We start from the raw sequence: 57,671 nt of genomic DNA on the forward strand, positions 1-57,671 counted from the left end.
GGGGTGCCGGTCTCGACCCAGATCAGGTCGGAGTGGGGGGCGTAGGCCTTGGCGCGGGCCAGCACGGGCTCGATGCCGTTGCGGACCCGGTAGAAGCCCTCGCTGGTGCGCTCGCCGGTGATGAACTCCTGGTCGATCGGGTCCACGTCGCTGGTCAGCAGGTCCGCGGCCAGGGCGTCGGTGCGGGCGATGACCAGCGTGGAGACGCCGAGGGTGTCGGCCGCGAGGCGGGCCGCGTTGAGGGTGCGGACGTGCTGCGCGGTCGGGACGAGCACCTTGCCACCGAGGTGACCGCACTTCTTCTCCGAGGCCAACTGGTCCTCCCAGTGCACCCCGGCGGCACCGGCTACGATCATCTGCTTCATCAGCTCGAAGGCGTTCAGCGGGCCACCGAAGCCGGCCTCGGCGTCCGCGACGATCGGCACGAGGTAGTCGGTCTCGTTGGTGTCGTTGGACCAGTCGATCTGGTCGGCACGCAGCAGCGCGTTGTTGATCCGGCGGACCACGGCCGGCACGGAGTTGGCCGGGTAGAGGCTCTGGTCGGGGTAGGTCTGCCCCGAGAGGTTGGCATCCGCAGCGACCTGCCAGCCGGAGAGGTAGATCGCCTCCAGCCCCGCACGGACCTGCTGCACGGCCTGGTTGCCGGTCAGCGCCCCCAGGGCGCGGGTGAAGGTCTTGGACTGCAGCTGCTCCCAGAGCTTCTCGGCACCGCGACGGGCGAGGGTGTTCTCCTCCACGACGCTGCCGCGCAACCGCACCACGTCCTCGGCCGAGTAGGTGCGCTCGATGCCGGACCAGCGCGGGTTGGCGGCCCACTCGGTGCGCAGCGCCTCGGCGGCCGACGTGATCGTCGTGGAGGCGTCGGTGGTGGCGTCCGGGGTGTTCAGCGTGACAGTCATGAGACGTCCCTTCGGGTCGGTGGGCGCTCGCTGTGGTGTCCCTCAGCACGATGCGCCGATCTGGTGCGATGACCCATCATTGGGTCAACTTCCACCCGGTTTGCGACGAATAGTCCAGTCAATTTTCGAGATTCTTGCGCTACTGTGGCGCAATGACAGATCTGGCCACCGCTCCTGACTCGATCACCATCGGTCGCCAGCTCCGGCACATCCGCCGGAGCGCCGGCCGCACCCTCGACGACGTCGCCGCAGCCGCAGGCATCTCGGGCTCGGCGCTCTCCCTGCTGGAGAACGGCAAGCGGGAGGCCAAGGTGTCGACCTTGGCCACCCTCGCCACGGCTCTGGGCACCGACCTGTCGGACCTGTTGCAGGCGCGGCCACCGAGCCGTCGCGCGGCTCTGGAGATCGCCCTCGAGAAGGCCCAGCGCGCGGACTCCTTCGAGGCGCTGGGCGTGCCCGCCGTCAAGATCGGGCCACGCCTGCCCACCGAGGCGCTGGAGGCGCTCGTCGGGATGCACGAGGCGCTGGCATCCGTGCAGGCCGAGCGCGCGGCGACTCCTGAGCAGGCGCGCCGGGCCAACGCCGACCTGCGGGCGCGCATGCGGGCTGCCAACAACTACTTTCCCGAGATCGAGGCCGCCGCAGGCGACCTGCTCAAGGCGATCGACCACCGCGGCGGACCGATCACCCGCACCGCCGTGGACAAGCTCGCCAGTCACCTGGGCTTCAGCCTCGTGCACACCACCGACCTACCGACCTCCACCCGTTCGGTCACCGACCTGGCCAACCGGCGGATCTACCTGCCCCAGCCGGATGCCGGCCAGCACGACTCCCGGTCACTGGCCCTGCAGGCCCTGGGCCACGTGGTCCTCGGCCACGAGGTGCCGGCCGACTACGGCGACTTCCTGTCCCAGCGCGTGGAGATCAACTACTTCTCCGCAGCCCTGCTGATGCCCGAGACGAGCGCCGTGCCGCTGCTCCGTCGGGCCAAGGCCGCCAAGGACATCGCCATCGAGGACCTGCGCGACGCCTATGCGGTCTCCTACGAGACGGCCGCCCACCGGTTCACCAACCTGGCCACCCGACACCTGGACCTGCCGGTGCACTTCATGCGGATCTCGGAGGCCGGGCTGATCTACAAGGCCTACGAGAACGACGGGGTCCGCTTCGCGAGCGACGCCACGGGAGCCATTGAGGGGCAACGGGTGTGCCGGCACTGGACGGCGCGCGTCGTCTTCGAGCAGCCGGACCTCTCCAGCGCCTACCAGCAGTACACCGACACCCGCTCCGGCACCTACTGGTGCACGGCGATGGTGGACCGCACCGCCAACGGCACCTTCTCGGTCAGTGTCGGCGTGCCCTATGCCCAGGTGAAGTGGATGAGGGGGCGGGAGACCACGGAGCGGTCCCGGTCACGCTGCCCCGACCCGTCCTGCTGCGCCCAGCCACCGACTGAGCTGGCGCAGCGCTGGGACGGCAAGGCCTGGCCGAGCGCCCGCGTCCACTCTCACCTGCTCGCCGCGATGCCGCCGGGCGTCTTCCCCGGAGTTGACGACACCGAGGTGCTCCAGTTCCTGGAGCGACAGCGCAGCTGAGGCCCCGCCCGCGAGCAGGTACTCCTCCACGTGGGCTCGGGGTATGGGATCCGACGGCTACGGATCGGTATGTAGTTAGCTGAAGTAAATTCGTGGTCACATTCGTTGACCGTGCTCTGCCGCGCTTCCTAGGGTCTGGATCAGGGGACCAGCCACTGGATGCGGCGGAGGTTCTCGTCGCGCTGGCCTCTCGCGACACCGTGCAGCTCGCCCGGTCCGCCGCATGCCTATGTCCTGTGGTCCAGCAGATTCCACTTCCAACGGAGGTTCGATGATGCATCCCCACCCCACCAGAGGCAGGCCGCTCCTGGCGGCGCTCCTCGCCACGGCCCTCGGCGGCGCCGGACTGTTGGGTCCGCTCGGCGGCGACACCCAGGCAGGTGCCCTGCCGAGCTCGCAGGTCGCCGCCACGGACGACATCGGCCCGGCCGTGGACATCCAGACACCGGAGGAGTTCTTCGGGTTCGCGATGGGCACGGAGGGCAAGCTCGCGGCGTATCCCGACGTGCTGGAGTACTTCCAGCTCATCGCGGACTCCTCGGACCGGGTCGACTACGAGACCATCGGTGAGACCACGATGGGCAACGAGTACGCGACGGTGCTGATCAGCTCGCCGGAGAACCTTGAGCGAATGGACCGTCTCGTCGAGATCAACCAGCAGCTCTCTGACCCGCGCAACACCACCCCGGAGGAGGCCCGGGAGCTCGCCGACGAGGGCGTGCCGTTCTACCACCTGGAGGCCACCATCCATTCCAGCGAGGTGGGCAACGGGCAGGCGATCAACGACATCGTGCACCGGTTGGCCACTGAGGACTCCAACTTCACCGAGAACGTGCTGAGCAACTCGGTGATCGTCCTGGTGCCTTCCCAGAACCCCGACGGCCAGCACCTGGTCGTCGACCACTTCAACGAGACGGCCGGCACCGACCTGGCCCGGACCTTCCCCGACCTCTACCACAAGTACACCGGGCACGACGACAACCGGGACTGGACCATGTTCACCCAGGTGGAGGCGCAGTACCGGTTGGAGCTCATCAAGAAGTACCGCCCCGCGATCGTGCACATCATGCACCAGCAGGGCAACAGCGGGGAGCGCATCTTCGTGCCCCCGCACGGCGGCATCAACAACGACAACGTGCCCACCAACATGACGACCGCCATCAGCGCGCTCGGACAGCACGCCGCGCGTGCGCTGTCCGCAGCGGGCCAGACCGGCGTGGGCACCGGCGACTACCCGATCTTCTGGACCCTTGAGCAGCCGGTCGGGTTCTTCCCGTTCACCGGCACCGGGGTCTTCCTGACCGAGATCGCCAGCGTGGTGGACTACGCCTATCCGCAGGTGTCCGAGGACGGCTCCAACCTGGGGCCGCAGGACCCGCTGATGAGCCTGCTCGAGCCCTACGAGAGCGACACCTGGACGTTGGCTGACATCGTGGCCTACGCCAACACGGCCACCTACGCCGGCATGGACTACGTCGCCTCGCACGGCGAGCAGCTGCTCTACGACAACCTGTTCGCGGTCCCGCACGAGTACCAGACCGAGGGCGTGCCCTCGGGGACCTACGCCTTCGTGGTCGACGCCGAGCAGCGTGACCCCTACGCCACCTTCGAGATGCTGCAGCGCCTGGAGTGGACCCAGGTCGAGATCGAGCGGGCCACCGCCGACTTCGAGGCCGGCGGCCAGACCTACGCCGAGGGGTCCTACGTCATCCGGATGGAACAGGCGCGCGGGAACTGGGCCCACCAGGTCCTGGGCGTGGATGAGTATCCGGAGCTGAAGGACTGCGAGGACTGCCCGGTCCTGCTGCCGTATGCCGAGACGACCACCAGCCTGCCGCTGCAGCTGGGCGTGGATGTCACCGAGGTGATGGAGCCGTTCGAGGCCGAGCTGGAGCCGGTGGAGACGGTCGAGCTGCCCGAGGTGCAGATGCCGGACGCGCCCCGGGGCCAGGACGGCGCCTATGTCGTGGAGCCCTACAGCTACGGCACGGTCCAGATCGTGACCGCGCTGCAGGACAACAACATCCGCACCTACCGTGCGGCCGAGGAGTTCCGCTCCGGACGGACCGTCTACCCCGCCGGCACCTACATCATCCCGGCGACGCCCCAGGCCAGGAATGTCCTGGCGGAGGCTTCGGCCACGGTCGGTATCCAGGTCGACGCTGTCAACAAGGCACCCCGCGAGGAGGGGGTGCAGCTCAAGCCCCAGACTCGGGTCGGCCTCTACCGCGGGGCCAACAACATGCCCGGTGGTTGGGACATGTGGCTGTTCGAGGAGTATGGCGTGAACTTCGACGTCGTCTCGTCACAGGACTTCGAGTACGACTCGCTGACCGAGCTCTACGACACGATCGTCCTCTCCAGCGGAATCTCCACCGAGGACATCGTGGAGGGTCTGGATCCGGACGAGTACGCCGAGGAGTACTCCTGGGCCTACGGGGTCGGTGAGGAGGGCCTGCAGAAGCTGCGCGAGTTCGTCGAGGACGGCGGCACCCTCCTGGCCATCGGTGACTCGGTCCCCACCGCACAGGATCTGCTGGACCTGCCGATCGAGCAGGTCCTGCCGGAGGACCGCGACGAGTTCCTGGCCGGCGGGAGCCTGCTCAACCAAGAGTTCGACGTCACCGACCCGGTTGCCTGGGGCATGCCGGAGTCCTGGCCGGTGTGGTTCTACGACACCGGGGCGTATGCCGTGACGGACGAGAGCGCAGACACGGCCGCGAGTTATCCGGCCGAGGGTGAGCTCCTGGCGAGCGGTTACCTCAAGGGTGAGGAGCACCTGGCGGGAGCGGCCAACGTGGTCTCCTTCGAGGTCGGTGAGGGAACGGTCGTGACCTACGGCAGCGAGATCACCTTCCGGACGCTGCCGCGGTCCACCTTCAACCTGCTGTTCAACGCCATCTACCACGGCCCCTCGGCCGAGGTGGACGGCCAGGAGCTGTCCCGGATGGAGGAGCAGTTCTCCCCCGACGGCACCCTGTTGCAGGACTGAGCCGACACAGCTCGGGTGGGGCGGTGATCAACGGTCACCGCCCCACCCCTGTGCGTGCGTCCGGCTCAGGCGTCGATCTCCAGGTCCCCCAGCGGTTTTGAGCAGCAGAGCAGGAACTTGCCGTCCTCGATCTCGCGGGGGCGGATGCCGCCGGCGTGCCGCATGTCGACCCGACCGGACAAGAGGGTGTTCTTGCAGGTGCCGCACACGCCCTCACCGCACGAGGACGGCATCGTCAGCCCAGCTTCTGCGGCCGCCGTCAGCACCGGCACCGTGCCGGGGCAGTCAATGACCCGACCGCTGCGCCGGAAAGTCACCTGATAGGTCGTCGCGGCAGGCTCGTCGGGAGCATCACGCGGTGGCTCCGGGTCAGGCGGCGCCCCGGCGTCCAGGACGAAGGACTCCTGGTGACACCGCGCCGGGTCTGCGGCAATCAGCTCCAGGTGCTCGCGCACCGCAGCCATGAACCCCGGCGGACCACAGGTGAAGATCTCCCGGTCGAGCAGGTCCGGGGCCGCTGTCAACAGGGCCGGCAGGGTCAGCCGTCCGCGCGCACCGGTCCACGCCTCGTGGGGTGAGTCCTCCTGGCACAGGAAGGTCACCGACGCACCGCCGTGGGCCGCCAGTTCCTCCAGCTCCGCACGGAAGATGATGTCCTCGGGCGTCCGGGCGCAGTGCACGAAGGCCACGTCCGCGGGCCTACCGTCCACTCCGACGCCGTCGCGCAGCGCCCTGGTCATCGACATCAGCGGCGTGACCCCACTCCCGGCGGACAGGAAGAGGTACTTCTCGGCGGGGTGCGTCGCGGTGCTGAACAGGCCGTAGGGGCCGGCCGCCCGCACGGTGTCCCCGACCTGCAGGTGGTCGTGCAACCAGGTGGACACGGGTCCGTCCGGCTGCCGTTTCACCGTGATCGTGGGCCGCTCCGGCTGAGCCGGCGAGGAGGAGAGGGTGTAGCAGCGCTCGACAGGGTGGCCGTCAACCACCAGGGAGAGCGTGAGGTACTGTCCCGGCGCGAAGACCAGGCCAGCACGCCCCCGCAGCTCGAACGCGAAGCTCGTCACGTCGTGGGTGATCGGCGTGATCTCCACGCAGGTGAGCGTGCCGTCGAAGTCGTCGGTCAGCCGTCCGACGACTTCGGGGTCCGCGGCGCGCCGCAACAGCTCGGTCATCGGCCCAGGTGCTCCTGCAGCCGCTCCAGATACCAGGTGACCAGCGCGTCAACCTGATACTCGCTCGGGGAGTACGGTCCCGGCACGTAGGCAGGACTGCTGACCCCGGCCTGGGTCCGGCGCACGAAGACCGCGTCCTGCTCGTTGGTCCTGCGCCACACCTCGGTGAGGTTGTCGAGGTCGTAGTCCTCGCCCTCCACGGCGTCTTGGTGCACGTGCCACGTCGTGCGCACCAGGCTGCGGTCGGCGGCCAGCGGCAGGACGGTGAAGGTGACCACGTGGTCGGAGAGGAAGTGAAACCAGGAGTTCGGTTGCAGGTGCAGCGAGAGCCGTCCCAACTGCGGGGTGTCCAGGTCACCGAGCAGCTTCGTGGAGGCGGCCCGTCCGTCCCGGGTGTAGGACTCACCGGCACCGTCCAGCGGCTCGCGCTGGATGCGGAAGGCCGTGGACTGCCCGCTCAGCTCCTCGATCAGCGCGTGCGGCAGACCACGCTCGCCACACGCGCGGGCCAGGTCGCTCTCCGCCTTCAGATAGCGCGCGTGCGCCGGCATCAGCCGGGCGGGGATGTCCTCCAGCGCATAGCCGTAGGTCGGGAAGAACGTGCAGGTCAGCTCGGGATGGCCCGCCTCGCAGTGATAGCACTCGCGGTTGTTCTCCATCACGATCTTCCAGTTGCCCTCCTCCACCAGGTCGATCTGGGCGGCGACCTTGGTGTGGGCCAGGGTGTGTGGCGCGAGGTAGGGCCCGATGCGCGCGGCCACGTCCTCGAAGTCCTCCGGCGGGGTCGGCGCCAGACAGATGAAGATCAGCCCCTCGACCGTCCGCACAGCGACCTGGCGCAGCCCGAAGCAGCCCTTGTCGAAGTCCGGCGGCTGCTGCCCGGCGTGCAGCAGCCGTCCGTCGGTCGCATAGGTCCACTGGTGATAGCCACACACCAGGTTGCCGACCGATCCGCGCTCCTCGTGCAGGACGCGGGAGCCCCGGTGCCGACACACGTTGTGCAGCGCGCGCACCGCCCCATCGTCATCGCGCAGCACAATCACCGAGTAGCGGCCGAGGTCGATGGTGACGAAGTCCCCGGGCTCGGCGATCTCGGGCTCGGTCGCCACGAAGATCCACTGCGTGGCGAAGACCGCGTCGATGTCCAGGTCGAAGATCTCCGGGCTGGTGTAGAACGGCCCCTCGAGGACATGGCCCGGCTGGCGCCGAGCCACCAGAGCAGCAGGATCCGGTATGCCGACAGCTGGCCCCGTGACCTCCGGCGCCAGTGCGGCGGTGGTCCCCGGAGACGTGAAGGTCTCATCAACGGCAGTCATGGCGGGCTCCTCCTCAGGCGGTGTGACACAGACGCAGCGCGTCATAGATGGCGGCGTGGACGTTGCGGCTCGCGACGGCATCGCCGATGCGGAACAGCTGATAGCGACCTGACGGGTTGGTGCGCAGTGCCTGGGGCCGGCCGCCGAGCAGGGCCTGGTGATCCACCTCGCCCAGGTTGCTGGAGCCACCGACCAGGTCGACATACAGCTCGTCGTTGGGCAGCGTGCCGTGCTCGACCACCACCCGGTCGACGGTCCGCTCAAGCGGCCGATCGGCATACTCGCTGTAGAGCTCTGCCGTCAGGCGCCCCCCGGTGCGCCGCACGGCGCCCAGCCGCAGGGCCAGGTGGACCGTGACGTCATGCTCGGCGAAGGCTCGGAGATAGGCCGGCGAGTTCATGCCGCCCACCAGCGGAGCCAGGGCACGCTCCGGTGTCACGAACTGCACGCGCGCCCCGGTCCGGGCCAGCTTCTCCGCGGCGTCCATCGCGGGCTCCGCCCCGTTGTCGTCATAGACCAGGACGTCACCGTCGGTGTGGATGTGGACGCTGCCGTCCATCACGTCCCAGGTGTCGTCCACCAGGTCCTGTCCCTCGGTCAGGAAGCTGCGGTTGGGCACACCCCCGGTGGCGATGATCACCAGGTCGGGCTGTTCGGCCAGCACCGTGGACGCCTCGGCGAAGGATCCGAAGCGGAACTCGACGCCGGCGTGCTTGGCCTCGGCGAGCCGCCAGTCGACGATGCCGATCAGGTCGCGGCGGCGCGGGGCAGATGAGGCCAGCCGGAGCTGGCCTCCGGCGGCGTCGGCGGCCTCGAGCACGACCACCCGGTGGCCGCGCTCCCCCAGCACGCGGGCCGCCTCAAGCCCTGCGGGCCCGGCACCGACGACGACGGCGTTGCGCCGGGAGCCGGTGCTGCGGCGGATGATGTGCGGCACGTCCTGCTCCCGGCCGGTGGCCGGGTTGTGCAGGCACTTGGCGTCGCCGGACTCATAGATCGCGTCCAGGCAGTAGTTCGCGCCGACGCAGGGGCGGATCCGGTCCTCCTGGCCGGCGGTGAGCTTGGCCACCAGGTAGGGGTCGGCCAGTTGCGCGCGGGTCATACCCACCAGGTCCAGCAACCCGCCGCGGATCGCGTGCCGGGCGGTCGGCACGTCCGCGATGCGCGAGGCGTGCATCACCGGGATGTCCACCGCCTGCCGGATCTCGCCGGCGAAGTCGAGGAAGGGCGCGGCCGGCGTCCCCATCGAGGGGATCACCCGGGCCAGGGTCGCGTCCCGGTCGATGGTCCCCTTGATCACGCTGAGGAAGTCGATGCCGTCGCTGACGTAGTGTCGCAGGGCCTCCAGCGCCTCGCCCTGGGTCAGCCCACCGGGGCAGTCCTCGTCCATGGACATCCGGATGCCGATGATGAAGTCCTGCCCCACCGCCTCCCGCACGGCCCGGATCACCCTGCGGGGGAAGGCCATCCGGTGCTCCAGGGACCCGCCGTAGTCATCGGTTCGCTGGTTGGTCGCCGGCGACAGGAAGGCGTCCATCAGGTGCCCGTAGTGCATCAGCTCGATACCATCCAGCCCCGCCTGCGCGCACCGCGCCGCGGCGTCGGCGAAGTCGCGGACGATCCGGTCCAGATCCCACTCCTCGGCGATCTTCGGGAAGGACCGGTGGGCCGGCTCACGGTGGGCCGAGGGATAGACCAGGGGCAGCCAGTCACCGGCATAGTTGCTGGTCCGGCGGCCCAGGTGGGTGACTTGCGTCATCACCGCTGCGCCCTGCTCGTGCACCTCCTCGGCCAGCTGACGCAGCCAGGGCACCACCTCGTCCCGGTGCAGCTGCAGATTGCCGAACGAGGGCGGGCTGTCCGGCGAGACCACCGCGGACCCGCCGATCATGGTGAGCGCCACCCCGCCCCGGGCCTTCTCGACGTGATAGTTGCGGTACCGGTCCTTCGGGAGGCCGTCCTCGGCATACGCAGGCTCGTGCGAGGTGCTGACGATGCGGTTGCGCAGTGTCAGCGACCTGAGCTGGAAGGGCTCCAGCAACGGATCGAGGTGCTCCACATCGCCAGTGTGACTCCCTTTACTCCTGAAGAGAATCAACAGTTATCACAGTTGACCGTGCAATACTTCTGCATGATTGATCCTCGTCTGCAGGTGCTCCGGGTGGTCGCCGCCCGGGGCACGGTCACCGCGGCAGCACACGACCTGAGCTACACCCCGTCCGCGGTCTCCCACCAGCTGCGCGGCCTGGCCCGGGACCTCGGCGTCACCCTCCTGGAGCCGGACGGCCGCGGCGTCCGACTGACGGCGGCAGCCCGGGTCCTGCTGGAGCGGGCCGATGAGCTCTATGCCCGGTGGGAGGAGATCCACGCCGAGGTCGCGGAGGCGGATCCGGAGGCTGCCGGTGCCGTGCGACTGTGCGGGTTCTCCACCGCAGCCGCTGCCCTCCTGCCGTCGGTCGCGGCCCGAGTGCGGGCCGCACACCCGCGGAGCACGGTGCGGATCATCGAGGCCGACCCAACCGAGTGCTTTGAGCTGTTGCTCGCCGAGCAGGCCGACCTGGCGGTCGTGGTCGCCGTCCCGGGGCTGCCCTCCACCACCGATCCGCGCTTCGAGCAGGAGAGCGTGCTGGACGACCCGCTCGACCTGCTGGTGCCGACCGACCACCCGCTGGCCACCCGGTCCTCCGTGCTGCTGCGGGAGGCGGCCGACGAGTCGTGGATCCTGGACCGCCCCGGCAGCCCGTTCCACCAGCTCACCCAGACTGCCTGTGCCACCGCCGGCTTCTCCCCCTTCGTCGCCCACGAGGCCGCCGAGTGGGAGACGGGGGCAGCCCTGGTCGACGCAGGGCTCGGAGTCGGTCTGGTGCCCCGGCTCGCACGGCTCCCGGGTGGCTACCGGATCACCCGTGTCCCGCTGCGCGGCGACCCGACGCCGGCGCGGCACATCCGCAGCAGCATCCGCCGGGGCAGCCGGCGTCAACCGGCCCTGGCCACCGCCCTCACCGCACTCGCCGAGGCGGCTCGCCGCAGCTCAGCCCCCGGCCGCACCGACTGGCAGATCTAGCACCTGCCCCGCGACGGCCCGGGCCACCTCGGGGTGCTCGCTCGCGAGCAGCCCGGCAGCAAAGAGCAGGTAGGTCGAGTCGACCGCTGGGTGGGCGTCCTCCGGCGGACGCCAGCCACCGCCGTGGTCGGTCAGCACCGCGCGCAGCAGTGCCTCCGCCCCGCCACCGGGCGCGTGGCGCAGCACGCCACCGGAGCCCAGCAGGTGCCGGACATTCTGCAGCGGCCGCGGCGCCTCGCCCGGGTTGCCGGGCCGGGCGTGCCTCCTGGCCGCGGTGATCGCCGCCAACCTGCCCAGCTCGAGGTCCAGACCCTGCTCGTCCGTCCCCGCGGCCGGCAGGGTCGCCGGCTGCTCGTGCACCCGCCGGACCCAGTCGCCGAGCGCAGCCTCGTGGTGCACCGGCAGCGCCTCGGCCACTGCCGCCTCGAGCACCCCTGGGGCACTCCACCGCATGCCGAGGTCCCCCTCGACGGTGCGAGCGTGCCACAGCCGGGCCACCACCTCCTTGCGCAGCGTGGCGTCCTCGCCCTCCGGGGTGATGACGGCGTAGACGTCGGTCGTCGCGCCGCCGATGTCGATGACCATCACGTCCTCCCCGCTCGCCGCGGCGAGGCGCTCGACCCCGGTGAGGACCGCATCGGGGGTCGCAGCGCGCACCAGGGAGCCGAACAGCGGCCCCTTCGACAGACCCTTGCCCCCGATGACGTGCTGCAGGAAGACCTCCCGAATCGCGGCGCGGGCCGAGGCGGGCTCCACCACCCCGATGCGTGGCAGCACGTTGTCTGCCAGGACGTAGGAGCGCCCGGTCGCCTCGAGTTCGCCGACGACCTCCTCGCGGGCGTGCACGTTGCCGGCCACCACGACGGGGGCGCCGACGCGGGAGCGCGCCAGGCGACGCGCGTTGTGCAGCAGCACCTCCGCATTACCCCCGTCGGTGCCACCGACCAGCAGCACGATGTCGGGCCGGTCGGCCCGCAGCGCGGCCACGTCGGCGGTGCGCAGGGCCCCGGTGGCGACGTGCACGACCTTGGCCCCGGCACTCAGGCCGACGCGGTGCCCGGCCTCCGCGGTGACCTGACGCTCATAACCCACGACGGCCAGCCGCAGCCCGCCGCCGGCGCTGGAGCAGAGCAGCACCCGGTCGGTGTCCTCGAGGTCGGGCACGTCGTGGCCGTCCCCGGTGAACTGTGCCACCAGCGCACGGACCCCATCGAGCACGTCCGTGTCCACCGTGGTCGGCGACGCGGCACGGGCCAGCAGGGCCCCGTCGGGGGCGAGCAGGGCCGCCTTGGTGAAGGTCGAGCCGACGTCGACGCAGAGCAGGGTCAGCTGAGCAGTTGCCACACGGACATGATGACAAGCAGGGCGGCTCCCGCCGCCATCAGGACCAGGCCGCTGAGGATCTTCGGCTGGGCGGCGGCGGGGTCAGGCCCTGCGCCCTCCACGCCGAAGCCGACCTCGGTGCCGATGTCCAGGGTGCCGGGAGGTCCCCCGAAACCACCCTTGCTGCCCAGGTCAGCCCGGGCCTGTTCACGCTGCCGACGACCCCACACGAAGACGACGGCCCCGATGACGACCAGGAGCACGGGGAGCCCGAACCGCAGCGCTACGTCCATGGGACGCAAACCTGCCACAACCCCACGTGAGCCGCCAGCGCGACGGCGCGTGTCGGCATACCCCGGTCTGTCCGGCCCGGGAGGTCACCGCCACCAGCCCGGGAGGTCACCGGCACCAGAGGACCACAGGATCCACCGCGACCGATGCCCTCCGGGAGGCTGTGCTCGTTTGCCCCCCCGAGAGGCTGTGCTCGTTCACCTCCGGGAGACTGTGCACGTTGACGCCCGGGAGGCTGTGCTCGTTGCGGCAGGTCGGCGCATACTGGAGTCATGCGTCAGTCCCGCCCCGAGATCCCAGGTCCCCCGCTGCCCGGTCGCTCCGAGGCACTCCCCGACATCCCGGTGACCCACGAGGTGCTGGGCACGCCCCTGCACGGGCCGTGGGGCGAGAGCGCGGAGATCCTCTATGTCGCGATGGGCTGCTTCTGGGGCACCGAGCGGATCTTCTGGAAGCTGCCCGGGGTCCTCACAACAGCCGCCGGCTACATGGGCGGGCTCACGCCCAACCCGACCTATGAGGAGGTCTGCAGCGGGCGCACAGGGCACGCCGAGGCCGTGATCGTCGCCTATGACCGGTCGCAGATCGACCCCGAGACGCTGCTGAAGTCGTTCTGGGAGAACCACGACCCGACCACGCAGGACCGACAGGGCAACGACCGCGGCACGCAGTACCGCTCCGCGATCTACTGGACCACCCAGGAGCAGGAGGCGGCCGCGCTGGCGACGCACGACGCCTTCCAGCAGGTGCTCACCGACAACGGCTACGGCGAGATCTCGACCGAGTTGGCGCCGGCATCGGAGGTGGGTGCGTTCTACTACGCCGAGCGTGTCCACCAGCAGTATCTGCACAAGAACCCGATGGGCTACTGCAACCACGGACCGAACGGCATGACCTGCCCGGTCGGTGTGCTGCGCCAGGACCAGCTGCCCAGCCAGGAGTCGGTGCTGCGCCAGGAGTGAGTCACGACGGAAGCGGTCGCGCTCTGCTATCACACGATATCGCTCGGCCGCCTCGCGCAGTGTCCTTCCTCAGGAGTCTCCCGCTCCCACCGTCCACCAGTCCTCGCCCGGTCTCAGCGGATGCGACAGTCGGGCTGACCGAAACTGGTCATCGTCACACGAGAACCAATCCACCAGGGTGATCCCGCACGAGGCCGCCATCTGCCGCAACCGGGCGAAGCGCTCCGTGGACTCCTTGCTTGGCGCACCGAGCTGGACCGGCTCGTCGAGATAGGCGACGGCAGCCTCCGCGCCGTGGCCCAGATGGATCAGGCACGCGAGGAAGGCGGGGTCGATCGGCTCGACCCGGTCCGTGATGGCCATTCTGCGCATCGTGCCGTCGGCGTCGGCGAAGAAGACGAGCAGTTTGCGCGGACCGAACGCCCGCTGGTCCAGCACCAAGGACCAGGCGTCATCGCGCAGGTTGCCAACCTCCGATGATTCCGGGTCGGTCACGGTGTAGCCGTCTACGACAATTTCTCGCTCCGTCTGCTGCATGGCCAGCACGGTAGAGGGAAGCTCGCCTGACGCGCTGAAGATATCCACAGGCGATCGGTCCGGCGCGCTGACTACTGTCGTTGTCATGGCTGACACCGACTGGGCGCAGAGCACCAGCCGGGTCATCTTCATGTGCGGACCGGCGGGGTCTGGCAAGTCCACCATCGCCCGCCGTCTCGAGCGTGACGGCATGGTGCGTCTGTCGATCGACCAGTTGGCGTGGGACCGCGGGTTCCGCAGGATGCCGCTGCCCGAGGAGGTGCACCGGTCCATCGAGGCCACCCTGCGCGCGCACCTCGTTGCCCATGTCGCCAGGGGCACGGATGTGGTCCTGGACCTCTCCTTCTGGTCGCTCGCGATGCGTGAGGACTACCGGGCGCTGTTGCGCCCTCTCGGCATCGAACCCGAGACCCTGCATCTGGCCACCAACCGGGAGACCTGCCTGAGCCGGGTGCGTGCACGGGCGGCGGACCACGAGGACGACTTCCAACTGTCCGAGGACCTCGCAGCCCTCTACTTCGACCACTTCGAGGTCCCGACCTCCGCAGAGGGGCCACTCACCGTGCTCGGCCGCGACGACTGAACCGAGCCGCCACTCAGCCGCGGCGGCGGGTCCGCGCCGTGGCCGGGGCCGTCCAGGGGTCCTCGGGCCACGGGTGCTTCGGATAGCGCCCCCGCATCTCGGCCCGCACCTGGGCATACGGCCCGGACCAGAACGACGCCAGGTCATCAGTCACCGCCAGCGGGCGCCCCGCCGGTGAGAGCAGGTGGAAGAGCACCGGCACCCCCGCCACCTGCGGGGTCTGCGCCCACCCGAAGCATTCCTGGAGCTTCACCGCGACGACCGGTCTGCCATCCGGGTCATCGACGGCCGGATAGTCGATGCGCACGTCCCGCCCGCTCGGGACGGCCAGTCGCTCGGGTGCCAGCTCCCCCAGCCGCGCCGCCTCGGGCCAGGGCAGCAGCCGCCGCAGCGGGTCGTGCAGGTCAACCCGGTCCGCACGACCGCCAGCGGCAAGTTTCTCGACCTCGGGGCCAAGCCACTCCGGCCAGCGTTCGACGAGAGCAGCATCAGAGACGTCGGGCCACGGGGCACCGTGCACCCGCCGCAATAGGGCCAGGCGACGCCGCAGTGCATCGGCGGTCGGTGACCAGGTGAAGATCCCCAGCCCGTGGGCCGCGAGCGCCGACTCCACCGCCTCCCGGGCCGCCTGTGCGCTGGGACGCACTGCGACAGAGGAGAGTTCGATCGCGCCGAGGGCCCTGACCCGGCGTGCCGTCACCTGGTGATCGTGGAAGGTCGCCGTCATCCGGTCGGTGAGCAGACCGGCGGCCGCGAGCTCGGCCGAGTCCTGCGTGAGAGGTGCCGCGGAGCGGATGACCGCGCCGGTCCCGGCTGCGACCCGTCCCTGAGCTCTGGCCACCTCCGCGACGGCCAGCCACTCCTGACCCAGCAGGCTGCCGGGCGGGACGGCCGCTCGCGTGCCCGAGGCGAGCAGATAGACCTCACCCGCCCGTCGCGCGACGCGGTCGGGGTGCGCCAGCGCGACGACGAGACCGGTGGCATCGCCAGCGGAGGCGCCGCGCGGATGGCCCGCCGGATCACTGGTGCTCGACCGGGTGGAGTCAGTATGCCGAGTGGCCAGGTCACGCAGTCGCCGCACCTCCTCCTGCCACCGGCTGACGCCCGGCGCGGTCCCACGCCGCAGGGCACGCAGGAGTGCCGGCAGGTCGGCGCCGTCCGGTCGGTGGTCATCGGCCAGTGCCGCCACCACCTCCGCTGCGGCACGACTGCCGACCACCTCGGCCCCGTCGAGCAGGGCCCGTGCCAGGCGGGGATCGGCGGGCACCTCCGCGAGGCGACGCCCCAGCGCCGTGACGCGACCGTCCTCCCCCACGGCGCCCAACCTGCGCAGGACGGCCTCCGCGTCGGCCACCGCGCCGACCGGCAGCGCGTCCGGCAGCGCCAGCCCCTCGCCCCGGGGCGCGCCCCAGCAGGCCAGAGTGAGGGCCGGTCCGACCAGGTCGGCGACCAGCACCTCGGGCGTCACGTGCGCGGGCATCGCCGCGAAGGTCGTCTCGTCATAGCAGCGCACCGCCAGGCCCGGTCCCTGCCTCGCGGCCCGCCCCGCCCGCTGGATCGCGGCGTCCCGGGACGCCGCGACCGTCACCAGCCCGGACATGTCGCGGGCGGCGTCGCGGCGGGGCTCCCGGGCCAGGCCGGCGTCGACCACCAGACGCACGCCGGGGACCGTGAGGGATGACTCGGCAAGCGAGGTCGACACGACGAGGCGCGGCCGGTCACCCGGGGTCGAACCCGCCGTCACCCGGTCCTGAGCCCGACTGTCGAGCCGGCCGTGCAGCTCGAGGACCTCGGCGCCGGGGACCAGACGCCGGAGGCGTGCTGCGACGCGGTCGACCTCCCGGACCCCAGGGACGAAGATCAGGGCGTCGGGGGGCGAGGAGCCGTTGTCGCCTTCGGTCAAAGTCAGGGAGGCGGCGGCCTGACCGTGGGCCTCAGCGGCAGTCACCGCAACGTGCTCCAGAAAGGAGTCGGCCACACCCCGGGCGTCGGTGCGCGGACCTACTGGAGGCGACCAGCGCATCTCCAGCGGGTGCAGCGCGGAGGGGCAGTCCACGACCGGCGCAGGCCCCCGCCCATCGTCTCCGAGCAGCGTGGCGAAGCGCGGTGCGTCCAGGGTCGCCGACATCGCCACCAGGACCAGGTCCTCGCGCAGCATGCGGACCTCGGCCAGCATCCCCACCAGCAGGTCGGTCTCCAGGCCCCGCTCGTGGACCTCGTCGAGGATCACTGCGCCGGTGCCGGGCAGATCCGGGTCGGCCAGTAGTCGTCGCAGCAGGATCCCCGGCGTGCAGAACTCCACGCGGGTGCCGGCCGTGACCCGCCGTTCGCCCCGCACGGTGAAGCCGACGAAGTCACCCACCGGCGTGGCGGTCAGGCTGGCCAGCCGGCGGGCGGCGGCCCGCGCGGCAACCCTGCGGGGCTGGACCACCAGGACCCGACCGGCCACCTCATCGGCAAGTGCAGGCGGCACCAGGGTGGTCTTGCCCGTCCCCGGCGGTGCCTGGACGACGGCCACTCCCCGCTCGCGGACGGCGGTCTGCAGGGCGGGCAGGGCGGCTGCGAAGGGCAGACCCTCCCCCATCCTGCTCAGTTCGGTGCTCACGCGGTGGGTCGCTTGGCCCGGCCGAGCCAGACATAGCCCCACGGCTTGCTCACCGACCCGCCGGGCACATACCAGGACTCGAGCACGTCGAGGTCGAACCCGGCGGCTCGGACCAGATCGGGGATCGGGCGGGTGAGGTGACAGCCGCCAGCGAGCCGCCGCTGCAGCGGCTCGAGCCGGTGCTGCCACCGACGCACCCTCTCATCGGGGGCCAGGCCGTGCTCCAGGAAGTGCAGGGCACCATCCGGCCGGAGCACCCGGCCCGCCTCAGCGAGGGCCGCTACCGGGTCGGCGACCGTGCACAGCGAGAAGGTCACCAGCACCGCGTCCACGCTCCCCGTGGGCAGAGCGAGCGACTCGGCCGTCAGATCACCGCGCGTCACTGGCACGGTGCTGGTGGTGCGGGTCCGCTCGGACAGCTGCCAGGACAGGTCCGAGGGCTCGACGGCGGTCAGCGACCGCACCGGGGCGGGCAGGTGCCTCAGGTTGAGGCCGGTGCCGAAGCCCAGCTCGACGACGTCGCCGGTGAGGTCAGCACAGACCCGCTCCCGATAGCCGGCCACGACGGGGTTGTCCAGGGTGGCATGCGTCAGCCGCGGCACGACACGCTCGGTCCACCAGCCCATGGGCCCCAGTGTGTCAGGACCGGGTCGAGCGATCAGAGGTCCGGGCACGTGAGCAGGCTGCGAGCTCCGGTGGCGGGGTGTCCGGGCAGTTCAGGAATCCTGCGCATCGTGCCAGCGCAGCGACCGCAGTGCCCGCAACGTGTTCCACCGGCTCGGCGCGCCGTCACCCTCCTCCAGCTCGAAGTGGATCAGGCCCGGGTGGGTGTTCTCCTGCAGCCAGGTGCCGTCGGGCTGCCGTCGGTCCCGCACCAGGTCGGCAGCCTCGGCCAGGCGCGGATCCGGCGTGCCTCCCACTGCCCGGAAGTAGTCGAGACCCCGCAGCACGTCGTAGTGCCACTGCGGCGGAAAGGAGAACTGCAGCCACGCTGGGTCCACGACCTCACCGGTGCTGGCTCGGCGGAACAGGCCCCGGCGCAGGAGATACTCCTCCCCGCCCTGGCGTGCCGCAGCCACCGCCTGGGAGCCACCGGCCCGCTCATACTCCAGCAGCCCGTCCAGCACGCAGATCGTGGTGTGGAACGAGGACCGGGTCGAGCCGTTCTCCACCTCGCAGTTCCAGCCGCCGTCCTCGAGCTGCTCGCCGAGCAGGCGGGTGACGGTGCCCTCGACGTCCTGCCCGAAGTAGGCACCGATCGCGACCGCCCCACCGTTGATGCAGGGCTCGACCTCGCCCTCGAAGAACGGCTCACCGGCATACTCCCACCGGCAGTGGTCCCGGACTCCCTCGACCGCCGTGCGCACCGCCGGGTCAGCAGGGTCGACACCGCAGTCGCGCAACAGCCGCAGGGTCGGCAGGGTCGCCACCCACGGTTGCGCCTCCGGATCACCGACCACCGGACCCGGTGGGCGCCAGCCAGTCCCCGGGAAGCATGCCCCGCCAGCCCACTGCCCGTCCTCCTGCAGGTCCAGCAACCGTTGCGCCCACCCGCTGGTGGCCACGAGGGCTCGCTCGGCCGCCACCTCCTGCTCCGAGGCAGCCGTCAGGTCGCGCAGCACCTGCCAGCGGATCGCCGGGTCTCCTGCCAACAGCCATTCCGTCACGTCGTCGTCGCGTTGCATGTCCGCGAGGCTAGAGGCCATTGCGGACGGAATCCTTCCGGCTTCCTCCAGGCGCCGCTGCGGATCACCGACCAGGGTCACTGTGTGGCACGGCCGGTCAGGTCAGGGTCACATCAGGTCAGGTCAGGAAAGGTCAGGGCCGCGGCGGCTGCCCCTCGATCGAGGCGATCACGGCCGGCCGCAGGTCGGCGGCAGCGATGACGGCGTCCACCGAGCCGACCTCCACGGCTCGGTGGATGTTGTGCACGCTGTCGAACTCGGCCGCGACCTCGCTGATCTTGTCCGCCCGCAGGCCTGCGCGGACGTCAGCCAGCTCGACCATCAGCGCCGCCCGCTGCTCCTGCGGTGCCGCGCTGATCCGTTCCTGCAGGGCCTTGACCTCCGGGCTGGCTGCCGCCCGCTTCTCCACCTCGCCGGCGAAGACGACCGCTGCTGCCGGAGCACCGCCCAGGACCGAGGCGAACGAGCCCTCGATGGCGAGCACCGTCATCCGGGGGTTGAGCCGCTTGGAGAAGACCACGAAGGCGCCGCCGTGATAGCGGGAGATCACACAGAAGACGATGGGGCCCTCGAAGTTGACGATGGCCCGACCGATCTCGGCGCCGTACTCCAGCTGCAGGTGCCGCATCGAGTCCGGTGACCCGTCGAAGCCAGACAGGTTGGCCAGCACGACCAGCGGACGGTTGCCGCTGGCGGCGTTGATCGCCCGGGCCGCCTTCTTGGATGAGCGCGGGAACAGCGTGCCGGCGGTGTAGGTGTCCGGGCCGTCGGTGGGTGGGAACCCGTGCCGCGGGACAGGCCGGGACTCGATGCCCAGCAGCGCCACCGGGTGGCCACCGATATGGGCGTCCTGCACGACCGCGGTGTCGGCGTCGGCCATCCCCGCCCACCGCTCGAGGGTCGGGTGGTCCTGGTCCACCAGGGCGGCCATCACCGTGCGGATGTCGAACGCCTTCTTGCGGTCCGGGTTCTTCTCGGCGGAGAAGATGTCTCCCACCGTGGTGAAGTCCGGCGCGGCCGGGTGCGAGTGCGGGTATGCCGTGACGTCCCGGTCCGCGGGGTCGCTCGTCTGCTGGCGGCGCGGCCCGGAGTCCCCGGGTGCGGTGTAGGTGTGCTCGTAGTGCGCCATCAGGGTGTCGACGGCACCGGCCAGGTCACGTGCCCAGTACTGCGCCTGCCCGTTGGGCCCCATCACCCGGTCGTAACCGCCGATGCCGTGGTTGTCCTCGGCCGAGACGCCGCCGGAGAAGTCCAGCGACTGCTTGCCGGTGAGGACCATCGCGCTGTCCGGGGTCATGACCAGGATGCCCTTGGTGTGCATCAGCATCGTGGCCTCGGCGTTCCAGTAGGGCTGGGCGCCGACGTTGATCCCTGCGACGACGACATTGATCTCGCCGCCGGCCTGGGTGAACTCCACGATCCGCTTCAGGGCCGCGGCGACCCAGTCCATGTTCTCGGTGCCAGAGTCCATCGAGACCCGTGCGCCCGCGGAGACGGCGAACCACTCCACTGGCACGCCCATCTGCTCGGCGAGGTCGATCGCGGCGATCACCCGGGAGCACTCGGGCTCGGACAGGGCGCCCAGCGCCTTGATCGGGTCGCCACACAGCACGACGCGCGTCACGCCCTCGGGGTGCAGCGCCGTCGGGGTCGTCACGACGGCGACGATGATCCCGGCGGTGTTCAACCCCGGCGCCCGGTCGACCGGCACCAGCCGGCCGCTCTCGTCCAGGTCGTGCTCGACGAGGGTGCCCCCCTCACCTGTCAGGGCGTCGGCCAGCTCGTAGGGGTAGACCAGCCCGCGCCGCCTGGCCCGGAGCACCTTGCTGCCGTAGTCGTCCAGCGGCTTCAGAGGCTCGGTCGGAGGCGCTTCGAAGGAGGCGATCACGCCGGCGCCGGACTTGGCATGGAACCGGATGGCCACAGGGGTCGCCGACCCATCGGGCCTGGCCACCCGCCCCTGGGCCACGACCTCCTCGAGCCCCGCCCGCTCGGTCAGCGGGGTGATCTTGTGCTGCAGGGCAGCCAGCTCGGCCGGCTTGGCCTCGATGACCGGCCAGACCTGCACCCAGACGTGGTTGGTGTCGAGCTGGACACCCTCGGCGCCTCGCTTGGTGCGAGCCCGCCGGATCGCCTCCAGACAACTCTCCACGGCCCGCTCCCCCTGGGGCAGGCTGACGACGGCACCGTCCTCGTCGCGGATGACGCTCAGCTGCCGGACCTGGGCCAGGGCCACCAGGCGCCGGTCGGCCGGGTTGTCGGGGGCCACGCACTCATACAGCAGCACGTCGTCGGGGGCCTCGATGCGGGTGATGTCGAACTCTCGGAGGCGCCACAGGTCCAGGCGGCGCCCCACCATCGGGTGGACGTGGCGCACCAGGACGTCCTCCTGCGTGCCGCCGTGGTCGTCGGGTCGGAAGGTGAGGTAGTCGACCTCGCGGCCGCCGCCCGGGCACCCGGCGACCGCAACGCGACGGCAGTCCGGCGCGAAGGCCAGACCGGCCAGCACCGCGGCCAGCTCGGCGCTGGCATCCTCGGAGGACTCGGGCAGGTCCGGCCAGCGCAGATAGAGATCCATGACGACCTCGCCCACCTGGCGCGCGGCGCCCACCTGGTCGGTGAGCTCGGCCACCAGGGCCGAACCCGGGTCGCGGAGCTCGTCGAGGGTGCCGACCGTCGTGATCAGGCGGGTCGGGCGGTCGTCGAGCACGTAGTCGGCGAGCACCACTTCCCGGTCGGCGGCGGTGAGGCGTTGCACGTCGTGCAGGTCGTGCTCCCGGTAGTGCCGGCGCACCAGCACCTCCAGCAGCGGCTCCCAGCGCGGGATGCCCAGCTCGAGCCGGTCGGAGAGGATCCCGGCGATCTGCACGGGGATCGCCGCGATCGCCTCGATCCGGGCGGCGCGGTCCGGCGCGTCGCGCGTCTCGGCGAGCGCCGCGACCTCCTCGGCCAGACCGTCCAACGCCTCCGCACGGACCGCGGCCACCATCTGCTGGTCGAACCAGCGGAACCGGATGCTGCGGGCCATGTCACCGATCGCGGGGTGCCGCAACTGTGTGGCGCGGACCAGCCGCTCCAACACCAGGCGCGCCTCGGTCGCCCACCCGCTGGGGGGCGGTGGCTCGGCGAGCCAGGCCTGCAGCACCGCGGTGACGACCTGGAGGTCCTTGACCGTGCGCTGCTGGGCGAGGAACACCCGGAAGACCGCGTCCTCCAGGCCCACACTGCGCTCCAGGTCGGTCACGGCATAGTGCGAGAGCACCTGGAGCAACCGCTCGCTGAAGGTCTCGGGCAGGGCGCCACGCTCCACATCGAGGCTCTGCAGGTAGGTGTGGAAGTGCTCCCGCGGGCTGTGCACGCGCAGCTCGGTGCGCTCCTCGGCCTCGCTCGGCCGGTTGCGGCTGAGCTCGGCCAGGTCGGCGAACGTCGCCAGCAGCTCCATCTCGCCCTCGAGGACGTCGGCGCCCTGCTCACGCAGCTCGGCCCGCACCTGCAGATAACGCGGCAGCAGGTCGCGGTCATCGTCCAGCGGCACGTCATAGCCGAGCACCCGGGAGACCAGGGCCGACCGTATGCCGTCAGCCCGGGACTGCAGGGACGGTGCCTCCGGGGCGGGGGGCAGGTCGAGGTCGGGACCGTCGGCGGTGGCCGGGTCGGGGTCCTCGGCTCCGGCGTCCGCGGTGGGCTCCAGGCGCACCAGGGGTGCGCCGGTCTCGACCTGGCTGCCGGTCCGGACCAGGAGCTCGCGGACCCGGGCCGCGAACGGCGCCTGGATCACGGTCTCCATCTTCATCGCCTCCAGGACCAGGACCTGGGACCCGGCAGCGACCTCGTCGCCGACGGCCACGGGGGTGGCGACCACGAGCGCCGGCGACGGCGCACGGACGATGCCGCCCTCGTCGCGACTGACGCGGTGGATGACCTCGTCGACCTCGACCAGGTGGGTCGGGCCGTGGATGGCACTGACGATGCGGTGCCGCCGGCCGTTGACGGTCAGGCGGCCGTGGAACTGGCCGAGGCGCTCGACCTCGGCGTCGACGGTCTGCTCCTGCCCTGCACCGGCCACGGTGACCCGGAACCGCTGGGGCCCGGTCTGCACCGCTGTGACCTGGTAGGTGACTCCACGCAGCTTCAGATCGACCGGGCGGCCCACCTGGTGCTGGACCTGCGGCCGGCCGCCGCGAGCAGTCTCCAGCAGGCGACGGACCTCGACCTGCAGCTCGTCCATGTAGGCGTCGATGCCCGCCTGCACCAGGGCCACGCCCGAGTGCTGGTGGCTGACCAGGCGCCCCTCCGCCCGCACCCGGTCGATCCAGCCGGTGTCACACCACACGGGCGTTCCGCCCCCGTGCTCCCCCGATACAACCCCCGCTGGCCCGTCCGGCCCGACAACCTCGGGCTCCTGCAGCAGCTGCAGGATGAAGCTCTTGTTGGTGGCGCCGCCCTCGATGACGACAGTGGTCTCCCCGACGGCCCGGCGCAGCCGCGACAGCGCCTCAGCGCGGTCCTGGCCGTGGGCGATGATCTTGGCGATCATCGAGTCGAAGTCGGCCGGGATGGTGTCGCCCTCACCGACCCCGGTGTCCACCCGGATGCCGGGTCCGGTCGGGAACTCCAGCAACGAGATCCGCCCAGGCGCGGGCGCGAAGTCACGGTCCGGGTCCTCGGCGTTCAGGCGCGCCTCGACCGCGTGGCCACGCTCGGTCGGCCGCTCCCCCTCCAGCCGCCCGCCGGTGGCGACGTGCAGCTGCGCGCGCACCAGGTCAACGCCGGTCGTGGACTCGGTGATCGGGTGCTCGACCTGCAGGCGCGTGTTGACCTCCAGGAAGGCGAACTGCTGATGTTGCGGCTGATAGAGGAACTCGACCGTGCCGGCACCCTGATAACCGACCGCCAGGACCAGCCGCTCGGCGGCTGCCTTGAGCTCCTCGGACTGCTCGGTGCTCAACAGCGGGGAGGCGGACTCCTCGATGACCTTCTGGTTGCGGCGCTGCACCGTGCAGTCGCGCACGCCCAGGGCCCACGCTGTGCCGTGACTGTCGGCGATGACCTGCACCTCGACGTGCCGGGCGCCCGTGACCAGGCTCTCCAGGAAGACGATGCCGCTGCCGAACGCGCGCTCTGCCTCGTCGCGGGTGCGCTGGAAGACCTCCCGCAGCTCGGCCTCATCGGCCACCTTGCGGATCCCCCGGCCGCCGCCGCCGGCTGTGGCCTTGAGCATCAGCGGGTAGCCGATCTCGGCCGCGCGGGAGACTGCCTCCTCCACGGTGTCCAGACCAGACCGGCTCCAGGGCGCGACCGGGACCCCCACCTCCTCGGCGATCAGCTTGGAGCCGATCTTGTCGCCCAGCTTGCGCATGGCCTCGGCGCTGGGCCCGAGGAAGGTGATGCCCAGCCGGTCGCACAGATCCACGAACGCCGGGTCCTCGGCCACGAAGCCCCAGCCCACCCAGACCGCGTCCGCCCGGGTCTCCACGAGCGCCTGCTCCAGCACCGCCAGGTCGAGGTAGGGGCGCGCCGAGGCGGGGCCCAGCAGGTGGGCCGAGTCCGCTTCCCGGACAAACATCGCTCGCCGGTCGACGTCGGTGTAGAGCGCGATCGTGTGCAACCGCGGCCCGCCAGCCGCATTGTGGTCCCGCACGGCGTGGATCAGCCGGACCGCGGCCTCACCTCGGTTGACGATGGCGATACGAGAGAACATCCGTCTCCAACTTGATCGGGCGCGGGGGCCGGTGACAGTCGTGCATGCCGACGTTGCCATGTTCGGGTGACTACTCGCTAGTCGACGCCCCGATGCGCGGCAGCATCAGTCCCACACAAGGGGTGCCGCCACGTTACTCCCAGGGATCGCCGCCCACCGGCATACCGACACCGCCCCCGCAGCCACGTGGGGTGCGAGGGCGGTGGGTATGCCGCGGGGTCGGGTCGGTCGGCCTCTCACCAGTGTGGTGGGCCGCCCCGACCGGGGGTCACGGCGAGGTCGGTGCGCCCGGCATCTCCATGATCGAGGAGGCATCCGGCGCGGTGATGTCCACCGGCTGGCCCCAGTCGTCCATCTTCATGACGGTCTCGGCACCCTCGAGGTCGAAGGTCACCTGGCGCATGAAGTTCTGGTCGTCCAGCCACACGTCGTAGGTGATCTCGGCGGGCATGCCCGCGGCGCCTGCGTCCTCCAGTGCCGTGGTGTCGAGCAGCAGCTCGTAGTGGTTCAGCGACTCGCCGTCCACGTCCTCGGCACCGACGAAGGTGACCTTCTGGGCACCGGTCTCCCAGTCGTCCCACTGCGAGGTCATGTCGATCTGGTTGGTGAACTCCTCGGAGTCCTCCCCCATGACCTCCTCCAGCGGCATCTGGATGAACTGCCCCTCCTCGGTCACGCCGGGCATCGACATGTAGGCGTCGCCGTCGATCATGATCATGTGGACGGTGCCCATGCCGGGCATCTCCATGTTGATGTCCATCGCCGGGGAGCCGGACAGGTCGGCCTTGCCGATCATCGTGACTGCCTGGCCCTCCATCTGCATGTCCATGTTCATGGTGAAGGAGGTCATCTGGTCCATGCCGGGGCTCTTCAGCTGCTCGACGAACGCGGCCGGCTCGATCTCCTCGCCCGCCGCGGCGTCGCCGCCGGCGTCGCCACCCTCGGACCCGGTCTCGGCGTCCTCGGTCTCCGCACCGCTGTCGGTGTCCTCGGTCTCGGCGCCGCTGTCGGTGTCCTCGGTCTCCGCACCGGTGTCGGTGTCCTCGGTCTCGGCGCCAGCGTCGGCGTCGGCGTCCTCGGTCTCGTCGGTGCCCGCGTCGGCTCCCGAGTTGGTGCCGGGCTCCTCAACCTCGGGCGAGTCCTCGCCACAAGCCGCCAGCGTGAGCACGAGTGCTCCGCTCGCCGCGATCATCCCCCACGTCGTGGTGTTGCGTCGCATTTCTCTGCCTTCCCTCTGGTGCGGCACGTCGTGCCTGGTGCAGGCACAGCGTGCCTTGTTCACCTCATGGTTTCACAGCCAGCGCATGTGCTGTGTTCTTATTGATCCAACTGATTGACGACTCGCAGAGCCCTGAGGTTCCATGAACGGCAACACCACTTTCCGGCACCACGACACCGCCGTGCTGTCCGTCACGGCTGTCGATGCGCCTGTGGTGGTCACCTCGGCACAGTTCGACCAGCAGCTGGCCGCCACCTATGAGCGCACCAGCATGAGGTCCGGCATGCTCTCCCGCCTCGCCGGGATCCAGGAGCGCCGCTGGTGGCCCGAGGGCACCACCTTCGTCGACGGTGCGATCGAGGCCGGAGCCAAGGCGATCGCCGAGGCCGGGGTCGACCCGGCCCGCATCGGCCTGATGATCAACACCTCCGTCAGCCGCGAGCACCTGGAGCCCTCGATCGCGGTCAGGGTCCACGCCGAGCTCGGCCTGCCGTCCAGCTGCCTGAACTTCGACCTGACCAATGCCTGCCTGGGCTTCGTCAACGGCATGCAGCTCGCGGCGACGATGATCGACGCCGGCCAGATCGACTACGCCGTGATCGTGGACGGCGAGGGCTCGCGCCCCGCGCAGGAGAGCGCCCTGGCGCGGCTCGCCGGTCCCGATGCGACCGCCGAGGACCTGCAGAACGAGTTCGCCACCCTCACCCTCGGGTCGGGAGCTGCCGCGATGGTCCTGGGCCGCGCCAGCGAGCACCCCGAAGGTCACCGGATCATCGGCGGGGCATCCCGGGCGGCGACCCAGCACCACGAGCTGTGCGTCGGTGACTACGAGAAGATGAGCACGGACACCAAGGGCCTGCTCGTGGCCGGCATGCAGCTGGCCAGCGACCTCTGGGAGGACGCGCGGGAGGACTTCGACTGGACCGACATGGACTGCTATGTCGTGCACCAGGTCTCGACGGTCCACACCGGGCGCACCGCGCAGGTCCTGGGCCTGCCGAGCGACCGCATCCCGCTGACCTTCCCGACCTTCGGCAACATCGGCCCCGCCGCGGTGGCCGTGACCCTGGCCAAGCAGACCGAGCAGCTCACTCCGGGCGACCGGGTGCTGATGATGGGCATCGGGTCGGGACTCAACATGACCTGCCTGGAACTGGCCTGGTGACCACCGGGTCACCACTCCCGCACGGGCTCCCGGGCCTCGACCCGACCTGGTCCCGCACGCTGTCGGCCCCGGACGCCGAGGGCACCCCCCGCACCTGGCACGTGCTCGACAACGGCCCCCTGCTGGCTGCCGCCGGCATCGCCGTCGAGCAGACGCTGCTGTGCGTGCACGGCAACCCCACCTGGTCCTACCTGTGGCGCCGGGTGCTGGCCGAGGCCCCGCGCGGGTGGCGCGTGGTGGCCGTCGACCATCTCGGGATGGGCTACTCCGAGCGCACGGAGTCCCCCCGCACGCTCGGGCAGCGCGTGCAGGACCTGGGGGCGCTGACGCAGGCCCTCGGCATCGACGGCCCAGTCTCCACCCTCGCGCACGACTGGGGCGGTCCGATCAGCCTGGGCTGGGCCCTGGCCCACCGCGACCAGCTCCAGCAGGTGGTGCTGACCAACACCGCAGTCCACCAGCCCGAGGGCTCGCCGCTGCCCAGCGCGATCGCCACGGTCCGCACCCCGCCGCTGCTGGACCTGATCACCCGCCGCACTCCCGGGTTCGTCTGGGCCGCCACCGCCACCTGTCGCCCGGCCCTGCCCGAGGCAGTCCGCGCCTCCTTCGCCGCGCCCTACGCCACCGCCGCACGACGCACGGCCGTGCGGGACTTCGTGGCCGACATCCCGGTCTCGACGGGGCACCTCAGCCACGCGACCCTCACCGAGATCGCCGACGGGCTCGGCGCGCTCGCCGAGGTGCCCTCGCTGCTGGTGTGGGGCCTGGCCGACCCGGTGTTCTCCGGCCGTTACCTGGCAGACCTGCAGGCCCGGCTCCCCCATGCCGACGTGCACACCTATCCGGACGCGTCCCACCTTCCGCTGGAGGACCGTCCCGAGGGTGTCTCGTTGATCTGGGACTGGCTGACCGACCGCCCGGACGAGGTCGCGGCGACGCCCTCCTCCGTGGTCCCGATCCGCATCGACCCGAGTGCACCCGAGCGAACGGCCATCGTGGAGCTCACCGGCGACGGTGGCCACATCACCTTCGGTGCGCTCGCCGACCGGGTCGAGGACCTGGCCCGCGGTCTGCACGCCCGGGGCGTGCGGCGCGGCCAACGAGTGGCGCTGCTGGTGAAGCCGGGGATCGACCTCACGACCGTGCTGTATGCCGTGTGGCGGCTGGGTGCCGTCGCCGTGGTCGCCGACGCCGGACTCGGGCGCCGGCGCCTGGGGGCTGCCCTGCGTGGCGCCGCACCGGATCACGTGATCGGCTTCCCCGCGGCGCGCGCACTGGTGGTCGCGGCGGGGGTCCCGGGGCAGTGGATCCGCCTCGGCAGCGAGGACGTCGCGCTCCTGATGGCCGAGGGCGTGGGCCATCCGATCAGCGACGGCGAGCTCCTCAGCCCCACGGCCGAGCTCGACCGCGACGGGGCCGTCCTGTTCACCTCCGGAGCGACCGGCCCACCCAAGGGCGTCGTCTACACCCGGCGCCAGGTCGGCGCCCAGGTCGCCCTGCTCCGTGACACCTTCGCCCTGCGTCCCGGCGAGCGCTTCGTGGCGGCCTTCGCGCCCTTTGCCCTCTATGGCCCGGCGCTCGGCCTGACCTCTGCCGTCCCGGACATGGATGTCACCGCCCCGGACACGCTCACGGCCGCCACCCTGGCGGACGCGGTCGAGGCCGTCGACGCGAGCATCGTGTTCGCCTCTCCCGCAGCACTGTCCAATGTCGTGGACACCGCCGACGAGCTCTCCGCCGCCCAGCGCGAGCAGCTCCGCCGACCCGAGCTGGTCCTGTCGGCCGGTGCTCCGGTCCCGGCCGCGCTGCTGCGCCGGGTCAAGGAGCTGTTGCCCGCCGCCGAGACGCAGACGCCCTATGGCATGACCGAGGCCCTGCCGGTCGCCACGCTCGACCCCACGAGCCTGGACCCGGACGACCCCGCCGACCAGCAGGCCGGAGTCTGCGTCGGCGTCCCTCTGGAGGGCGTCACCGTGCGGCTGGCCCCGGTGCAGGCCGACGGAACCACCTCCGCGGAACTGACCTCTGCCACCGGCGTGCTGGGCGAGATCGTGGTGCGCGCACCGCACGTCAAGGAGCGGTACGACCGGCTCTGGGGCACCCAGCGCGCCAGCGCCCGCCCGCCCGGCTGGCACCGCACCGGTGACGTCGGGCACCTCGATGACCGTGGTCGGCTCTGGGTCGAGGGGCGACTGGCTCACGTGATCACCACCGCCGAGGGCCCCGTCGCGCCGTATGCCGTGGAGCAGGCCATCGAGACCGTCCCCGGAGTGCGTCGGGCCGCCGTGGTCGGGGTCGGCCCCGCCGGCACCCAGCAGGTCGTCGCGATCGTCGTGCCCCAGGGCGCGAGTGCCCGGCATCGCCGGCAGGCTGACACCACCGTGCCCGCCGAGGTGGCCGCCCGAGTCCGCAAGGCGGCGACACTCCGCGTCATGGCGGGGCCGCAGGACACTGCAGGAGTGCCGGTCGACCTGCGCGGCGTCCCGATCGCAGCGGTGCTGCGCAAGGACTGGCTGCCCGTCGACATCCGGCACGCCGCGAAGGTCGACCGGACCGAGCTGGCCCGCTGGGCGACCACCCTGCTGCACGGCCGGAAGACCGCGCGCGAGAGCTTCCGCCGCCACCCCCGGGCGCCGAGCCGCAGGAGCCGGTGATGCGGGTCCTGGTCACCGGAGCCAGCGGCATGCTCGGCCGGGCCGTCGCGGACACGCTGGCCGCCCGCGGTCAGGACGTCACCGTCCTGCAGCGACGCCCTTCGGGCAGCGCCCACCGGGAGGTGCTCGGCGATGTCGCCGACCCTGCGGCGATCCAGGAAGCCGTCGAGGGGCAGGAAGCCGTCATCCACCTGGCCGCCAAGGTCAACGTGGTCGGCGCCTGGGAGGACTACCGCCTGACCAACATCGAGGGCACGCGCCGCCTGGTCGAGGCGGCCCGGGCCGGTTCCGTGCAGCGGTTCGTGCAGGTCTCCTCCCCGTCGGTCGCGCACGCCGGGGACTCCCTGGTCGGCGCGGGTGCCGGCCCCGCCGACCCGGACCGGGCACGGGGCCACTACGCCCGCAGCAAGGCCGCCGCCGAGCTGATCGCCCTGGCCGCGGACGGTGCCGACCTGACGGTCACCGCGATCCGACCGCACCTGGTGTGGGGGCCGGGCGACACCCAGCTGATCGGCCGCATCCTGCAGCGCGCCCGGGCGGGGCGGCTCCCGGTCCTGGGGCGCGGCACCAGCCTGGTCGACACCACCTATGTCACCAATGCCGCCGACGCGATCGTGGCGGCCCTGGACCGCGCTGACCGGGCCCGTGGGCGTGCCCTGGTCGTGACCAACGGTGAGCCCCGCCCCATCGGTGAGCTGATCCGTGACATCTGCCTCGCCGGCGGTGCCCCTCCGCCGCGGCTGCGCATCCCTGCCCGTGTGGCCTGGGCAGCGGGCGCTACCGTCGAGGGCGCGATGGCACTGTCCCACGTGCTGCCCGGGGTGCCACCGATCACCGAGCCCCCACTCACTCGCTTCCTGGCGGAGCAGCTGTCCACGGCCCACTGGTTCGACCAGCGGGAGACCCGACGCCTGCTGGGCTGGGCGCCCCGCGTGAGCCTGGACGAGGGGCTGCGGCTCCTCGCGGCAGCAACGACCCCGGACGAGGGGCTGCGGCTCCTCGCGGCAGCAACGACCCCGGACGAGGGGCTGCGACTCCTCTCGGCAGCAACGACCCCGGACCAGTAGCCTGGCTCCTGCTGGAACCACCGCGGGCAGGGAGCCGTTGGGACCTGCGGTGGCGATGACACGAGGGACAGAGGCTGAGGCATGAGCAGGGCATCGCGCGCACGGCGTGCAGCGGCCGCAGCTGCCTATGGCGGTGGCGGGGTGGCCGTGGCAGGGCTGGCCGGCTGGGCGTTGCTGCAGGCCGAGGTGCAGGTGGCCAAGCGGGTCATCGGCGACGGCCCGGGCGTCCCTCAGAAGCACGAGGGGACCTATGGCGCGGGTTTCGGTGAGCCCCACCGGATCCTGGTCCTCGGAGACAGCACAGCCGCAGGTGTCGGGGCCAGCCGTCCGGAAGAGGCGATCGGCTCCATCGTCGCGACCGGCGTGGCCGCCCTGACCGGCCGCCCGGTCGAGCTGCGCAATGCCTCCCGCAGTGGCGCCACGTCGCCGCAGCTGCTCGGGCAGCTCGAGCGTGGCCTGCACGACATGCCCGAGCCCGACGTGGTGATCATCATGATCGGCGCCAACGACGTCAAGGAGCGCCTCGACCGAGCCGTGTCGGTCCGCGCGCTGAGCGAGACGGTGACCCGCCTGGTCGACCTGGGCGCCGCCGTCATCGTCGGCACCTGCCCCGATCTCGGCACGGTCCGCCCGATTCCCCAACCCCTGCGGGCCCTCGTGCAGCGCTGGAGCCGTGACCTGGCAGCCGCACAGACCGTGGCCGTGGTCGAGGCCGGCGGCCGCACGGTGTCCACCGGCGACCTGCTCGGCCCGAGCTTCCGGGAGTCCCCGGCGCAGATGTTCAGCGCGGACGGGCTGCACCCGTCCTCGGCCGGCTACGCCCGAGCCGCTGCCGCCCTGCTGCCCAGTGTCGTCGACGGCCTGGGCCTGCGCACCCTGGACACCGACCGCACCCCGGACCACCGTCGGGGTGAGCGGATCGAACCTCTCGCGCAGGCTGCGGAGCGCGCTGTCCTCGATCCCGGCAGCGAGGTCAGCGCCGTCGACGTGGACGGCCGCGCGCGCGGTGATCGCGGCAGATGGGCGCAGCTGCTGCGCCGGCACCGCTCCCCCGCGCAACACCCGGGGGCGACCCACCCCGATACCTCTGAACCCACCGCCCCTGACCAGAACACCCCTCACCAGAACACCCCTGACCAGAACACCCCTGACCAGAACACCCCTGCCCAGAACACCCCTGACCAGAACACCCCTGACCAGAACACCCCTGCCCAGAACACTCCCGAACAGAGCGCCACCGATCAGAGCACCCCTGACATGAAGGGCACCACTGCAGACGCATGGCCCACCACGGCCGGTCGGGACAGCACAGACTGACCGGCCTGTCGGCATACCGGGCCGCCCCTGATTTCGGGCCGCCCCGTGATTTAACGCCGCCGGGTGCCGAGCAGTTAGAGTGAGGGCCGAACAATGGTGTGCCGGGAAGTCTGGTCGGCGTAATCGCAATCGACCCCAGGAGACCGTGTGTCCAACAGCACAGACCAATCACCCGGCCCGCCGGGAACCCACACGACGTTCGGTCGCGGCAGCTATTCCGAGGTCGTCCGGATCGGCAGTCTGCTCCGCCGGGAAACGGTCGGCGGGATGCTCCTGGTCGGAGCGGCCATCGTGGCCATCATCTGGGCCAACTCCCCGTTCTCCGACAGCTACTTCGCGATCCGCGATGTCGAGTTCGGCTACGAGCCGTGGCACCTCAAGCTCAGCATCGGCGCCTGGGCGGCCGATGGTCTCCTGGCGATCTTCTTCTTCATGGTCGGGCTGGAGCTCAAGCGCGAGATCATGATCGGCGACCTGCGGCAGTGGGACCGTGCCCTCGTGCCGGTCGCAGCAGCCTTCGGCGGTGTCGCCATCCCGGCGCTGATCTATCTGGCGATCAACTGGGGCAACTCCGAGGCCATGCAGGGTTGGGCGATCCCGACCGCCACCGACATCGCCTTCGCCGTCGCGGTGCTGGCCATCATCGGCTCGCACCTGCCGCCCGCCCTGCGGATCTTCCTGCTGACACTCGCGGTCGTCGATGACCTGATCGCGATCCTGATCATCGCCTTCGTCTACTCCTCCGGCATCAGCTTCAGCACGCTGCTGTGGTCGCTGATCCCGCTCACGGCCTACGCCCTGCTCGCCCGCCGCCGGCGGCCGCTGTTCCGGGCCGGTCACCTCCCAGCCTGGCTCCTCCTGCTGCCGATCGGCATCGCCTTCTGGGCGCTGATCCACGCCTCCGGCATCCATGCCACGATCGCTGGTGTCGTCCTCGGCTTCACGGTCCCGGCCCGGCTCCGCGCGGATCGGGGCGAGCCGGACTCGGATAGCGACCACGGGTTGGCCGAGCTCTTCGAGCACCGTGTCCGACCGCTGTCCGCCGGCTTCGCGGTGCCGGTGTTCGCCTTCTTCTCGGCGGGCGTCGCGATCGGCGGGATGGAGGGCCTGACCGCTGCACTGAGCTCGACGGTGACGATCGGGATCGTGGCTGGCCTGGTCGTCGGCAAGATCGTCGGCATCACCGGGACGACCTATCTGGTCACCAAGGTGACCCGGTCCAATCTGGACCCGTCCCTGCGCTGGATCGATGTTGCGGGTGTGGCCTCTCTTGCCGGCATCGGCTTCACCGTGTCCCTGCTCGTGGCCGAGCTCAGCTTCGGGAGCGGCACCGACATGGGCGACCACGCCAAGGTCGGCATCTTCCTCGCCTCGCTGCTCGCGGCAATCGTCGGCGCGATCATCCTCTCGTCGCGCAACAAGCACTATGCGGCGCTGGAGGAGCGGGATGCGGTCGACTCCGACGGGGACGGCACACCCGATGTCTATGAGACCTCCGAGGTCGAGCCGCCGCGAGACTGAGGTTGTGGCGGAGGACCACGTCGCCGCACCATCGGATCAGCCCTCGGGCCAGGTTGCTGTCCCCGGGGCCCTCTCCTCCAGCGAGGTGTCTAGGCCCTGGGACCCGCTGCCCCTGAGCGTGGTCGCTGACCTGATGGCGCGCACCGAGCGGCCGTGGCTCATCGCTGGCGGACACGCCATCGACCTGTTTGTCGGTCGCACGACCCGTGAGCACGCCGACATCGACGTGCTGCTGCGCCGAGACCAGCAGGCGGTGCACGAGGTGCTCCCGGGCTGGGAGACGTTTGCCGCAGACCCGCCGGGGCAGCTCCGGCCGTGGCCCGCGGGCGAGATCCTCCCCGACGGCGTGCACGACATCTGGTGCCGCCCGGACCCCGGCTCCCCCTGGCAACTGCAGTTCATGCTCGACGAGGCCGAGGGCGACCTCTGGGTCTCTCGACGCAACGCGCAGGTGCGGCGTCCACTCGGTGAGCTACGGCATACGTCAGCCTCGGGGTTTCCCTATCTCGCACCTGAGGTCCAACTGTTCTACAAGGCCAGGGGACGACGCCCCAAGGACGAGCAGGACCTCGACAGCGCGCTGCCGCTTCTGTCGGGTGAGCAGCGGGACTGGTTGCGGGCCGCCATCGCCCGAACCGCCCCCGACCACCCCTGGCTGGGCCGGCTGCCCTGACGCTCAGCAGCCGACCGGCCCCTGGCCGGGCCGACGACGACGGCGACACCCACCGACCACCCTGGGTCACGGCATACCAGTGTCGTTCCACACGATGGGACCGCCGACGGACTGCGCCGGCCGGCCTCCTAGACTCGACAACACCGACTATCAGGAGGAACCATGCCCGAGGCCGTCATCGTCGCCGCTGCCCGCACCCCGATCGGACGTGCTTTCAAGGGTTCGCTGACCACCGTCCGCCCCGACGACCTCGCCGCCGGCGTGATCCGCGCGGCCCTGGACCAGGTCCCCGAGCTCGACCCGACCACCATCGACGACCTGCACCTGGGTTGCGCCGAGCCGTGGGGTGAGCACGGGCAGAACATGGCGCGGGTCGTGTCCGTCCTGCTCGGCCTGGACAACGTGCCGGGCACCACGATCAACCGGTTCTGTGCCTCCTCCGTCCAGACCACCCGCATGGCGCTGCACGCGATCCGCGCCGGTGAGGGCGACGTCTTCATCAGCGCCGGCGTCGAGGCCGTCTCCCGGTATGCCGAGTTCTCCGGCGCCGGCGGCAGCAAGGAGGAGTGGCAGAACCCGAAGTTCGCCGACGCCATCGCTCGCAGCGCCCAGTTCGCGGAGACCAACCAGACCTGGACCGACCCGCGCGAGGAGGGTCTCCTGCCCGACATCTACCTCGCGATGGGGCAGACCGCCGAGAACGTCGCCACCTCTCGCGGGGTCTCCCGCGCGCGGCAGGACGAGTGGGGCGTGACCAGTCAGAACCGCGCCGAGGCCGCCATCAAGGCTGGGGTCTTCGAGCGGGAGATCGCGCCGGTCACCCTCGCCGACGGCACCGTGGTGAGCACCGACGACGGTCCCCGCGCCGGCGTCACCCTGGAGAAGGTCTCCCAGCTGCAGCCCGTCTTCCGCGAGGACGGCACCGTCACCGCCGGCAACTGCTGCTCCCTCAACGACGGTGCTGCCGCCCTGGTGATCATGAGTGACGCCAAGGCCAAAGAGCTCGGCCTGACGCCGTTGGCTCGGGTCGTGTCCACCGGTGTCTCCGCCCTCTCCCCCGAGGTCATGGGTCTGGGACCGGTCGAGGCCTCCCGACAGGCCCTGGCCCGGGCCGGCATGTCGATCGGCGACATGGACCTGTATGAGATCAACGAGGCCTTCGCCGCTCAGGTGCTGCCCTCGGCCGACGACCTCGGCATGGACTTCGACAAGCTCAACGTGCACGGCGGTGCGATCGCGCTGGGCCACCCCTTCGGCTCCACCGGCGCCCGCATCAGCACCACGCTGATCAACGCTCTCCGCACCCAGGACAAGCAGTTTGGCCTGGAGACCATGTGCGTCGGCGGCGGTCAGGGCATGGCCGTCATCCTCGAGCGGCTCAGCTGACCAGCTGCTGAGAGGACCTGTTCCTCCTCGCGCGTCGCAGGGCGCCGGCACCCCCTTGGGGACCGGCGCCCTGCTGTGTCTCCGGCTCGGTGGGGTGGGGGCTGATGTGCTGCCTGTATGCCGTGAGCTTGCCTCTCCCTGTGTGTCACGTTCCCACCGGGTGACCACGTCCGTCCGTCGGAGGACCGTCAGTGCTGGCCGTGCGCACGTGGCCTGTCGGGACCGCCGCGCGCAGATGGACTGTCGGGACCGCCGCGCGCAGATGACTGTCGGGACCGTCGCGCGCAGATGACTGTCGGGACCGTCGCGCGCAGATGACTGTCGGGACCGCCGCGCGCAGATGGACTGTCAGTGCCCGCTGCCAGAGTGGAACGTGCAAGGAAGAAGCCCGAGCGAGTTCTCCACACACCCTTGCATACGTCGAACATATGTGCTAAGTTGGCCGTATCGACGCAGAGCGGCGGGAAGGGGGCACCGATGGACACCAGGACCTTGCAGGAGCTGATCCGCCAGAGCCTGGCCGTCCCCCCATCGGTGCGCGCCTGGTCCTGGGACCCGCAAACTCCCTCCGATGGAGCCAGAGAGACGGCGGACGCCGCTGGCAACCGTTCAGGGCAGCCATCGGCAGGGCCGGTGTCCGGAGAGTTGTGGCGGGTCTCGTTCAAGGACCTGATCCCGCCAGGCCGCGACTCCACGAGAGTTGACCCGGCTCACCCGACCGAGGCCGGCCCGACTCGTCCCAGGGGGGCCGGCGCGGCCTCCGGTGAGGCTGACACCCCTCAGGCCCCGGGCAAGGCTGACACTCCTCAGGCCACAGATGAGCATGACGCCGATCCGGCGGCAGACAGCACGTCCATCGACCCAGCCGACAGGTTGCGAGCAGCACTTGGTGACCTCGGGGTGCAGGACTTCGTCGTGGAGGCCCTGACCGACACTGCCCTGGCGTGCGCGGTGGTCGCCGCGACCCTGCCGGGCCAGGGCTCTACCGATCACGACGTCGCAGGTTCCGCGACCTCTGACACCGATAGCCGCACCGTCCAGAAGGAGCACGGCCGTCACTCCGACCAGGAGGAGCACGGCCGTCACTCCGGCCAGGAGGAGCGTGAGGAGCGTGCGCAACGACTCGGAGTGGATCGGGGCGATGCTCTTCTCGGTGCGATCGCGACCCTGACCACGACCGCAGGCAAGTTGGACTCGGTCCTCCTCTCGGCAACGTCCGCAGTGACCGCTGACGTCGGGGAGCTCCTGCTCAGCGACAAGGGCTTCGCGTCGCCGGAGGAGCTGTCCAAGACCCAGCGGGAGCTATGGCGCCGGAGGACGAAGAACCTCACTCGCCGAGAGATCTCTGCCGCGACCGGGTGGGGCGAGGGCGAGACCACCGACCTCGTCGCCCTGGCCAACACGCCCCACAGTGTGCTGGCCCATGTGCATGGCAGCCTGCGCTCGGGTGAGAGCACCTGGCGACTGGCTCGCTCGTACTTCCGTTACACCAGCGCTCTGGACGTCTCGGACGCGGCAGCGATCGCCTCCGGCCTGTTCGGCAACGACCCGGCCACCTCCGTCACCGAACGCCTGAACTCCTCCGGCGCCTTTCACGGCCACCCCTGGTGGCACAAGGAGTACTACCGGGCTCTGAACCGTGAGGTCGCGCAGGTCAAGGCCCGCGATCCCGAGGCCACCAAGAAGACCAGAGAAGACAACGTGGCCGGCAACGACGTGCACCTCAACGTTGACGAGCACGGCACCGGTTGCCTGATGATCGGCACCACTGCGACGCAGGGTGCGGCCATGCTCGATCGCATCACCAGGGCCGCCAAAGCGGCCCGCGCGGCCGGCGACCCCCGCACGCAGCGCCAGCTCCGGGTGGCCATTGCCACGGCACTCCTCCTGCACGGAACGCTGGACCTGCCCAGCCTGCCCGATGACCCGGCACTCATCACCGTCGAGCAGTCCGCGGAGCTCAACAAGATCCTGTACGCCCTTCCGACCGCCGAGCTCAACGTCGTCGTCCCTCTCACCACCCTGCTGGGATGCACCCCCGACCGCATCGTGCCCACCGACGCCGATGGCTCCCCGCTTCCGGTCGCCTTCGCCGGCGAGTCAACGCCGAGCGCGGCCACAGGCACCAGCGGATGCACGTGCGCCTGCACCTGCGGCGCAGCCCCACCTCCCGACCCAGGGCCGACAGGTCAAAGCTGTCCAGACCCAGGCGCGACAGGTCACGACCGTCCAGACCCAGGCGCGACAGGTCAAGACCGTCCCGACCCAGAGCGCTCGGGACGTGCGCAACGGCCAACCGGCGAGGTCGGCATCGCGGAGGTAATAGGCGCCCGCAGTGTCTTCCTCACCCCCGACGAAGCCAGGACGCTGGCACTGACTCCCGGCTCGACCCTTTACCGCTTGCTCACTGACCCCGCCACCGGTGCACTCATCGAACGCTCGTCGCGTGCCTACCGATTCGACGGGGCGATGCGGGCGCACATCATCTCGGCGGACGTCTTCTGCCGAGCACCCGGCTGCCTGAGACCGGCCTCCATGGCTCAGATCGACCACGCCCAGGAGCACGGGACCCCCGGCGGACATACCTGCATCGGCAACGGGCACCCCTTGGATGCACCCCATCACGACCTGAAGACCAAGAAGCTCTGGGACGCCGTCCTGCACGCCAACCGCGACGTCACCTGGACCACCCTGCTGGGGCGGATCTACACCACCAAGACGCACGACTACCGCCAGTACACCCGGCTACTGACCGAGGCCACCACCGCCGTGAACGACGCCACCGCCAAGGGCATGGACCCGGCCGAGGCGATCGATCGCCAGATCTATCAGGCCCTCACCTACCGTCCCTCCGGCGGCACGCTCGAGGCACCGGACGATGTCTTCGACAGCGACGAGGAGTTCACGGGCTGGGACCACGTCACCCCCACCCACACCCAGCCGGACGGGAAGCGCTCCTACCACCCGGACCCGCACACCGCCCGGGCCGAGCACGATCGCGTCCACGGCAGCACCCGCAGCACCTCGGACCAGGGCGATGGCCCAGAGCAAGCCGGTGGCCCCGCACAGCCTGATGGCACCGCGCCGGCCGATGGCGCTGAGACACCCTGGGACTCCACCACCGACACCGATCCACCTTTCTGAGGACGTCACACCACCGTCAGTGCCGGACGGGCCTGGCGCGCAGGCCGCCAGCGACGGCCGGGAAGACTTTGAGCCGTTCACGTTCGACCACCTGGAGGAGGTCACACTCGTGCCCGGGAAGGGACTCTGGTAGGAGAACTCTTGGTCCACGAGCGAATCCGTGGACGCCACGGCCTACAGCACCCGGACCTCTCAGCCGATCGCCCGACGCAGTGCCGTGAGTTCGGCCGCCAGCGGGACAGGGTCCAAGCCAGCCTTCCCATGGTCGTAGACCATGACGCGCAACTGGTCCAGCAACACAGCCGGGCCGAGGTCGGGGACGGGACCACTCGGCATACCCTCAGTCGCGGCGACTCTGTCGGCCAGGCTCTGCACGAGCTCTCGCACCTGCGGAGACACAGAGAGCGCGTGGTCCAGCGGCAGCTGCTGCCACCGGCGGACCACGCGCCCCAACTCTGTCCCGATCTCTTCGCGTGCCGCGTCCGGATCGGGGTTGCCCATCTGCGTCAGTCGCTCTGCAGGATCGCGAACAGGCGCAGGAACTCGATGTAGAGCCACACGAGGCTGGCGACGAGCCCGTGGCCCATCAGCCAGGAGTACTTCTCCGGCGCGCCAGCGGTGATGCCGCGGTCGATGGAGTCGAAGTCGACGGCCAGCGAGTAGGAGGCGAGGGCCACACCGAGCAGGGAGACGATGATGCCCAGCGGGCCGCCATAGATGCCCCAGCCGTCACCGAAGCCCAGGAAGCTGGCGCCGATGTTGACCAGCATGAAGACCAGGTAACCCATCGCCATCATGCCGAAGATGCGGCGCGACTTGCTGGTCACCTTGATGAAGCCGACCTTCCAGGCGATGAACATGCCGAGGAAGGTGCCCATGGTCGCGACCACGGCACTGGTGACCACGCCCGGCCACATCGTGTTGAAGGTGACGCTGACCGCTCCGAGGAACAGGCCCTGCAGGACCGCGTGGGCCACGATCAGCGGGACGTTGACCTTCTTCTGGAAGGCGATCGCGAAGCTCAGCCCGAGGGAGCCGAACATGCCGAGCAGCCAGATCGGCATCGCCAGCTCGGGGCTGCCGAAACCGAGCGTCTGCTGCGGGTCGACGAAGAACCATGTCCCGACCGCAAACACCAGAACGATCCCGAACAGGGCCAGCGACTTCATGACCACGTCATCCAGGGTCAACCGGCCGGTCTGCGCCGGCCCGGCGGGCGCCTGCTGGTACATCTGCTCAAGCTGCTCGGGGCTCATCGACTCCGAGGCGCCGGGGTAGCCCATCGGCATCTGCGGCTGACCCTGGGGCGGCCCGTAGCCCTGCGGGGCCCCGTAGCCCTGCTGGGGATGGCCCTGGGGGGCGGCCTGGCCCTGTGGCTGGTTGAAGCCGGCGTACTGCTGGGCTTCCTTGTCAATACGGTTAAAGACAGGGTTGGTCGCCATCTCTGGCCCTCCTCGTTAGCGGCACGTGTGTGTCGTCAGTACATAGTCTAGAGCGAACGAGCCCCGACCATTGTTCCCAGGTGCAACCCCTTGCGCTCCGGGGGCTCTCTCGCGATATCCTGGGATGTCGTTCGGGGACTGTGTAGTTCGCTGAGGAGCTCTAGATGTCGAATCGTGCCCACCTGCGCCTGGTCGGCGCCACGGCTGCGGCCGCTCTGGCCGTCCCGGGACTACTGCTGCCCACGGCGTATGCGGAGGGGCCGGCTCCCGCGATCGACGTCACGTTGGCACCGACTCCCCAGAGTGAGGGCTATCCCCGGCAGAACGAGCTGGTCGAGCCACCGGCGGACCCCGCCGATGCCTCCATCAAGCTGGGACTGACGCCCTACCACGCGATCGCTCCCAAGCTCAACGAGCTGCAGCGCAGCTCACAGCGGGTCAGCGCCGAGGTCATCGGACAGACCGTGACCGGACGTGAGCTCTACCTGGTGACCCTCACCGCGCCGGAGTCCGCTGCCGAGGCCAAGTCGCAGGACCGCATGCGAGACCGGATCCTGCAGCAGCCGGAGCAGGCCGCCAAGGACAAGGGCCTGGCCAAGAAGTACAAGACGCCGATCTTCCTCAACAACAACATCCACGGCAACGAGTGGGAGGGCACCGACGCGGCGCTGCGCCTCATCGAGGACTACGCGACGAGCACCGACCCGGAGGTCGTGGAGACGCTGGAGAGCAGCCGGATCTACGTCGTGGTCACCATGAACCCGGACGGTCGCCACGGCAACAGTCGCGCCAACGCCTCCGGCTTCGACATGAACCGCGACTTCATCACCGCGACCCAGCCTGAGGTGATCGCCATCCGCGATGCTCTCGTGCGCACCCAGCCGCTGGTGATGGTCGACCTGCACGGCTACGTCAACGGGACGCTCATCGAGCCGACCACGCCTCCGCACGGCGAGAACTACGAGTACGACCTGTTCATCAAGCACGCCTACCCCAACGGACTGGGCATGGAGCAGGCGATCCTCGATCTGGGCTACACGCCTGAGGACGACGGCGTGAACCCTCCGCAGATCCCGTTCCGCGACTGGGACGAGGGCTGGGATGACTGGCCCCCGATCTTCACTCCGCAGTACGCCACCTTCCACGGCGCCGTGGCGCACACCGTGGAGTTCCCGATGCGCGTCAACAACTCCTCCTACAACCTGCCCGAGGAGGAGCTGCAGCGCCGTTCCGCGATCAACACCGACATCGCCCATGCTGCGATGACTGCTTCCATCGACTACCTGCAGGAGCAGGGGGAGGAGCTCCTCGCCGACCAGATCGAGATCTTCCGCCGCGGCGTCACGGGCGCCGAGCCGGTCGAGGTCACCGAGGAGTTGTTCCCCGAGATCGGTCCTGAGGACGTCTACCTCACCGAGTACCCCCGTGCCTATGTCATCCCCGCGGGTGACGAGCAGCGCTCCGCCCCGGCCGCAGCGCGCCTGGTCGACCACCTGATCGACAATGGCGTCGAGGTGCGCACCACCAGCGTGCCCGTCACCGTCGACGGCCAGACCTACGAGGCCGGCAGCTATGTGGTGGACATGCACCAGGCCCGTCGTGGCCTGGCCAACACCATCCTCGGACCGGGCACCGACATCAGCGACCGGGTCGACTCGATGTATGACATCTCCGGCTGGAGTCTCGGCCTGCTCTGGGGTGCGGATGTGGCGAGCATTCCGAAGGACGGCAGTATGCCGAGGGCTGGCAAGCCCATCGGGTCCGCCACCCCGACCGGCCAGGTCGAGGGCGACGGCGACCTGCTGCTGCACCTCAACGACCCGGCAGATCTCGCAGCACTGAACCACCTGGCCCGCTCCGCCGTGGGTGTGGAGTGGCTTGCGGACGGCACGGTCCTCGTCCCGGAGGGCGCCGCAGCCGAGGCCGAGGCAGCTGCCAACTCCTTCGGTGTGGCCTTCTCCCCCGCCCCGGACGGCGCGAGTGGCACACCGGTGGAGGAGTTCGTGGTCGCCGCGGCCGCCTCGTCGCAGGAGCGTTGGGCTCTGGGCGAGATGGGATTTGAGGTCCGTGAAGTCAACGCCACCGTGCTGAACGAGGGTTTCGACTACTCCGACGTCGATGCCCTCTACGTCTCAAACTCGTCCATCTCGTGGAGCTCCCTGGACGAGGAGGCCCGCAACGACATGACCAGTTTCCTGAGCGACGGCGGCGGACTCGTCGGCCGTGGCACGCAGGGGGCGCGCCTCAATGAGGACCTCGGACTGCTCGACGTGACCCTCGAGCGGGGCCGCAGCGACGGCAACGGTGTGGTCACGGTCGACAACGCCGACACCGCCATCGGCACCGGGGCGACGCCGCACTCCTTCGTCTACTCCCCCGCCTGGTTCACCGACCTGGGCGAGGACGTCACGGTCGACCAGCGCTACGCCAGTGACGACGTCCTGGTCAGCGGTCACTGGGCCGGCTCGGCCGAGGAGGGTGGACAGGACGCCGCAGCGGGCCAGCCCGTCATCGTCAGTGGCGTCGACGACGACGGTGCGGCGGTGCTGTTCGGCAGCGAGCCGCTGTTCCGGGCCCACCCCAAGGGCCAGTTCCCGCTGGTCGGGCGCGCACTGCTCTGGTCCGCCCTGCAGGACTGACTCGCGTGGCCCGGCCCTCACCACCGGGTGGGGACCTGACCGTCCCGCCAGGGCCCGGGCTGCCGCAGGGCATGGTCATCCCGGCGGGAGAACTCCTTGAGCGGTTCTCGCGCGCCTCCGGACCGGGCGGCCAGGGCGTGAACACCACGGACAGCCGGGTGCAGCTGCTCTTTCGCCCGCCTGCCTCGATCGCGGTCGCCGAACTGCCCGAGGCCGCCCGGGACCGGCTGCTGCGGGGCCTGGAGCCGCACCTTGCTGGGGGCCAGCTGGTCATCGTGGCCTCCGAGCACCGGGCCCAGCGGCAGAACCGTCTCGCCGCCCGGCAGCGCCTGATCGACCTGCTCCGCTCTGCGGCCGCTCCCCCGCCACCGCAGCGGCGTGCCACCCGGCCGACCCGCGGCAGCCAACGGCGACGGCTGGAGGGCAAGCGGCAGCGGTCGCAGATCAAGGCCGCCCGTGGCCGGGTCGCCGGCGACGACACCTGAGGGCGACGACTCCTGAGGGACCGCTGGTTCACCCTGTCAGGGTCCGCGAGACACTGTCGGCACAAGACTGGTCAGGAGGACCTGTGAGACACACCCCGCACTATCTGATGACCGACCCCGACGAGGTCCGACGACTCATCCGCAACAACCCGTGGGCGACGATCGTCTCGCCGACCAGCCAGGGGCTGGTCGCCTCCCACTACCCAGTGCTGCTCGAGGAGCCCAGCGCTGGGGAGCTCAGCGCTGGCGCCTCCGACTCCGGCCCCACCTCCGACTCCGGCTCCGACTCCGGCCCCAATCCCACCTCCAACTCCGACTCCGACTCCGACTCCGACTCCGACTCCGACGAGATCAGCATTGTCAGTCACTTCGGCCGACCGGATGAGCAGCTCCACGAGCTGGGCCAGCACGAGGTGCTGGTGATCATCCAGGGACCGCACGACTACGTGTCGGCCAGCTGGTACGAGCCCGACGACCTGGTCTCGACCTGGAACCACGTCACGGCCCACCTCTACGGCACGCCGGAGATCCTCTCCGCGGAGGAGAACTACACCGTGCTCTCCCGGCTCACCGACCACTTCGAGCAGGGTCGGCCCGGCGGTCGCAGCCTCGCCGAAGACGAGGCCGGCACCCGTCGGGCCGCCAAGGGCACTGTCGGCCTGCGGCTGCGCGTCACCCGCTTCGATGCCCGCTCCAAGCTGAGCCAGAACAAGCCGGCTGCGGTGCAGGACCGCATCGTGGAGGAAGTGGGCCTCACCAACCCGGCGCTGGCCGAGGAGATGCGCAGGGTCCGGTGACGGCATGGCACGCGCTCTCCTCGCCCTCGGGTTGGTGGCAGTGATCGTGCTCGGACTGTTCTGGGCCTTCCAACGCTCACTGGTCTACCACCCGGACCCGGCAGCTCCCGCGCCGGTGGAGGAGGTGCTGCCCGGCGCCCGCGAACTGCTGCTCCACACCGAGGACGGGCTGGAGCTGACGGCCTGGTTCCTTCCGCCAGACCCGCAGACCGACCGCAATCTGGCGGTGCTCTACGCGCCGGGCAACGGTGGCCACCGCGAGGGCAGGGCGGGCATCGCCCGGGATCTGGCCGACCGAGGCTTCACGGTGCTCCTGCTGGACTACCGCGGCTTCGGAGGCAACCCTGGCAGCCCGAGCCAGGAGGGCCTGGCTGCCGACGCCGACGCGGCGGTGCGGGCCCTGACCCAGGAGGGTTTCCCGCCTGAACGGACGATCTATCTGGGCGAGTCACTGGGCGGTGGCGTCGTTGCTCGACTGCAGGCTGATCACCCGCCAGCCGGCGTGGTGCTGCGCTCGCCGTTCACCGAGCTCGCGGCTGTCGGGTCGCACCACTACCCGATCCTGCCGGTCGGGCTGCTCCTGCGCGACCGGTTCCCGGTCTCCGCGCACCTGGCCGAAGGAACGGTCCCAGTGACCATCGTGCGAGGGACGGCCGACTCGGTGGTGCCCACCGAGCTGAGCGCCGAGGTGGCACGCGTCGCCCGGGACCGGGGCACGCTGGTGGAGGAGGTCGTCCTGGAGGGTGTGGATCACAATGACCCCGAGATGTTCGGCCCTCCCCTCGCCGATGCAGTGGTCCGGCTCGCCGAATCGCTGCCCATCCGGCGGAGGTGACCAGCTGGTGGACGTCCCAGGGCACGGTGCATCTTGACCTGCTTGGGGGCAGGCACGGACCGTGTCAGGGAACTCGTGAGAGGGGGACGCAGCGGGCACATCACAGCTCCGGGGCGTCGACGGTCAACTGGGTGAACCGCACGCGGGCGTCCTCGGTGTAGAGGCCGATGGCACCCTCGGTGTAGGGACGCTCGGTGTCGCTAACCGTGCCGAGATCCACGCCGTCGACGCTCACCGTCATGTCACCACCGGACTGGGTCACCTCGACCCGGTAGTCCACGCCGATCGGGAAGCTGGGCTCGGTGCCGGTCAACAGGAACCGCTGGTTGCCGGGAAAGGCCGGGTCCTGTTTGGTGATCTCCCAGCCACCGGGCTTGAGGGCGACGGCGTAGAAGTGCTCGTTGTCCTGGTAGTTCCAGAGCACCCAGGCGACCTCCCACGGGTTGGGCTCCTCGCCCTGGCGCAGCTGACTCTCCGTCCTGGCTGTGATCGCCAACGTCGTGTCGGCCGGATAGTCCCGGGTGGTCACCACCAGACCGCCGTGGGTGGTGTCGGCGGACGCCGCCTGCCGGGGCTCGAGGACGACGGTCCCCTCCTGCGCGCTCGCGCTGCCGTGACCATCGAAGACCAGGGACCAATCGTCGCGTGCCTCACCCTCGGCCCACTCGCCGTTCGCGCAGGCCGTCAGCACAGTGGCCGTGGCGACCAGCGCCAGCACGCGGTGCGCGGCCAGCCTCACAGCGGTCGACCCATGCTGGGGGTGCCAAGGCCCGGAGTGGCCTCGGGCCGCTGGGTCTCCTCCAGGCGGTCTGTCTTTGCCCAGGCCGTCCGTCCACCCAGGGTGCGCACTACGGCTCGCCACCCTGCGACATACCAGAGTGTGGCGTAGCCGACGTAGAGGTGCGCCAGCCCGATCCCGGTCAGGAGGCCCATCCGGTCCTCGGACGCCTCGACCCGGCGATAGATGATGGCCAGGGCCACCATCGGTCCGAAGGCGAAGAGGTAGGAACTGACCCACATCCAGGTGAACTCGAGCTGGCCGGCGACCGCGTCCATCCCGAGCCGCACGATCCAGGTCAGGAAGGCGAGGGTGAACAGCGAACTCACCAGGAGCAGGAAGGGGCTGGTCAGGTGGTAGTAGAGGTCGGCGCGGCGGCGACCCTCGAGCCTGTTGAGCACCTGCGGGACCAGGCCCCATGACTGGAGGTGGCCCTGGAACCACCGGGCCCGCTGCCGAATCCAGGCGCCGAGCCCGACGAGTCCCTGCTGGTGCACCGCGGCGTGGCGGCAGAAGTCCAGGCGCCAGCCAGCAATCAACAGCCGCACCCCAAGGTCGAGATCCTCGGAGAGGGAGTGCGTCCACGGCCTGCGCCCCAGGCTGGTGAGTGCCGACAAGCGCACGAACTGTCCGTTGCCGCCCAGACCCACGCTGCCCAGGTGGCGCCGACCGCGCTGGAAGACCTCGGTGTAGAGCACGAACTCAAAGTCCTGCAGACGAGCCAGGAGGCTGGTGTGGCGGTTGCTGATGCGCACACCCACCTGGACACCACCCAACGTCGGGTCAGCGAAACCCGGCAGCACCTCGTGCAGGCTGTGCTCCTCGAGCCGGCCGTCGGCGTCAACCACCACCACGATCGTGGACGCCGGGTCGCGGACCGGTCCGATGCCACCGTTGAGGAGGTGGACGACCGCGGCGTTCAGGGCCTCGCCCTTGCCCAGCCGGGCGGCGGGGAGGTGCCGCTGCAGCAGGTGGACCCGCGGGTCCTGCACGGCGCGGACTACCTCGGCCGTGCCGTCATCGGACCCGTCGTCCACCACGAGGACGCGGATCCGCGGATGCGGCAGGCGCAGCAGCCGGTCCAGGCTCTCTCCCAGAACGCGCTCCTCGTTGAGGCACGGGATCACGAAGAGCACGTCGAAACCCGGGTCGGTCCCCAGCGGGGCCGCGTGCCGCTCCTGACCGAGCGGATCACGACGGGAGAGCCCGACGAGCACCACGAGGTAGACCACACACACCAGCACGAGCCCGACCGCCAGCACCATCACCAGGTCGACTCGACCACCGACGAGAACCATGCTCAGGCGGCACGGGAGGCCGGAGACGCTGGCGCCTGGATGGTCGGCGGAGCCGTAGACAGAAGGGCCTGGTTGGCGGGCCTCAGCGGGACCATCGAGAGTCCTGGGTGCCTCGTTGCGGAACGGACGGACCAGAAGGTCAGCGTCACGAACATCGCGACCACGTAGGCAAGGAACAGCACCGCGGCCACCCTCAGCAGGACACGACCCGCACCCGAGATGAAGCTCTCGGTGACCAGGAAGATGGTGGACTGAGCGAGATCGAACATCGTTGAGCAACCCCTTTGTGGCAGGCATCCGCGGCGCGAAGAGCAGGTATGCGTACTCTCGCGTAACCGTAAAGCAAGAGTAAAGCTCTCGAAGAGTACACGCCGATAGTGAATCGCTCAACTACCCGTCGAGATCGGCTCCGGCACAGGTCGAAGACGGATCTGTCCCGCTACCGAAGGGGCCGGGACCGTCAGGAGCCGAACCGCCCGGCACCAAGCTGCGCCCCGCGAGGAGGCGTGTCGGCGGCGAGCAGGGCTGCGCGTGCAGGGAGGCGTGTCGGCGGCGAGGAGAGGTGGGGCGGCAGGGCAGCGCATCGGCGCCGGCCAGGACCGATCGGGAAGCCGCACCGAGGCGTGGTGCCCCCGACGGGACTCGAACCCGCACTGGACCCATTTTAAGTGGGCTGCCTCTGCCGATTGGGCTACGAGGGCACGGCCAGATTACCGTCCGGGCGTGGCCCGGTTGCCAGGGGCGAGTGGTGTGGGGCAGTTCATCACGTTGGTCGAACAGGACACCATCGGGCGCTCACAGCCGGGCGATGACCTCGTCCAGCATCGCCTCCGTGAGCCGGCCGGTGAAGGTGTTCTGCTGACTGACGTGATAGCTGCCGACCAGATGCACGGTGCGTCCGCCCGGCGTGATCAGGTCGGCGACGGCGCCGTGACCGAATTTCGGCTTCGGACGCGGCACGGTCCAGCCCATCTCGCGCACCGTGCGCAGGGTCGCGTCCCACCCGATCGAGCCCAGCGCCAGGATCGAGCGCAGGGTCGGCACCGCGAGTTCGAGCTCGCGATGCAGCCACGGCGCGCAGGTGGCCTTCTCCTGCGTGGTGGGTTTGTTCTGCGGGGGCGCGCAACGCACCGCTGAGACGATCCGGATGCCGTGCAGCTCGAGGCCGTCGCCAGCGTGGTCACTGGCGGCCTGGGTCGCAAAACCGCCGCGGTGCAGGGCTGCGTAGATCCAGTCACCCGACCGGTCGCCGGTGAACATCCGCCCTGTCCGGTTTGCGCCGTTGGCCGCCGGGGCCAGTCCGACGATGAGCACCGGGGCACCGGCCGGTCCGACCCCGGCAGCGGGACGGCCCCAGTAGGGCTGGTCGGCGAACGAGGCGCGACGCCCGGTGGTCGCGACCGACTCCCGCCAGTCCACCAGCCGCGGGCAGGCGCGGCACACGGTGACCAGGGCGTCGAGCTCGCCCACATTCTCTGCCCGGCGGGCGAGTCTGGCCACCTGAGTCGCCGTGCGGGCGACCGGGGTGTCCGCTGTGGCCGGGTCATCGGGCCAGCCGGTCCCCGGTGGCACGGGTGAGGGGAACTCCTGACCGGTGACCGGGTGCGGGTCGGTGCCCGAGGACCGCGGGCGTGGCGCTGGTGACATGGCCGGCCGCTCAGCCGGCGGACGGCGCGGCCTGGGAGAGCGCGATGCCGTCCAGGATGTCGTGCTCGGAGGCCCGCACGGTGGTCAGCCCCGAGTCGTGCTGCAGCCGCTGGATGATGCTGCGCCACACCAGGGCGCCCGCACCGATCACATCGACGCGCCCCTCGTGCATGAAGGGCAGCGCGGCGCGGTCCGCCCGACTCATCTGCACCAGGTCGGTGCAGGCGGCGATGGCCTGCTCGACCGAGAGCTCGGCGCCATGGATCTGCTCGGGTCGGTAGGCGCCCAGTCCCAGGGCGTGCGCGGTCACCGTGGTCACGGACCCAGCGACCCCCACCAGGGTGCCGACACCGGTCAGATCGACCTGCTCCGCAGCGCTATTGACCGCCACCGTGATATCGCCCAGCGCCGGCCAGATCTCGGCCTCGGTGGGTGGGTCGCTGCGCAGGTGCCGCTCGGTCATCCGGACACACCCGATGTCGACAGAGACCGCCTGCTCGACACGGTCGGTGCCCCGCACGAACTCGGTGGACCCGCCGCCGATGTCGACGACCAGGTGCGGTGCCGGTGCTCCCTGCAGCCCGGTCGTCGCGCCGGCAAAGGACAGGGACGCCTCCTCCTGCCCCGAGATCACCTCGGGCGCCGTGCCGAAGGCCGCGAAGGCCTCCTGCACGCCGGTCACGAAGTCCGCCGCGTTGGTGGCATCACGCGAGGCCGACGTCGCCACGAAACGCACCGCCTCGCACCCGGCCTCCTGGCACTGGGCAGCGTAGTCGGCGGCAGCGGCCAGGGTCCGTGCCATGGGCTCCGCCCCGATCCTCCCCGTGGCGTCGACCCCGTGTCCGAGGCGCACGATCCGCATCTCCCGGTGCACCTGGTGCAGCGAGCCGGGCACCACGTCCGCGATCAGCAGGCGGATGGAGTTGGTGCCGCAGTCGATCGCTCCGACCCGAGTCATACGCCCTCCTCGCCCTCGTCCTCCGGCTCGGGGTCGCAGCAGCCGTCGTGCCACCACTGCGGCAGCGCGGCCAGTGCCTCGTCACCGAGCGGGTTGATGCCCGGACCGACGGCCAGGGAGTGGGCGACCAGGACGTGCAGGCACTTGACCCGCGTCGGCATGCCACCGGCCGAGATGCCCTCGATCTCCGGGACCGAGCCGAGCTGCGCCCGGCGGGCGAGGTAGTCCTGGTGAGCCTCGGCATACTTCCTGGCGAGCTCGGGGTCACGGGCCAGGCGCTCGGTCATCTCCCGCATCATCCCCTCGCTCTCCAGCGTGGAGATCGCGCCGGTCAACCGCGGGCACGTCGCGTAGAAGGATGTCGGGAACGGCGTGCCGTCGGGCAAGCGGGGCTCGGTGCGCACGACCGTCGGGCAGCCACACGGGCAGCGGTGCGCGATGGCCACGACCCCACGCGGCACCCGACCGAGCTGTCGGTGGATGGCTTCCAGGTCCTCCGGAGTGGGAGCCTGAGGTTCGGGACGCGGCATCAGGTCAGGGCTGCTCGGCATCGTTCCCCACGTCGTTCTCCTCCGTGGCGGGGGCCTCACCCTCAGGTGCCGGCTCGGTCTGAGGGACGCCGGGGGCCGGCGTCTCCGGCTCGGGGACGCCCTCGTTGGCCGTGATGACCGACTCCCAGACCTGGCCGTACCAGGGTCGTTGAGCGTGCACGTCCTCGGTGACCGGCGCCATGCCGGACAACGGCTCGCTGAGCTGCTCGCCGGTGTCGTCCAGCACGGTGAAGGCGACCTCACCCGGCTTGACGAAACGGAGCCGCTCGCGTGCCTGCTGCTCGACGAAGCTGTCGTCCTCCCAGCGCTCCAGCTCGGCCTCGATGGCCTCGATCCGGGCCTGCTCGGCGGCGATCTCCTGCTCCGCACGGGAGATCTCGGCCCGCTGGTCCAGATAGCCGCGCAACGTCGGCGTGAGAAAAAGCGCGAGGAACCCGAGCAGCACGATCAACGCACCGAGGCGCCACAGGCGAGGAGGGGAGTGCCGACGGTTCGTGGTGGATCCGGCCGCGTTCCCGGAGGTCGCGCGGGGTGCGCTGGCCGGGCGCGACCGGGGTGCCGCACGTCGGGTGCTGGTCCGGGACGGGCCCCGGCCGGGTCCGCGGTTGGTGGCCATCAGCTCCTCCTCCCTGCTCTGTGTCGTGACAATGTTTCAGCTGTATGCCGTGGGGCCGGTTCAGGTGCTCCGTGCCGGCCCGCGTGGGCTGGCTGGGCTCACCGTGCGCGCTGGCCTCAGTCCTTCGGGGTGAACCGGGGGAACGCGCCGCTGCCGGCGTAGACCGCGGCGTCGTCCAGCTCCTCCTCGATGCGCAGCAACTGGTTGTACTTGGCGACCCGCTCGGAACGGGCGGGGGCGCCGGTCTTGATCTGACCACAGTTGGTGGCCACGGCCAGGTCGGCGATCGTGACGTCCTCGGTCTCTCCGGAGCGGTGGCTCATCATGCAGCGGTAGCCGTTGGTCTGCGCCAGGGTCACCGCGTCGAGGGTCTCGGTGAGCGTGCCGATCTGGTTGACCTTGACCAGCAGCGCGTTGCCGATGCCCTCGGTGATGCCGCGCTGCAGCCGCTCCGGGTTGGTGACGAACAGGTCGTCACCCACGAGCTGGACGCGGGCGCCGAGGCGCTCGGTCATCGTCTTCCAACCGGCCCAGTCGTCCTCGTTGAGCGGGTCCTCGATGGAGACCAGCGGGTAGGCGTCGACGAGCTCGGCGTAGTAGTCGATCATCTCCTCGGCGCTCTTGGTGCCGCCCTCGAAGGTGTAGGAGCCCTCCTCGAAGAACTCACTGGCCGCGACGTCGAGGGCCAGGGCGATGTCACTGCCGGGGGTGTAGCCGGCCTTGCCGATGGCCTCGATGATCAGGTCGAGCGCGGCCCGGTTGGACTCCAGGTTGGGCGCGAAACCGCCCTCGTCGCCCAGCCCCGTGCTCAGGCCGCGCTCCTTGAGCACGGCCTTCAGGGCGTGGTAGACCTCGGTGCCCCAGCGCAGCGCCTCACGGAAGGAGCCGGCGCCGATCGGGGCGATCATGAACTCCTGGATGTCCACGTTGGAGTCGGCGTGCGAGCCGCCGTTGAGGATGTTCATCATCGGCACGGGCAGCACGTGGGCGTTGGGCCCGCCGACATAGCGGAAGAGCGGGAGCTCAGCGGCGTCTGCGGCAGCGTGGGCCACCGCGAGACTGACCCCGAGGATCGCGTTGGCGCCGATCTCTGCCTTGTTGTCGGTGCCGTCGACGGCCAGCATCTCGGCGTCGACCAGGCGCTGCTCGCTGGCCTCGAAGCCCAGCAGCCGCGGCTCGAGGTCGTCCATCACGGCGGCAACGGCCTGCTCGACGCCCTTGCCCAGGTAGCGACCCTCGTCGCCGTCGCGACGCTCCACGGCCTCGAACTGGCCGGTGGAGGCACCCGAGGGGACGGCGGCCCTCCCCACGGTGCCGTCGTCCAGGCCGACCTCGACCTCGACAGTCGGGTTGCCGCGGGAGTCAAGGATCTCCCGGGCGATGATCGCGTCGATGACAGCCACGACTACTCCTTCAGATGCACACAGGTCAGGTCACCCCGAGCCTAACGGCCCACCCTCCCCAACCCCGACCGGACGCACCGACTCGCGAGATCTGAAGCCACCGGACGCACCGTCGCCGGACATCCAGCCCCACTGGACGCACCGGCCTGACGAAGCTCCCGCTCAGCCGCCCCGCTGCTGCAGCGCCTCGTGCAGCACCAGCGATCCGGCAACTCCAGCGTTGAGCGAGCTGGCCGCACCGACCATCGGGATGCTCACGATGTGGTCGCACGCCTCGCGCCAGGCACGTGTCAGGCCGCGAGTCTCGTTGCCGACCACCAGGACGGTGGGTCCGGTCAGGTCGACCTCACGCAGCGGCAGGTCACCGCCCTCGTCCAGCCCCACAACAGTCCACCCTGCCCCGTCCACCTCGTGCTGCTCCCGCACCCAGGAGAGCACCTCGGTGTGCGAGGGCACCCGCACGACAGGGATCGTGAGCAGCGAGCCCGTGCTCGCGCGCACGCCGCGTGGGTCGTACGGGTCGGCCGCGTGCCCAGTCACCACCACACCGGTGCCGCCGAAGGCGTCGGCCGAGCGCACCAGAGTGCCGATGTTGCCGGGGCTGGAGGGCCGGTCGAAGACGGTCACCAAGGGCACGCGTTCGGGGCGCCCCAACCGGTCCAGGTCATCAGGGGGGAGCTCGAGCACCGCGAGCAACTCGGGGGTCGCCTCGTCCTTGCCGCCCAGCTCGGCCATGAGCTCATCAGCGAGTATGCCGTGCTGACCGGCAGCGGTCCCGTCCCAGACTCCCTGGGCCCAGTGGGACAGCTCTCCCTCGGCGCGCAGGAGCGCCCGGACCGGCCAGTCGCGCTCCAGCGCCAGGGTCAGCGGGCGCACGCCCTGGACCAGGAACTCACCATGGCGGTTGCGCTTGGTCCGGTTCGTCAGCAACGAGTGCCACTGCTGGAAGGTCGCGTTGCGGCTGTGGACGCGCAGGACGCGGCGCTGGCCCGCGACGCGGCGTTGCGAACCGCCGGACCCGCGGCTCACGGGCCCTCCGCCCCCAGGTCGGCCTCCGCGAGCTCTCGCAGCAACGTCCGCAGGGCTGCCGACGCGTCGACCCCCTCGGCGCGTGCGCCGAGCACCACGTCCATCAGCCGAGCGGCGACCAGCCCCTCGCCCGACTCGGTGAGACGGCGGTTAATCTCGGCCCGCAGCCGGTCGTTCATGCCAGCCCGCTCCAGGCGGGAGGCGACCTTGGCGGCGCGGGCGAGTGGCGGCATACCGGCAGGGATGCCGTCGAGGGGGTGCTCACGGTGCGGTTTCTCGAGTGCCTTGAGCTGCTCCCAGTTGGCCTCCACCGCAGCGGCATCGGCTGCCTCGGTGTCCCCGAAGACGTGGGGGTGGCGGTGCACCAGCTTCTCCACCAGGGTGGCACTGATGTCGTCGATGTCGAAGCCGTCCGGGCGCTCCGCGGCGACCCGGGCGTGGAAAGCGACCTGGAGCAGCACGTCGCCGAGCTCCTCGATGATGTGCTCGTCGTCCCCGGACTCCAGCGCCTCGACGGCCTCGTGGGCCTCCTCGATGAGATAGGGCACCAGGCTCTGGTGCGTCTGCTCCGCGTCCCAGGGGCACCCTCCGGGCGAGCGCAGCCGGTCCATCACCGCGACGACGTCGAGCAGTCGGGACCCTGGCTGGTCCCAGGAGCCGACCAGAACCTCGACCTCGGGCGCGACCGAGCCACCGCGCCGAGTCGCCTCGGCGGCCAGGGCGTCGGTGAGGCCGGGGTCGCCATCCGGGGAACCGACCCACACCACGGTGGCCTCGCTCGCCCGGTCCAGGAGATCCCGGGCCAGCGTCCGCGGGTCACCGGAGGCGACGGTGAGCTCGGTGCCCGTGGCTGCGATGGCGCGCGGCTGGGCATCCGCGAGCGCCCGGCAGAGCACGGCGCCCGCCTCCTCCAGACGGCGCCACGCCTCACGCGACAGCAGGCCCGGGGCCAGCCGTGGCGAAGTCAGCAGGAGGCTGAGGCGACCGCTCAGTTCTGGGCCCCGTCGGCCTGGCCGGTGACCTCGGTGATCCACTCCGGCGCCTGCGCCACGACCTGACCGTTGGTGCCGTCCCATTCGCCGTAGCGGGGGTTGATCTCGATGTCGAGGTCCTCCGTCGAGGGGAGCTGCTGCGCCATCTGGAGGTGGTTGATGGCGCGGTAGAGGTCGACCGTGCTGTCGGCGGGGTTCTGCAGCCCGCCGCCCTTGAGGTCGTTGACCAGCTGGGCATCGGGGATCGGGGCGTTGCCCGCCGCGCGGTGTGCCTCCTCGGCCAGGTCGCCGTAGACGAGCAGCGTCAGCACGTCGGTCGGGGTCGTCGGCGACACCGGCAGCGTGTTGAACTGCTCGGTCGCCTCCTGGACCTGCTCGATGGTGATCTGGTTGCCGTCGACGACGGCAGCGACCCCGGAGGACATGCCGCCGCCGGAGCACGCGGAGAGCACGAGCGCACCGACCGTGGCGGCGGTGAGCGCGGTGGTCGAACGGCGGGCACGGGACAGGGAACTTGCTGCGATCCTCACAGGGCACATCATGTCATCTGTTCCCGAGAGATTGCCGAGGCACTACCGCCCGTGGCGCTGAGGCGCTGCGCCGCCGTGGCGCTGAAGGGGTGGCCGCCGTGGCGCTGAGGCGCTGCGCCGCCGTGGCACTGAAGGGGTGGCCGCCGTGGCGGTAAAGGGGTGGCCGCCGTGGCGGTAAAGGGGTGGGCCGCCGTGGCACTGAGGGGCTGGCCGCCGTGGCGGTAAAGGGGTGGGCCGCCGTGGCACTGAGGGGCTGGGCAGCTCACCTGCTGGCAGGCTAGACCGCCTCGCGTCGTGGGGGGATGCTCAGACCAGCTGCTCGTTGTCATGCGGTTTCGGTGTTGCGGTTGTCGGGTTCTGACCCAAATTCTGCAGGACCGAGATCGCATGACATACCTCCTGGCCGTTCAGGTGACGGCCCGGCAGCCGGTCCCTGCGGCGTGGCTCGCGGTGGCCGCAGAGGCGCTGCAGGTGGCGCGGCACGGCCCCTGAGCTCTGCAGATGGCGCGGCACGGCTCCTGAGCTCTGCATATGACGTCACATAACGCATCAAGTGCAGAACTCAACACTGGTTCAGCACCGAATGCAGAGCCCACGCTCACCTTGGGCGCCCTATCGCCGCATGGCGCCCGGTGAGGCCCGCACGACACGACGGTGCGCCCGGTGAGGCCCCTCACCACACGACGGTGCGCCCGGTGAGGCCCCTCACCACACGACGGTGCGCCCGGTGGTCGAGCCCTCAGGCACTGTCGATGTCCCGCCGACGCAGACCCACGACGGCCAGGAGCAGCAGCACGACGGCGACGGCCGACAACAGACCGACGACAGACCAGTCCATCGACTCCAGCGGCATCCGCGGGGTGAGGTTGAACGGCGACAGGTCGCGCACGGACTCGGGGATCTTGAGCAGGTCACCCAGCCACCCGACGACGAAGCAGCCCGCCACGACAGCCCAGGCCACCAGGCCCAGCCGCGGCAACCAGCCGTGCAGCGCGGCGGCCAGGCCACCGATGACAGCCAGGGCCGGCAGGTAGGCCAGCGTGGCACCGACCAGTTCGCCGGACCGCTCCGTCGACCCGCTCACCAGGGCGTCTGCCACCGCGACGCCGAGACCGGTGGCCAGCAGCACGAGCAGGGTGCCGAGCCCGGCCACGGCGAGCCATCCAAACTGCCAGGACCGGCGCGCGGTGGGAGTGGACAGCACGAGCTCGGCGCGGGCCGCGGACTCCTCAGCCCGCAGCCGGTGGACCGAGGACACGGTGTAGCAGGCCACGACGAGCGCGAGGATGAGCAGGATCAGGCCGAAGTAGCCAGCCACGAGGTCGTCGCTGCCACCTGCGCCGAGCAGGTCCTTCATCTCCGGGTTGTCCTCCAGCATGGTGGTCACCTCGTTGCCGAAGGACCCGAAGGCCAGCCCACCGAGGAACAGGCCGACGGCCCACCAGAGCAGCGCCGACCGCTGCTGACTGAACGCCAGGCCGGGCACGGTGGACAGCAACCGGGAGGCGCGGGGCGAGCCCGGCCGGGTCGGCACCAGTCCGGCGCCCACGTCGCGGCGGCGACCCAGCTGCACCGCCACCACCGTGAGCACTGCCGCGAACGCCAGCGGCAGGAGCAACGGCCACCAGCGCTGGTCTCCGTAGGCATTCACGGACTGCACCCAGCCGACCGGGGAGAGCCATGATGCGGCGTTGTCGTTGACGTCACCGAGCGAGCGCAGCCCCCACGAGACCCCCAGCACCGCGACCGCGATGCCCAGGGCGGCGCGGGCGTGCTCGCTGACCTGGGCCGCCACCACCGTCACGGCGACGAAGGCCAGGCCCAGGCAGGCCATGGCCGCACCGAACAGCAGCGAGCCGCCGGCGGGCAGGCCGAGCCCGAGCAGGGAAAGCCCGATCAGGGCGCCCACGAGGAGGCTGGCGCCACCCACGACGATCAGCGCGGCGGCCAGGGGTGCGTGGCGGCCGAGCACGCCGGCCCGCAGCAACTCGGTGCGCCCGGTCTCCTCCTCCGTGCGGGTGTGCCGCACCGTCAGGAAGATCGCCATCAGGGCGACGCCCAGGGCGGAGGTGAGGTTGATCTCGAAGAGGGTGATTCCACCGACGGTGTCGAGCGCCTGGGCAGGGCCGCTCATCACGATGGCGGCCGGACTGCTGCTGACCGTCGCGGCATAGCCGGCCCGCAGCGCGGGCGTGCTGTAGAGGCCCTGCACTGCGGAGGCCGACGCGGCCACCAGCCCGACGATGCCCACGATCCAGATGGGCAGCACGATCCGGTCCAGCCGGAGGAAGAGGCGGACCAGGTGCCCGGTGCCGGTCAACCCGGTGCCGGTCAGCCCCGCGCTCGACGCCGTGCTCGACGGCCCCGCGCCAACTGGGCCCGTGCTGTCCCGACCCGTCGTGATCGCGCTCATCGTCCCGTCCCCCGGTCTCCGTCACCCGATCCTGACCCCACGGTGTCGGCCGAGGAGCCGGCCAGCGCCTCCGGCGACTCGTCCTGCGCAGGCAACCGCTCGCCATACTGCTTGAGAAAGAGCTCCTCCAGGGTCGGTGGGTGGGCCTGCAACGACCTGATTCCGAGGCCGGAGAGGTGGGCGATCGCCTCGTCGAGGTGGTCGGTGTCGACCTTGAAGGTCACCCGTCCGTCGACGCTCTCCAGGTCGGTGACGCCCGCGATCCCAGTCAGATCGTCGGCCGGACGTCCGGTCTCCGCGGTCACCGTCGTGCTGGTCAGGTGTCGAAGGTCGGCCAGCGTGCCGCTCTGCACGGTGCGGCCGGCACGGATGATCGAGACCCGGTCG

44 protein-coding genes and 1 tRNA gene (2 of these 45 cut by a window edge) are annotated in these 57,671 nt (G+C 70.6%); 17 read left to right on the top strand and 28 right to left on the bottom strand.

Annotation, left to right across the window (positions count from 1 at the left end; genetic code table 11):
* Positions 1–899, bottom strand: the 5' portion of a protein-coding gene (gene aceA / locus DPQ65_RS09915) for an isocitrate lyase (RefSeq protein WP_114907186.1). The gene continues 421 nt to the left of window position 1, outside the view; 899 of the gene's 1,320 nt are visible here — the first part of the coding sequence; it begins with the start codon at positions 897–899; the stop codon falls past the left edge of the window.
* 152 nt (positions 900–1,051) lie between these two features.
* Between aceA and DPQ65_RS09920 the strand changes: the two genes are divergently transcribed.
* Both DPQ65_RS09920 and DPQ65_RS09930 read left to right on the top strand, forming a co-directional pair.
* Entirely contained in the window at positions 1,052–2,494 is a 1,443-nt protein-coding gene (locus DPQ65_RS09920) for a helix-turn-helix transcriptional regulator (protein ID WP_114907187.1), read from the top strand.
* A 271-nt stretch (positions 2,495–2,765) separates the two neighbouring features.
* Positions 2,766–5,486: a M14 family zinc carboxypeptidase gene (locus DPQ65_RS09930; protein WP_162802150.1), complete on the top strand. Its 2,721-nt coding sequence runs from the start codon at positions 2,766–2,768 to the stop codon at positions 5,484–5,486.
* A gap of 65 nt (positions 5,487–5,551) precedes the next feature.
* Here DPQ65_RS09930 and DPQ65_RS09935 read toward each other — a convergent pair whose 3' ends face one another.
* Genes DPQ65_RS09935 through DPQ65_RS09945 form a run of 3 tightly spaced genes read right to left on the bottom strand, consistent with a single transcriptional unit; the run spans position 5,552 to position 10,033 of the window.
* Positions 5,552–6,658 (bottom strand): FAD-binding oxidoreductase, encoded by a 1,107-nt coding sequence (locus DPQ65_RS09935; RefSeq protein ID WP_114907190.1) that lies wholly within the window; start codon positions 6,656–6,658, stop codon positions 5,552–5,554.
* Complete coding sequence (locus tag DPQ65_RS09940) at positions 6,655–7,974, bottom strand: aromatic ring-hydroxylating oxygenase subunit alpha (protein ID WP_114907191.1); 1,320 nt, start codon at positions 7,972–7,974, stop codon at positions 6,655–6,657. Before DPQ65_RS09940 ends, DPQ65_RS09935 begins: the two co-directional genes overlap by 4 nt.
* 13 nt (positions 7,975–7,987) lie before the next feature.
* Positions 7,988–10,033, bottom strand: a complete 2,046-nt coding sequence (locus DPQ65_RS09945; RefSeq protein ID WP_114907192.1) for an NADH:flavin oxidoreductase — start codon at positions 10,031–10,033, stop codon at positions 7,988–7,990.
* 72 nt (positions 10,034–10,105) lie between these two features.
* Here DPQ65_RS09945 and DPQ65_RS09950 point away from each other — a divergent pair, with 72 nt between their 5' ends.
* Positions 10,106–11,038, top strand: a complete 933-nt coding sequence (locus DPQ65_RS09950) for a LysR family transcriptional regulator (protein ID WP_114907193.1) — start codon at positions 10,106–10,108, stop codon at positions 11,036–11,038.
* Here DPQ65_RS09950 and DPQ65_RS09955 read toward each other — a convergent pair.
* A complete protein-coding gene (locus DPQ65_RS09955) occupies positions 11,006–12,382 on the bottom strand; it encodes a glutamate mutase L (protein WP_238146775.1) in 1,377 nt (458 codons plus the stop codon). The two genes, DPQ65_RS09950 and DPQ65_RS09955, sit on opposite strands and share 33 nt — an antisense overlap.
* On the bottom strand, positions 12,364–12,654 hold the full coding sequence (locus DPQ65_RS09960) for a hypothetical protein (RefSeq protein ID WP_114907194.1): 291 nt from the start codon (positions 12,652–12,654) through the stop codon (positions 12,364–12,366). Before DPQ65_RS09960 ends, DPQ65_RS09955 begins: the two co-directional genes overlap by 19 nt.
* A 270-nt stretch (positions 12,655–12,924) precedes the next feature.
* On the opposite strand from DPQ65_RS09960, the gene msrA reads away from it, so the two are divergent.
* Positions 12,925–13,614 (top strand): peptide-methionine (S)-S-oxide reductase MsrA, encoded by a 690-nt coding sequence (msrA, locus tag DPQ65_RS09965; protein WP_114907195.1) that lies wholly within the window; start codon positions 12,925–12,927, stop codon positions 13,612–13,614.
* A gap of 69 nt (positions 13,615–13,683) precedes the next feature.
* On the opposite strand, the gene DPQ65_RS09970 is transcribed toward msrA, so the two are convergent.
* Positions 13,684–14,151 (bottom strand): hypothetical protein, encoded by a 468-nt coding sequence (locus DPQ65_RS09970; RefSeq protein WP_162802151.1) that lies wholly within the window; start codon positions 14,149–14,151, stop codon positions 13,684–13,686.
* Between the two features lie 85 nt (positions 14,152–14,236).
* On the opposite strand from DPQ65_RS09970, the gene DPQ65_RS09975 reads away from it, so the two are divergent.
* Positions 14,237–14,734: a P-loop nucleotide/nucleoside kinase family protein gene (locus DPQ65_RS09975; RefSeq protein WP_202863075.1), complete on the top strand. Its 498-nt coding sequence runs from the start codon at positions 14,237–14,239 to the stop codon at positions 14,732–14,734.
* A 13-nt stretch (positions 14,735–14,747) separates the two neighbouring features.
* Here DPQ65_RS09975 and hrpB read toward each other — a convergent pair whose 3' ends face one another.
* The 5 genes from hrpB to DPQ65_RS10000 all read right to left on the bottom strand — a co-directional run bounded on the left by hrpB (position 14,748) and on the right by DPQ65_RS10000 (position 25,944).
* Positions 14,748–17,318: an ATP-dependent helicase HrpB gene (hrpB, locus tag DPQ65_RS09980; protein WP_114907485.1), complete on the bottom strand. Its 2,571-nt coding sequence runs from the start codon at positions 17,316–17,318 to the stop codon at positions 14,748–14,750.
* A 17-nt stretch (positions 17,319–17,335) separates the two neighbouring features.
* The gene (locus tag DPQ65_RS09985) at positions 17,336–17,965 is read right to left on the bottom strand and encodes a class I SAM-dependent methyltransferase (RefSeq protein ID WP_114907197.1); all 630 of its coding nucleotides are present in this window, start codon (positions 17,963–17,965) and stop codon (positions 17,336–17,338) included.
* Between the two features lie 90 nt (positions 17,966–18,055).
* Entirely contained in the window at positions 18,056–19,024 is a 969-nt protein-coding gene (locus DPQ65_RS09990; protein ID WP_114907198.1) for a hypothetical protein, read from the bottom strand.
* 133 nt (positions 19,025–19,157) lie between these two features.
* Positions 19,158–24,725: an ATP-binding protein gene (locus DPQ65_RS09995; protein ID WP_114907199.1), complete on the bottom strand. Its 5,568-nt coding sequence runs from the start codon at positions 24,723–24,725 to the stop codon at positions 19,158–19,160.
* Between the two features lie 268 nt (positions 24,726–24,993).
* The gene (locus DPQ65_RS10000) at positions 24,994–25,944 is read right to left on the bottom strand and encodes a DUF7537 family lipoprotein (RefSeq protein WP_162802152.1); all 951 of its coding nucleotides are present in this window, start codon (positions 25,942–25,944) and stop codon (positions 24,994–24,996) included.
* A gap of 142 nt (positions 25,945–26,086) precedes the next feature.
* Between DPQ65_RS10000 and DPQ65_RS10005 the strand changes: the two genes are divergently transcribed.
* The 8 genes from DPQ65_RS10005 (at position 26,087) to DPQ65_RS10045 (ending at position 38,871) form a co-directional block, all read left to right on the top strand.
* Positions 26,087–27,109: a 3-oxoacyl-ACP synthase III gene (locus DPQ65_RS10005; protein WP_114907201.1), complete on the top strand. Its 1,023-nt coding sequence runs from the start codon at positions 26,087–26,089 to the stop codon at positions 27,107–27,109.
* The gene (locus DPQ65_RS10010; RefSeq protein ID WP_238146776.1) at positions 27,106–29,763 is read left to right on the top strand and encodes an alpha/beta fold hydrolase; all 2,658 of its coding nucleotides are present in this window, start codon (positions 27,106–27,108) and stop codon (positions 29,761–29,763) included. The genes DPQ65_RS10005 and DPQ65_RS10010 overlap by 4 nt, the downstream gene beginning before the upstream one ends.
* A complete protein-coding gene (locus DPQ65_RS10015) occupies positions 29,763–30,830 on the top strand; it encodes an NAD-dependent epimerase/dehydratase family protein (protein WP_114907203.1) in 1,068 nt (355 codons plus the stop codon). Before DPQ65_RS10010 ends, DPQ65_RS10015 begins: the two co-directional genes overlap by 1 nt.
* 81 nt (positions 30,831–30,911) lie before the next feature.
* Positions 30,912–32,147, top strand: a complete 1,236-nt coding sequence (locus tag DPQ65_RS10020; protein WP_202863076.1) for an SGNH/GDSL hydrolase family protein — start codon at positions 30,912–30,914, stop codon at positions 32,145–32,147.
* 147 nt (positions 32,148–32,294) lie between these two features.
* A complete protein-coding gene (nhaA, locus tag DPQ65_RS10030) occupies positions 32,295–33,668 on the top strand; it encodes a Na+/H+ antiporter NhaA (protein ID WP_114907204.1) in 1,374 nt (457 codons plus the stop codon).
* Between the two features lie 4 nt (positions 33,669–33,672).
* The gene (locus DPQ65_RS10035; RefSeq protein WP_202863077.1) at positions 33,673–34,341 is read left to right on the top strand and encodes a nucleotidyltransferase domain-containing protein; all 669 of its coding nucleotides are present in this window, start codon (positions 33,673–33,675) and stop codon (positions 34,339–34,341) included.
* Between the two features lie 162 nt (positions 34,342–34,503).
* Positions 34,504–35,727 carry an acetyl-CoA C-acetyltransferase gene (locus tag DPQ65_RS10040; protein ID WP_114907205.1) on the top strand — a complete coding sequence of 408 codons (1,224 nt, stop codon included), beginning with the start codon at positions 34,504–34,506 and terminating at the stop codon, positions 35,725–35,727.
* 477 nt (positions 35,728–36,204) lie between these two features.
* Positions 36,205–38,871, top strand: a complete 2,667-nt coding sequence (locus DPQ65_RS10045) for an HNH endonuclease signature motif containing protein (RefSeq protein WP_114907206.1) — start codon at positions 36,205–36,207, stop codon at positions 38,869–38,871.
* A 192-nt stretch (positions 38,872–39,063) separates the two neighbouring features.
* Here the strand turns inward: DPQ65_RS10045 and DPQ65_RS10050 are convergent, their stop codons facing one another.
* On the bottom strand, positions 39,064–39,372 hold the full coding sequence (locus DPQ65_RS10050) for a hypothetical protein (RefSeq protein ID WP_114907207.1): 309 nt from the start codon (positions 39,370–39,372) through the stop codon (positions 39,064–39,066).
* Between the two features lie 5 nt (positions 39,373–39,377).
* Positions 39,378–40,313, bottom strand: a complete 936-nt coding sequence (locus DPQ65_RS10055; RefSeq protein ID WP_114907208.1) for a Bax inhibitor-1/YccA family protein — start codon at positions 40,311–40,313, stop codon at positions 39,378–39,380.
* A 164-nt stretch (positions 40,314–40,477) separates the two neighbouring features.
* On the opposite strand from DPQ65_RS10055, the gene DPQ65_RS10060 reads away from it, so the two are divergent.
* From DPQ65_RS10060 to DPQ65_RS10075, 4 genes are all read left to right on the top strand, one after another.
* Positions 40,478–42,952 carry a M14 family zinc carboxypeptidase gene (locus tag DPQ65_RS10060; RefSeq protein WP_114907209.1) on the top strand — a complete coding sequence of 825 codons (2,475 nt, stop codon included), beginning with the start codon at positions 40,478–40,480 and terminating at the stop codon, positions 42,950–42,952.
* A gap of 71 nt (positions 42,953–43,023) precedes the next feature.
* Positions 43,024–43,437 carry an alternative ribosome rescue aminoacyl-tRNA hydrolase ArfB gene (gene arfB / locus DPQ65_RS10065; RefSeq protein ID WP_114907487.1) on the top strand — a complete coding sequence of 138 codons (414 nt, stop codon included), beginning with the start codon at positions 43,024–43,026 and terminating at the stop codon, positions 43,435–43,437.
* Positions 43,438–43,544: 107 nt separating this feature from the next.
* The gene (locus DPQ65_RS10070; protein WP_114907488.1) at positions 43,545–44,234 is read left to right on the top strand and encodes an FMN-binding negative transcriptional regulator; all 690 of its coding nucleotides are present in this window, start codon (positions 43,545–43,547) and stop codon (positions 44,232–44,234) included.
* A 4-nt stretch (positions 44,235–44,238) separates the two neighbouring features.
* Positions 44,239–45,069, top strand: coding sequence for an alpha/beta hydrolase (locus DPQ65_RS10075; protein WP_114907210.1), 831 nt, complete (start codon positions 44,239–44,241; stop codon positions 45,067–45,069).
* 100 nt (positions 45,070–45,169) lie between these two features.
* Here DPQ65_RS10075 and DPQ65_RS10080 read toward each other — a convergent pair whose 3' ends face one another.
* The 14 genes from DPQ65_RS10080 to DPQ65_RS10140 form a co-directional block, all read right to left on the bottom strand.
* Positions 45,170–45,808, bottom strand: coding sequence for a calcium-binding protein (locus DPQ65_RS10080; RefSeq protein ID WP_114907211.1), 639 nt, complete (start codon positions 45,806–45,808; stop codon positions 45,170–45,172).
* Positions 45,805–47,145 carry a glycosyltransferase gene (locus tag DPQ65_RS10085; protein ID WP_162802153.1) on the bottom strand — a complete coding sequence of 447 codons (1,341 nt, stop codon included), beginning with the start codon at positions 47,143–47,145 and terminating at the stop codon, positions 45,805–45,807. The genes DPQ65_RS10080 and DPQ65_RS10085 overlap by 4 nt, the downstream gene beginning before the upstream one ends.
* Before the next feature lie 2 nt (positions 47,146–47,147).
* Positions 47,148–47,414, bottom strand: coding sequence for a hypothetical protein (locus DPQ65_RS15675; RefSeq protein ID WP_162802154.1), 267 nt, complete (start codon positions 47,412–47,414; stop codon positions 47,148–47,150).
* A 355-nt stretch (positions 47,415–47,769) separates the two neighbouring features.
* A tRNA-Leu gene (locus DPQ65_RS10090) sits at positions 47,770–47,846 on the bottom strand.
* A 94-nt stretch (positions 47,847–47,940) separates the two neighbouring features.
* Positions 47,941–48,792: a uracil-DNA glycosylase gene (locus tag DPQ65_RS10095; RefSeq protein ID WP_114907213.1), complete on the bottom strand. Its 852-nt coding sequence runs from the start codon at positions 48,790–48,792 to the stop codon at positions 47,941–47,943.
* Between the two features lie 10 nt (positions 48,793–48,802).
* On the bottom strand, positions 48,803–49,750 hold the full coding sequence (locus tag DPQ65_RS10100; protein WP_114907214.1) for a Ppx/GppA phosphatase family protein: 948 nt from the start codon (positions 49,748–49,750) through the stop codon (positions 48,803–48,805).
* The gene (locus DPQ65_RS10105; protein WP_238146777.1) at positions 49,747–50,301 is read right to left on the bottom strand and encodes a DUF501 domain-containing protein; all 555 of its coding nucleotides are present in this window, start codon (positions 50,299–50,301) and stop codon (positions 49,747–49,749) included. The genes DPQ65_RS10100 and DPQ65_RS10105 overlap by 4 nt, the downstream gene beginning before the upstream one ends.
* Positions 50,285–50,917, bottom strand: a complete 633-nt coding sequence (locus tag DPQ65_RS10110) for an FtsB family cell division protein (protein WP_114907215.1) — start codon at positions 50,915–50,917, stop codon at positions 50,285–50,287. Before DPQ65_RS10110 ends, DPQ65_RS10105 begins: the two co-directional genes overlap by 17 nt.
* A gap of 116 nt (positions 50,918–51,033) precedes the next feature.
* The gene (eno, locus tag DPQ65_RS10115) at positions 51,034–52,320 is read right to left on the bottom strand and encodes a phosphopyruvate hydratase (protein ID WP_114907216.1); all 1,287 of its coding nucleotides are present in this window, start codon (positions 52,318–52,320) and stop codon (positions 51,034–51,036) included.
* A 162-nt stretch (positions 52,321–52,482) separates the two neighbouring features.
* Positions 52,483–53,349: a TrmH family RNA methyltransferase gene (locus tag DPQ65_RS10120; protein WP_202863079.1), complete on the bottom strand. Its 867-nt coding sequence runs from the start codon at positions 53,347–53,349 to the stop codon at positions 52,483–52,485.
* Positions 53,346–54,245 carry a nucleoside triphosphate pyrophosphohydrolase gene (locus DPQ65_RS10125; protein WP_238146778.1) on the bottom strand — a complete coding sequence of 300 codons (900 nt, stop codon included), beginning with the start codon at positions 54,243–54,245 and terminating at the stop codon, positions 53,346–53,348. The genes DPQ65_RS10120 and DPQ65_RS10125 overlap by 4 nt, the downstream gene beginning before the upstream one ends.
* A 92-nt stretch (positions 54,246–54,337) precedes the next feature.
* Positions 54,338–54,871 carry a hypothetical protein gene (locus DPQ65_RS10130; protein WP_114907218.1) on the bottom strand — a complete coding sequence of 178 codons (534 nt, stop codon included), beginning with the start codon at positions 54,869–54,871 and terminating at the stop codon, positions 54,338–54,340.
* Between the two features lie 739 nt (positions 54,872–55,610).
* Positions 55,611–57,284, bottom strand: a complete 1,674-nt coding sequence (locus DPQ65_RS10135) for an ABC transporter permease (protein WP_114907219.1) — start codon at positions 57,282–57,284, stop codon at positions 55,611–55,613.
* On the bottom strand, positions 57,281–57,671 hold the 3' end of the coding sequence (locus tag DPQ65_RS10140; RefSeq protein WP_114907220.1) for an ABC transporter ATP-binding protein. The gene runs 590 nt beyond the window's last position; only the last 391 of its 981 coding nucleotides appear in the window; its start codon lies off the right edge, out of view; its stop codon occupies positions 57,281–57,283. The genes DPQ65_RS10135 and DPQ65_RS10140 overlap by 4 nt, the downstream gene beginning before the upstream one ends.

The organism is Ornithinimicrobium murale (assembly GCF_003352835.1).
Lineage (GTDB): Bacteria > Actinomycetota > Actinomycetes > Actinomycetales > Dermatophilaceae > Ornithinicoccus > Ornithinicoccus muralis.

Excerpts from the sequence above, each read along its gene's own strand:
- DPQ65_RS09920 (WP_114907187.1), top strand. The coding sequence starts at position 1,052 with ATGACAGATCTGGCCACCGCTCCTGACTCGATCACCATCGGTCGCCAG.
- DPQ65_RS09930 (WP_162802150.1), top strand. The coding sequence starts at position 2,766 with ATGATGCATCCCCACCCCACCAGAGGCAGGCCGCTCCTGGCGGCGCTC.
- DPQ65_RS09935 (WP_114907190.1), bottom strand. The coding sequence starts at position 6,658 with ATGACCGAGCTGTTGCGGCGCGCCGCGGACCCCGAAGTCGTCGGACGG.
- DPQ65_RS09940 (WP_114907191.1), bottom strand. The coding sequence starts at position 7,974 with ATGACTGCCGTTGATGAGACCTTCACGTCTCCGGGGACCACCGCCGCA.
- DPQ65_RS09950 (WP_114907193.1), top strand. The coding sequence starts at position 10,106 with ATGATTGATCCTCGTCTGCAGGTGCTCCGGGTGGTCGCCGCCCGGGGC.
- DPQ65_RS09960 (WP_114907194.1), bottom strand. The coding sequence starts at position 12,654 with ATGGACGTAGCGCTGCGGTTCGGGCTCCCCGTGCTCCTGGTCGTCATC.
- msrA (WP_114907195.1), top strand. The coding sequence starts at position 12,925 with ATGCGTCAGTCCCGCCCCGAGATCCCAGGTCCCCCGCTGCCCGGTCGC.
- DPQ65_RS09970 (WP_162802151.1), bottom strand. The coding sequence starts at position 14,151 with ATGCAGCAGACGGAGCGAGAAATTGTCGTAGACGGCTACACCGTGACC.
- DPQ65_RS09975 (WP_202863075.1), top strand. The coding sequence starts at position 14,237 with ATGGCTGACACCGACTGGGCGCAGAGCACCAGCCGGGTCATCTTCATG.
- hrpB (WP_114907485.1), bottom strand. The coding sequence starts at position 17,318 with ATGGGGGAGGGTCTGCCCTTCGCAGCCGCCCTGCCCGCCCTGCAGACC.
- DPQ65_RS09985 (WP_114907197.1), bottom strand. The coding sequence starts at position 17,965 with ATGGGCTGGTGGACCGAGCGTGTCGTGCCGCGGCTGACGCATGCCACC.
- DPQ65_RS09990 (WP_114907198.1), bottom strand. The coding sequence starts at position 19,024 with ATGCAACGCGACGACGACGTGACGGAATGGCTGTTGGCAGGAGACCCG.
- DPQ65_RS09995 (WP_114907199.1), bottom strand. The coding sequence starts at position 24,725 with ATGTTCTCTCGTATCGCCATCGTCAACCGAGGTGAGGCCGCGGTCCGG.
- DPQ65_RS10000 (WP_162802152.1), bottom strand. The coding sequence starts at position 25,944 with ATGCGACGCAACACCACGACGTGGGGGATGATCGCGGCGAGCGGAGCA.
- DPQ65_RS10005 (WP_114907201.1), top strand. The coding sequence starts at position 26,087 with ATGAACGGCAACACCACTTTCCGGCACCACGACACCGCCGTGCTGTCC.
- DPQ65_RS10015 (WP_114907203.1), top strand. The coding sequence starts at position 29,763 with ATGCGGGTCCTGGTCACCGGAGCCAGCGGCATGCTCGGCCGGGCCGTC.
- DPQ65_RS10020 (WP_202863076.1), top strand. The coding sequence starts at position 30,912 with ATGAGCAGGGCATCGCGCGCACGGCGTGCAGCGGCCGCAGCTGCCTAT.
- DPQ65_RS10040 (WP_114907205.1), top strand. The coding sequence starts at position 34,504 with ATGCCCGAGGCCGTCATCGTCGCCGCTGCCCGCACCCCGATCGGACGT.
- DPQ65_RS10045 (WP_114907206.1), top strand. The coding sequence starts at position 36,205 with ATGGACACCAGGACCTTGCAGGAGCTGATCCGCCAGAGCCTGGCCGTC.
- DPQ65_RS10050 (WP_114907207.1), bottom strand. The coding sequence starts at position 39,372 with ATGGGCAACCCCGATCCGGACGCGGCACGCGAAGAGATCGGGACAGAG.
- DPQ65_RS10055 (WP_114907208.1), bottom strand. The coding sequence starts at position 40,313 with ATGGCGACCAACCCTGTCTTTAACCGTATTGACAAGGAAGCCCAGCAG.
- DPQ65_RS10060 (WP_114907209.1), top strand. The coding sequence starts at position 40,478 with ATGTCGAATCGTGCCCACCTGCGCCTGGTCGGCGCCACGGCTGCGGCC.
- arfB (WP_114907487.1), top strand. The coding sequence starts at position 43,024 with ATGGTCATCCCGGCGGGAGAACTCCTTGAGCGGTTCTCGCGCGCCTCC.
- DPQ65_RS10070 (WP_114907488.1), top strand. The coding sequence starts at position 43,545 with ATGACCGACCCCGACGAGGTCCGACGACTCATCCGCAACAACCCGTGG.
- DPQ65_RS10075 (WP_114907210.1), top strand. The coding sequence starts at position 44,239 with ATGGCACGCGCTCTCCTCGCCCTCGGGTTGGTGGCAGTGATCGTGCTC.
- DPQ65_RS10085 (WP_162802153.1), bottom strand. The coding sequence starts at position 47,145 with ATGGTTCTCGTCGGTGGTCGAGTCGACCTGGTGATGGTGCTGGCGGTC.
- DPQ65_RS15675 (WP_162802154.1), bottom strand. The coding sequence starts at position 47,414 with ATGTTCGATCTCGCTCAGTCCACCATCTTCCTGGTCACCGAGAGCTTC.
- DPQ65_RS10095 (WP_114907213.1), bottom strand. The coding sequence starts at position 48,792 with ATGTCACCAGCGCCACGCCCGCGGTCCTCGGGCACCGACCCGCACCCG.
- DPQ65_RS10100 (WP_114907214.1), bottom strand. The coding sequence starts at position 49,750 with ATGACTCGGGTCGGAGCGATCGACTGCGGCACCAACTCCATCCGCCTG.
- DPQ65_RS10105 (WP_238146777.1), bottom strand. The coding sequence starts at position 50,301 with ATGCCGAGCAGCCCTGACCTGATGCCGCGTCCCGAACCTCAGGCTCCC.
- DPQ65_RS10110 (WP_114907215.1), bottom strand. The coding sequence starts at position 50,917 with ATGGCCACCAACCGCGGACCCGGCCGGGGCCCGTCCCGGACCAGCACC.
- DPQ65_RS10135 (WP_114907219.1), bottom strand. The coding sequence starts at position 57,284 with ATGAGCGCGATCACGACGGGTCGGGACAGCACGGGCCCAGTTGGCGCG.